The sequence below is a fragment of the Dactylosporangium sp. CS-047395 genome, from assembly GCF_050942185.1.
Lineage (GTDB): Bacteria > Actinomycetota > Actinomycetes > Mycobacteriales > Micromonosporaceae > Dactylosporangium.
The window spans coordinates 7,567,415-7,622,823 of sequence record NZ_CP192015.1 but is presented as its reverse complement, the minus strand read 5'-3'; the positions used below and the strand labels follow the sequence as shown (position 1 = coordinate 7,622,823).

Below are 55,409 nucleotides of genomic sequence, written 5' to 3'. Positions count from 1 at the left end.
GCCGCGATCGTCGCCGTCCCGGCCGTCGCGCTGCCCATCGTGTTCTCGAGTCGCGATGGCGGACTGCCCGGCACCAGCGCCGACAGTGCCTACGCGTTCCCGGCCACCCCCGACCACATCCCGGACACCCCGGTCCGCGTGAACCAGGTCGGCTACCTGCCGGACGGCCCCAAGCGGGCCACCGTCATCTCCGACTCGGCCCAGCCGCTGCCGTGGCAGCTCAAGGACAACGCCGGCAAGGTCGTCGCCTCCGGCGAGTCGGAGCCCCGCGGCATGGACGCGAGCTCCGGCCAGCAGACGCACGTCGTGGACTTCAGCTCGTACCGCGGCACCGGCCACACGTACACGCTCGAGGTCGACGGCAAGGCGAGCCTCCCGTTCGACCTGGACCCCAAGGCGTACCGCCAGCTCAGCATCGACGCGCTGTCGTTCTACTACCCGCAGCGCAGCGGCATCGCCATCGACGACGCCATCGCGCCGGGCTACGGCCGCAAGGCCGGCCACACCGCCGACACGCCGGGCGCCGGCGACACCAAGGTGCCGTGCCAGCCGGGCACCGGGTGCAACTACACCCTGGACGTCACCGGCGGCTGGTACGACGCCGGCGACCAGGGCAAGTACGTCGTCAACGGCGGCATCTCGGTCGCCCAGCTGATGAGCAGCTACGAGCGCTCGCCCAAGGCGGCCGAGGCCCGCGGCCTGCGCCTGCCCGAGCACGGCGGCAAGACCCCGGACGTGCTCGCCGAGGCCCGCTGGGAGCTGGACTTCCTCACGAAGATGCAGGTCCCGGCGGGCGAGCCGCTGGCCGGCATGGCGCACCACAAGGTGACCGACGCCGCCTGGACCGGCCTGCCGACCGACCCGGCCGCCGACACCCAGCAGCGCCAGCTGCACGCCCCGTCGACCGCCGCCACGCTGAACCTGGCCGCGGCGGCCGCGCAGGGCGCCCGGGTCTTCGAGCCCTATGACAAGGACTACTCGAAGAAGCTGCTCAAGGTGGCCGAGACCGCGTACGCCGCGGCCAAGGCGCACCCGATGATGTACGCGCCCGACTCCGACTCGACCGGCGGCGGCGCCTACGGCGACTCCGACGTCAGCGACGAGTTCTACTGGGCCGCGGCCGAGCTCTACATCACCACCGGTCAGAAGGCGTACGCGACCGCCGTGACCAGCTCGCCGATGCACAAGTCCGACGTGTTCGCGGCGCCGTTCGACTGGCGGGCCACCGCCGCGCTGGGCCGGCTCGACCTGGCCACCGTCGACAACAAGCTGGCCGACCGCGACCGGGTGCGCCAGTCCGTCGTCGACGGGGCGGACCGCTACCTCAAGACCATGGACGGTCAGGCGTACGGGCAGCCCTACGCGCCCGCGGCCGGCTACGACTGGGCCTCCAACAGCCAGATCCTCAACAACCTGGCCGTCGTCGGCACCGCGTTCGACCTGACGGGCAAGGCGAAGTACCGCGACGGGGTCCTTTCGGGCCTGGACTACATCCTGGGCCGCAACGCGCTGAACCAGTCCTACGTGACCGGCTACGGCGAGAAGGCCTCGAAGAACCAGCACAGCCGCTGGTACGCCCACCAGCTCGACCCGAAGCTGCCGAACCCGCCGCGCGGCACCCTCGCCGGCGGACCGAACTCGCAGCTGCAGGACGAGGTCGCGAGCGCCGCGCTCAAGGGCTGCAAGCCGCAGCTGTGCTACATGGACGACATCCAGTCGTGGTCGACCAACGAGCTGACCATCAACTGGAACGCGTCCCTGGCCTGGGTCTCGACCTTCGCGGCGGATCAGACCTGAGCGTCGGCGGCGTGGGGCGGCCACGGGTCGCCCCACGCCGCGTCGCGGGCCGCCTTGTAGCGCGGACCCTCCCTTTTGGACACGAGCGTCGGCCCGACGCTCGTGTCCTGCTGGCATACCTGCAGGGTGACGAGCCCCTTGCGGAACGCCGGATGCCGCACGATGCGCCCCGGTGCATTTTCCGGTGTCCGAAGCGCCGCCACGAAGGTGTACTTCTCGTCCTCGTACCCGAGGCTCGCGTCCTTGAGCCGCCGGTGCAGCGCGGAGCGGTTCACCCGGGCCGCGAAGTGGCACCAGTCCTTGCCCGTCATCCCGCACGCCAGCTGGTGCGGGCAGGGGGCGGCGACGTGCCAACCGGCGGCGATGAGCTGGTCGCGGGCGGCGAGCATCCGTCGGTACCCCGGCGGCGTGCCCGGCTCGATCAGCACCACGGCCTGCCGTGCGGCCGCGGCCGCCCCGGCCACGAGCTCCCGCTGGGCCGTGTCGTCCAGCTCGGTGAGCACGTAGGAGACGGTGACCAGGTCGGCGGCGGGGACCGGCTCGCCCAGCCGCCACTGCTGCCACCCGATGCCCTGGTCCTTCGCGATGCGCTCGCCGAGCTTGAGCGCCTCCGGCACCTGGTCGAGCACGGTCGCCTCGATGGCGCCGAACAGCTCGCGGGCCGCCCAGACCGCCGCGCCGGTACCGCCGCCGAGGTCCACCTGACTCGCCGGCGCGATCGGCGGCAGCTGCCCGAGCGCGGCGAGCACGGCGGCGTGCGTGGCCGGCATGCGGTAGGCCGCGTACGCCGTCGCGTCGACCATGGTCCGGATCAGCGGCTCGTCCGCGGGGCGCCCGCTGCGGTAGTCCTCGATGAGGCGCCGCACCGACTCGGTCAGCCGGGCCGGGGGCACGTCGGCGAGCAGCGCGTCGAGCGCCTCGCGCAGGTCAGCCACGGCGCAGCCGCCACAACCATCGCAGGACCAGCAGCGTGGCCACCCCCGCCACCACGATCGCGGCCAGGTTGATGAGCAGCTGCAGCGCCGAGCCGCCGGCCTCGTGCGGCACCCCGTAGGCCAGCGCGACCGCGATGTTCGCCGCGGCCGGCACGGTGGTGACCGAGATGAGTACGCCGATCAGCGGCCCGGCCTTGGCCGAGGTGAGCGACAGCATCCCGGCGACCCCGGCGAAGAACCCGACCACCCAGGACAGCGCGTCGGGCCGCCAGATGAAGTCGGTCAGTGGCCGCTCCCGCAGCAGCATATCCTTGTCGACCAGGCCCAGCGCGTCGAGGCCCCACGTGGTCAGGATGGTCACCACGATGCCCACCGGGAAGCCGACCCCGAGCGCGAGCAGCGACCGGCGGATCGAGCGCGCGCGGCGGCGCACGATCCCGACGCTCAGCGACGCGAGGGGGCCGTACTCGGGCCCGACGACCATCGCACCGACGATCAGGATCGGCTGGTCGAGCAGCACCCCGATGCCGGCGATGATCGTGGCGACCGCGAGCAGGGCCAGGAACGTGCCGGAGATCTCCGTCTCCTCGCCGGTCTTGTGCTCGATCTCGTCCCACACGACCGCGTCGCCGGACAGCCCGGGCGCGGCGTCCGCGGCCCGCTGGGCATTGCGCGACAGCGCGGCGTCGACGGTCTCGATGGCGATCGAGCCGTGCTCGTGGACGCCGAGCTTGCGCAGCCCGGAGAGGATCGGGGTGGCCGCCTCGCGGACCACGTCGGCGAGCACGAGATCCCCGGCCGGCTCGCGGGCCGCCCCCGCCAGGACGACCACGTTCGTCGCCCCGGCCTCTGTCGTCAGCAGTCCCAGGACCCGCTCGGTGTCCTCGGGTGGGCTGATCACTCTCAGGTGCAGCATCGGACCATTATCACGAGACCGGCCGGGCGTTCCTGCGAAGCCCCTGGGGACGCCCGGCCGGTCTCCGTCACGAGAGCGGCCGGTATCCCTCGAAGGCCGTCTCCACCGTTCCCTCGCCGTGGGTCAGGCCGGGCAGGGCGCGCTCCAGGTCGGGCAGGCGTCTCGCGGCGATGGTGCCGCCGAGGGTGAACCGGCCGCGGGCGGTGCCGGGCACGTCCGGGACGGCGCCGAAGCGGGGCAGGGCGCCGAGGGTGGCGGTGAGCGCGTCGGCCGGGCCCTCGATGGCGAAGCGGTGGACGGGTTCGCACAGGACGGTACCGGCGGCGGCTAATGCTTTGGACAGCAGCTCGGGAACCAGGCGGCGATAGTCGCCGGCGGTGCTCATCGGCGCCGAGTAGCCGCAGCGCGTCACGGTGACCCGCGCGTCCGCCACGTCCCAGCCGTGCAGGCCGCCGCGGGTGAAGGAGTCGCGGCAGTACCGGGTGATCGCGTCCTGGAAGTTGGCGGCGGTCTTGTAGACGTACATCGGGATGTGCTCGACCGGCACCCGCACCGCGACCTCGAGGCCCGCGCCGGGCGCGAGCTCCAGCTCCAGGGTCGCCATGTGCGGGTTGCCGTCCTTGCCGATGACCGCGCCGGCGCGGGCCCGGCCGGCGGGGCGCTCCAGGTGCAGGGTGACGGTCTCGCCGAACGTGACGGCCAGGTCGTACTCCTCGGCGAGCGTGTCACGGACGACCTCGCGCTGGACCTCGCCGTACAACTTGATCCTCAGCTCGTGGCTCTCCCGGTCCATGCGCAGGTCGATCAGCGGGTCCTGGTCGGCGAGGCGTTGCAGGGCGCGGTGCAGGTCGTTGCGGCGGGCGGGGTCCTTCGGCTCCACCGTGGCCTCCAGCGTCGGCGGGGCGAACACCGCCGGTCGGGTGGCGCCGGCGCCGATGGTGTCGCCGATTTTGAGGGCGTGCAGGCCGTACACGCGGCCGATTTCTCCGGCTCGAATGCTGGTGCGGTGGCCGTCGTCGATCGCGGTGACCTTGTCGTTTCCTATTCGTTGGCGGGCCTCGAGGACGCCCTCGTGCACGCGGACGTAGGCGGCCCGGTTGCGATCGATCTTGAACACGGTGGCGTGCAGTGGGGCTTGATCATCGGTGTTCGCGGCCGGCAGCTGGTCCTGGATGGCCCGCGTGAGTTCGGCGATGCCCTCGCCGGTGATCGCCGAGCCCTGGTACGCCGGCATGATCCGCGCTTCGCGGGTGAGCCCGGCGGCGTCGATCGCCCGGTTGTCCAGGTAGGCGGCCAGCGCGCGGTCGTCGCAGTCGGCGAGGGCTTCTTCGTGCTCGCGCCACATCGGGATGGCCCCGGGTCCGATCTGCTGGATCACGCGGTCGGGGTCGGCGCCCACGCGGTCGGTCTTGTTGACGAAGACGAGCGTCGGCACTCGGAGGCGTTTCAGGGTACGCAGAAGGATGCGGGTCTGCGCCTGCACGCCCTCGACCGCCGAGACGACGAGGATCGCCCCGTCGAGCACGCGCAGGGCCCGCTCCACCTCGGCGATGAAGTCCGGGTGGCCGGGCGTGTCGATCAGGTTCACGGTCAGCGCGCCGAGCCGGAACGTGGCCACGGCGGTCTTGATCGTGATCCCGCGGCGGCGCTCCTGCTCCAGCGAGTCGGTCTGGGTGCTGCCCGCGTCGACGCTGCCGAGGCGCTCGATGGCGCCGGCGTCGAACAGGAGGCGCTCGGTCAGGCTGGTCTTACCGGCGTCGACGTGCGCGACGATGCCGAGATTGAGGATGCTCAAAACGGGTCAGGTCCTTCGGAGGCGAGGTGGGCTGCGGCCGGGACGTGACGCGCTGGCGCATGGTTCCCCCTCGCACTCGTTGGACCTGACGGCGCGACTGTACCGCGTTTTTGTCGTACCCCCTTGCTATTTTGTCGCCATCTGTTGGACGTGAGAGAGGTTCGGGTCGATGGCGCAGACGACGTATCTGGAACTGTCCGAGGACTCCGGGAGCGCGCACAAGTTCTACGAGGTCGTCCTCGACGGCAACCAGATGACGATCCGCTACGGGCGCATCGGCGACTCGGGCCAGTCCAAGACCACGACGTATTCGGACGCCGCCAAGGCCCAGGCCGACGCCACGAAGAAGATCGGCGAGAAGGTCCGCAAGGGCTACGCCCCGGCGGTGCCCGGCCAGCGCGCGCCCCGGTCGGTGACCCGCCGCCAGATCGTCAGCCAGAGCTCGACCGCCAAGACCGCCCCGGTGCTGTGGAAATACCGCTCGGGCGCGCCGGCCTTCGGCATCTTCATCGACGACGACGTGTGCATGGTCGGCAACGAGAAGGGCACGATCACCGTCCTGCGCCACGACGCCACGGTGGAGCGCCAGTTCCAGCTCCCCGACGGCGTCAAGTGCATCGTGGCCGACGACGCCTGGATCTACGCCGGCTGCGACGACGGCAACGTCTACGACCTGTCCGGCAAGGTGCCCCGCCTGGCCTACGCGATCGCCCCCGACATCGACATCTACTGGCTCGACATCCACGACGGCATCCTCGGCGTGTCCGACGCCAAGGGCGGCGTGTGCAGCATCGACCACGAGGACGAGTTCCTCTGGCGCCGCCAGGGCCACGGCGCCGCCGGCTGGATGGTCCGCTGCGACGCCACCGCCGTCCACCACGGCCACAGCCGCGGCGTGACCAGCTACGACTGGCGCACCGGCGACGAGCTGTGGAACCAGCCCACCAACGGCGCCGTCCTCTTCGGCTGGCAGGAGTCCGACTCCGTCTACGCCGGCATGTCCTCCAACGCCGTCCTGCAGTTCCACAAAGACGGCCGCCCCGGCGTCACCTTCCGCTGCGACAACACCATCTTCTCCTGCGCCGCGGCTCCCGACGGCCGCTACGTCTTCGCCGGCGACTACCGCTCCTCGGTCTACTGCTTCGCCGCCGACGGCACCCGCCTGTGGAAGCTCGGCACCGGCTGCGGCAGCGCCTACTCGATGCAGTACCACGACGAGAAGCTCTACATCGTCACCACCGACGGCTCCCTGGCCTGCATCGACGCGAGCGAAACAGCCGTCCGCGCGGCCGAGCAGGGCGTCATCCCCGACTTCGTCGACGTCAAGGCCCCCACCGCGATGCGCAGCGTAGCCCCGTCCACCACGGTCGAGGTCACCCACGACGCCACCCCCGCCGACGGCGTCGTCGTCGAATGCGTGCAGGAGGGCAGCCGCTTGCGGATTCGCGTGGTGAGCGCGGGCTACCACCAGGACTGGCAGGTCCAGTTCCCGAAGGGCATCCGCGAGCCGGGGGCGCGGTACGTGGTCTCCGACGTGCGGGAGGCTTCGCGGGGCGGGTTTTATCGGGCGTTCGGCGACATTCGCAAGCTGGTCTGACCAGGCTCCACCCGGGGCGGCGCCGCTCGAAGCGTTGGCGCCGCCCCGGGACACTGCCACGTCCGGCCGATCCGGCTCTGCTGCTGGGGCTGGTCCGGCGCCTGACTGCCATCAGTTCGGGGACACCATGTTGGACGAACAGCGGCTGGTCGGCTGGGGTGCCTCGATGCGGGCCGCCGTGGCGCGGGCGTTGCGCGACATCCTGTCGACCTATCCGTTTGAGCCGGGAGCTCAGACTGTGGGGCCGCCGGCGCCGGAGGCGGATCTCGCCGCGCTTCGGTCGCGTGTGCCTTGGGTGCCTGACGACCTGGTCGCGGTATGCCGGTGGGTGGGCGAGGTCTCGCTGCCTGACATCGCTAACGGCTACTTCATGTTCGGGCCGAGGTACATCCACGGCGTGCTCGACCACGATGACGGGCGTGCGGATCGCATCGGTGAACTGTTCGCCGAGGATGTCGACGTGGTCGTGTTCGGCAGCGACGGCGGCGGCACGCTGTACGCGATCGCGGTGGGCGGCGTCGGCACCGTGTATCGGCTGGACGGATGTGCGTACCAGGCAGGCGCATACCGCGGCCGCGCCGGCTCCGGCGTGACCGCAGTCGCCGAGCATCTCGACGATTTCCTGGAGAGGCTGCTGGCCGCGGTCGAGGCGTTCGCCGACGACGGGCGTATCAGCGACCTCTGAAGCGTATCGGCCCCGGACCTTGGTTTCTGGCCCCAGCCGGGTCGTGAAGTTCCCGCGACTCCTTGGATGACTGGTGGCGCTGGGACCTCAAGCAGTGTCGGCTGGTCTGGTCCTTGACCAACCTGAAGTGAAAGTCGTAGCTTACGTTCGTGGCTGCTTTCAAAGCGCATCAGGGCTGGGAGGCTTTGGGCGATCCCAGCCGGTTCGCGATCGTGCAGTGCCTGGCTGATCGTCCGCGCGCGGTGGGCGATCTGGCCGAAGAGTTGCCGATCAGCCGCCAGGCGGTCTCGCAGCATCTGCGGGTGTTGCGGGACGCGGGGCTGGTCGCCAGCCAGGCTGATGGGACTCGCCGGATCTACCGACTCAACCCGGCCGGCGTCACCGCGCTCAAGGACCAGCTGGACACGTTCTGGCGCCGAGCTTTGGACGGCTTTCAGAACACGGTCGAGGACAACACCGAGGAGAGCTCATGACGCAAGCTGATGTTGCGGTGGTGCGCCGCGCGATCGTGGTTGCTGCGCCGATCGACAAGGCGTTCACGGTGTTCACCGACCGATTCGGCGACTTCAAGCCGCGGGAACACAACCTCCTGCGGGTGCCGATCGCCGAGACCGTCTTCGAGCCCCGGGTCGGTGGCAACATCATCGACCGCGGCACTGACGGCAGCGAGTGCCGGTGGGCCCGCATTCTGGCCTACGACCCGCCCCGGCGCGTGGTGTTCTCCTGGGACATCGGCCCGACCTGGCAGATCGAGCGCGATCCGGGACACACGAGCGAGGTCGAGGTGACCTTCACCGAGGAAACGCCCGACCGGACCCGGGTCGAGCTGGAGCATCGGCATCTGGACCGGCACGGCCCCGGCTGGGAGTCGGTGCGCGACGGTATCGGGCACGACGAGGGTTGGCCGCTCTACCTCGACCGTTACGCAGCCTTGTTCGGTCAGGTCGGCTGATGGCCGCGATCGTCACCAGCATCGAGGTCGACCGCCCGGCGGAGGCGGTGTTCGCCTACGCTACTGACCCGACCCGCTTCCCCGAATGGCAGCGAGGCGTTGTCTCTGGCCATCTGGAAGCCGGCGGTCCGCCGACGGTGGGCACGAGATGCCACACCGTGCGCCGTATCGGTGGCGCTGAACGGCCCAGCGTCTCCGAGGTCACGCATATCGACGCTCCGAAGACCTGGGGTGTCCGCGGGATCGATGGGCCGATCCGGGCCATCGTGGAGGTCACGGTCGAACCGCTCGACGCCGGCCGCTCACAATTGACCATCAGCGTCGATTTCATCGGCCACGGGATCGGGAAGATGCTCGTGCCGCTGGTGGTGCGCCGTGAAGCGGTCAAGGAGATGCCCGCCAACCTGGCCGCCCTGAAGCATCGCGTCGAGCAGCAGTCCTGACACATGAGGCCGCGGCACACGCCGGCCGCCGGTTTCGGGTTGCCAGCCCTCGATGTCGTCGGGCCAAGGCGCAGGTCGGCCGTGGTCGTCCCAGAAGCTGGTCTCGGCGCCTGCGCCGTTCGAGGTTTCCGCGGCGCCGGGACCGCCGAGCGCAGCGCCTCCCGCACGGTGCGCCGATGCACACCATGCCGCTCAGTCAGCGCGCGGATCGAGAGCTCTTCACGGCGCGCGTCACGCCGGATCGCCTCGAACAGCTCCACCCGGGATTTCAACCAGCCCTCTACCGCGATGCGGCACGGAACCGCCGAAATTCAGCCTGCAGGTGGAGCCAATATCAACCGTCACAAACACCAGGCAGGTCACCCAGGTGGGGCCAGATACCGCCGTCACACCACGACGCCTCGAGCCGGTGGGGCCAGCTTCGCCCGTCACACCAATCAATCGACATCACTCCTGCTGGGTCCGGATATCTCCCTCCTCCTGGGGCCGGCGAGGTCCGTCACAGCCAGCCGTGGGACTCGTGGACGTCGTCGATCACCGCGGTCGCCGTGGCCCCGTTGGCTTCCAGGCGGGCGTGGTCGTACCACAGCTTGATACCGAGGCCGAGGACGAGGACGAGGTCGGCGAGGACTGTCATCATGGCGGTGCCGAACCAGAACCGCGGGCCCGGAACGGCGCGCTGACCACCGACCCGCCGAGACCCTGGCATGCCGACCACGCGCCGAGCGTACGAAACGATCGCACGTCGACCGTCAGGCGTTGCCGTGGCGCGCGGCGGTAGGGTCGAGCGATGTCGATCGAGGTGGTGTACGAGACGCATGCGTTGACCGAGGACAACGAGAACGGCATCGCGACCGGGTGGCTGCCCGGGCGGCTCAGCGAACGGGGCCGCCGCAACGCCGTCGTCATGGGGCACAGGCGGCGGGACGACGGGATCGCTGCGGTGTTCTGTTCGGACCTGCGGCGCGCGGCTGAGACCGCCGAGATCGCGTTCGGGAGCACGGACATCCCCGTCCTGTACGACTGGCGGCTCCGCGAGTGCGACTTCGGCGATCGCAACGGAACGGCCGGGGACGCGATGAAGCGGGACCGCCTGGACTACGTCGACCGGCCGTACCCCAACGGGGAGAGCCACGCCCAGGCGATCGCGAGAGCGGCGGCCGTGTTGGAGGATCTGCCGAGCCGGTGGGCGGGGCGGCGGGTCATGGTGATCGGCCACCTCGCCACCTACCGGGCCCTCGAGCACGTCGCCACCGGCCGGAGTGTCCGTGAGCTCGTCGCTGACACGTTCATCTGGCGGGAGGAAGGGTGGGAGTACCGCTACGGGACAACTGAAGGCGGCTGACCGGGCAAGGGGGAGTCGTCGCGGTACAGGACCTCGTTCACCCGTTCCGCGAACTTCCAGCCGTCGGCGGTGTGTTCGTAGCGGTCGTGGTAGACGCCGTGGATCTGGAAGGCGGTGCCGTCTCGGAAGCGGCCCAGTTCGTGGACGTACGTGCGGCCCGTGGCCTGGTGGCCGTCCAGCGCTATCGTGCCCGGGTGGGCCTCCTGGACGAAGAACTCCCACAGGTCCCGCAGGCGGGTCAGGCCCTCGCGGATCTCGGCGTGGCCGGTGAAGGTGACGTTCGCGGCGGGGATGCGCCAGATGCCGCGGTCGGTGAAGAGGGCGGCCATGCGGTCGGGGTCGCCGGTGACGCCGGCGTCGTTGAACTCGCTGCGGAGGGACTCGATCTCGAAGCGGTCGGCCAGTGACACGATGTACCCCCTCAAAGCGGGCAAAAGCCAAGTATGCCGCGGCCGGCTGACATTTCCAGAGGACGGATCGTCATAGGGGTCATGGAGGAACGACGGCAGTTGCTCAACGTCGCGTACCGGCTGCTCGGGTCGCTGGCCGATGCCGAGGACGTGGTGCAGGAGGCGTACGCGCGGTGGTATGCGCTTGAGCAAGAACAACGCGACGAGATCGTGGTGCCGGGTGCTTGGCTGACGACCGTGACCAGCCGGATCTGTCTCGATCTGCTCGGGTCGGCGCGGGTGCGGCGGGAGCGGTACGTCGGCGAGTGGATTCCTGAGCCGCTGCCGCCGCAGAGCGAGGAGGGCGATCCGGCCGATCGGGTCACCCTGGACGAGTCGGTGAACATGGCGTTTCTCGTGGTGCTGGAGAACCTGACGCCGGCCGAGCGGGTGGCGTTCGTCCTGCATGACGTGTTCCGCTACTCGTTCGCCGAGGTGGCCGGGATCGTGGGGCGGACGCCGGGCGCGTGCCGGCAGCTGGCCACGTCCGCGCGGCGGCGGATCCGGGAGGCGCGGGTCGGCACGGAGTCGCGGCAGCGGCGGGCGGGTGTGGTGCGGGCGTTCGCGCAGGCGTGGGCGGCGCGGGACATCGCGGCGCTCGTCGGGCTGCTCGATCCGCAGGCGATGGCGGTCTCCGACGGGGGCGGGATCGTGCCGGCCGCGCTGGAGCCGATCACCGGGGCCGAGCGGATCGCCGAAGGGCTGGTCGAGATCATGCGGCTGGCCGGGCTCGTGCTGCACGAGCGGATGGTGAACGGGCAGCCGGGGCTGGTGGCGGAGCTTGACAACCAGACGTCGACCGTGATGGCGTTCGAGATCTCCGGTGACCGCATCACCCGGATCTGGGCCGTGCGCAATCCGGAGAAGTTGCGCACCTGGACAAGGGGAACTGTGGGATGACGTGGGCGCGGCCGACCGGGATCGGCCTTCTCGTGGTGGCCGCGCTGTTCGGCATCGGCGTGCGGGTCGAGATCGGCCACGAGACCACGAACTGGGCGATCACCGCCGTCTACATCGTCCTCGGCGTCATCGCGGCGGTCGCCGGGGCCGGACTCATGATCATGGCCCAGAGAACGAGTCGCTGAAGAACACCGCCATCCGCGCCTCGACCGCGGCGTGCGCCTCGCGGGCGCGGCGGGCCGCCAGCAGGGCGCGGACGCGGTCGCCCCGGCTCAGCTGGATCTCCGCGATCGTGGCCAGGGCGTGCGCCCGCAGCAGCCGGTACCCGCCCCGCTCCGTCAGCAGCAGCGCCGCCCGGGCGTGCTCCAGGGCGGCGTCCAGCCGGTCGAGGTCGTGCAGCGCCCCCGCCAGGCCGATCGAGGCGGCCGCCCGGTGGTACGCGGTGCCCACGTCGGCCAGCAGCGTGCACGCCTCGCCGTAGAGCTCCGTCGCGCGCTCCGCCCGGCCCATGCCCCGGCTCGCCTGCGCGAGGGCGATCAGCGCTTGGGCGGTACCATAGCTGCCTTCCAGATCGCGCGCCGTGTCGACCGCCGCCGTGGCGAGTTCGAGGGCCCGTTCCCGCCGGCCCAGGTCGGCCTGGATCGTGGCGAGCAACGACAGGATCGTCGTCTCGTGCAGCCGGTTGCCGACGTCGCGGCACAGGCCCAGGGCCCGCTCGGCGAGCGCCAGGGCGTCGGCGAAGCGCCCCATCGCCTGGTAGGTGGCGGCGAGCGACTCCAGCAGGTAGGCGGTGGTCCGGGAGGCCTCGCCGAGGGTCAGGGCCATCCGCAGGCTCTCGTCGAAGCACTCCGTCGCCTCGGTCAGCCGGCCGGTCACGTGGTGGTGGTGGCCGAGCGAGTCCAGGAACGCGACCAGCAGCCGGGTCGAGCCGTGCTCGCGGGCCAGCGCGATCGCCGCCGTGTGCTGCTCCAGCGCCTCGGCCGGGCGGCCCAGCTCGTCGTAGAAGATGCCGAGGTTGTTGCGCGCGCAGGCCATCCCCTCGATCCAGCCGCCGGCCTCGGCCAGGCGCACGGCGCAGCGCAGCGACTCGACCGCCTCGTCGTGCCGGCACAGCCACTGGTTGGCGTGGGCGAGCCCGATGTGCATGGCGGCCTGGCCGTTGACGTCGGCGTACACCTCGGCCGCGGCCAGCCCGGCCCGGCACACCGCGAGCCAGGCGAACAGGTGCCCGCCCTGGGACAGGAAGCCGCGCATCGCGTCGGCCAGCCGCCACGCCATCTCGGGCTGGGCGTCGGCGACCGCGTGCCGGACCATCGAGACCAGGTTCTGCCGCTCCGCCTCCAGCCACGCCCGGGCCTGGGCGGTGCCGCAGAACCGCGGTGCCGTTCCGGTGTACGGCAGCCGCACCAGCTGCGGGTACAGCTGGGAGGCGGCGGCGTCGAGGGTGCCGAGGTACCAGTCGTAGATGCGCCCCAGCGCCGCCGCCCGCTCCTGGGCCGGGTCGTCGGCGGTCGCCCGGGCCCGGGCGTAGGAGCGCAGCAGGTCGTGGAACGTGAAGCGGTCCGGCGCCGACTCGACCACCAGGTGCGCGGCCGCGAGCCGGTCCAGCAGCGCCGCCGCCTCCGCGCCCGGCAGCCCGGCCAGGGCCCCGGCGGCGGCCGCCGTGCAGTCGTTGCCGGGAGCCAGCCCGAGCAGGCGGAACAGGCGCTGGGCGTCGGCGGGCACCGAGCGGTACGACACCTCCAGCGCACTGTGCACCGCCCGCTCCCCGTCCACGGCGAGCGCGGTCAGCGGGTCGGCCGCGCGCATCTGGGCCACGTGCGCGGCGATGCTGCGGTGCGGGTGGTTGATCAGATCGGCCGCGCTGATCCGCAGGGCCAGCGGCAGGAACGCGCACGCCTGGGCGAGCTCGGCGGCCGCGTCCGGCTCGGCCGCCACCCGGTCCGCGCCGAGCATGTCGGACAGCAGCGCCCGGGCCTGCTCCGGCGGCAGGATGTCCAGGGTGAGCCGGCGGGCCCCGTCGTGCGCGACGAGGCCGGTGAGCCGGTCCCGGCTGGTGACCACGACCAGGCAGCCCTGGCCGCCGGGCAGCAGCGGCCGCACCTGGTCGACCGAGCGGGCGTTGTCGAGGAACAGCAGCACGCGGCGGGTGGCGAGCATCGAGCGGTACAGCGCCGAGGCCGCACCCACGTCGTCGGGCACCCGGTCCTCGCGCACCCCGAGCGAGCGCAGCAGCCCGCCCAGCGCCTCGATCGGCGGCACCGGACGGTCGCGCGAGGCGTACCCGTGCAGGTTCACGTACAGCTGCCCGTCCGGGAACCGGCCCGCGATCCGGTGCGCCCAGTGCACGGCGAGCGCGGTCTTGCCGACCCCGGCCGTCCCCGCGATCGCCGTCACCACGACCGGCCCTCCGCCGCCGGCCGCCTCGGGCAGCATCGCGTCCAGCTTGCCGAGCTCGTCGTCCCGCCCGACGAACCCCGCCACGTCCGCGGGCAGCTCGGCCGGGGTCGGCGGGCGGGGCGCGGTGGGCATGGGCGGCTGCGGTACCGCCACCGGAGCGACCGGCTCCCGCGGATGCCCGTCGACGGCGTGGGCGTCGGCGTGCAGGTCGGCCCGCAGGATCCGGCCGTGCAGCTCGCGCAGCTGCGCCCCGGGCTCCAGGCCGAACGAGTCGCGCAGCGTCCGGCGCAGCTGCTCGTAGGAGTCGAGCGCGGCCACCCGGCGGCCCTCCCGGTGCAGGGCGACCATCAGCTGGCCCCGCAGCCGCTCGCGCAGCGGGTGCTCGGCCACCAGCTGGGTCAGCTCGGCGATCCGCTCGTGGTGGCGGCCCGCGGCCAGCTCCACGTCCATGAGCTCCTCGGTGGCGGCCAGGCGCAGCTCGTCGAGCGGGTCGGTGACCCGGCGGCGCAGCCACGGCCCGGCCACGTCCGCGAGGGCCGGCCCGCGCCACAGCCGCAGGGCGGTGCGCAGGAACGCGGCCGCCCGGTCGGGGTGGTCGGAGGTGCGGGCCCGCTGGACCAGCATCTTGAACCGGGCCACGTCGACCTGCTCGGGCGCGACCTCGAGGGCGTAGCTGTCGCCCTTCGTCACCAGCCGCACCCCGTGCCCGGCGGCGTCGGCCGCGTTGAGGTGCCCGCGCAGCCGGGCCACGACCACCTGCAGCGCCGCCCGCGGGTCCGGCGGCGGCTCGCCCTCCCAGATCAGCTCGGCCAGTCGCTCGTTGTGGATCGGGCGGCCGTTCTCCAGCAGCAGCAACGCCAGCAGGCAGCGCTCCTGGCGCCAGCCCAGCTTGATCGGACGACCGGCGATGTCCGCTTCGACCGCGCCGAGTAATCGGAACTGCACGATCGAACACTATCGCTCTCCCGCAATTTCGGAACGCCGCCGGATACGAACCGCGATGACGGAACGCCACCGCAAGCGAACCGCAAGTGAGCACCGCAGGCGGCCGCAACCGGTGCGCAGGCGGCGGGCAGAACACTCAGGCGCCATGCGGACCTATCAACTGGGCCGGGGCGAGAACCGCCCCGTCGGCGACGTGGACGTGTTCCGGTGGGACGGCTACGAGGGCGTGGGCGCGATGCCGTTCCGCGCCATGTGGTACCGGGTGCCGGCCGGTGGGATCAGCCCGGCCGACCAGCATCCGGAGCTGGAACTGTCGATCGTCGTGCGCGGGGACGCCGCGGTGGAGGTCGACGGCCGCGAACCGGTCGAGGTCGCCACCGGCGACGCGTTCCTGCTCGAATCCGGCGAACGCCACGTAGTCCACAACCGGCGCGAATCCGAGCCTCTCGTGATTTTCAGCGCGTACTGGTACCAGAAGGAGGCCGACCATGGCTGAGCAGGAGCCGCTCGTCGACGTCGTCTCCATCCCGCCGCCCACCGCCAACGGGCCGTTGCACGTGGGGCACCTCTCCGGGCCGTACCTGGCCGCCGACTTCGCCGCCCGCGCGGCCCGGGCCCGCGGCGAGCACGTGCTGGCCATGGCCGGCGTCGACGTGCACCAGAACTACGTGCTGACCCGGGCCGAGCTCGACGGCGTCGACGTGGACAAGATGGTCGACGGCTACCGCGACGACATCGTGGAGGCGTTCCGGCGGGCCCGCATCGAGTACGACGCGTTCGTCGACCCGCGCGCTCCCGGCTACGCCCCGGCGCTGGCCACGATGGCCGCCCAGCTGGTCGAGCGCGGCGCGCTGCCACTGCGCGAGCTGGAGCTGCACCGCTGCGCCGGCTGCGCGCGGACCCTGCACCACTCCTACGTCGAGGGCCTGTGCGGCGCCTGCGGACACGAGGCCTGCGGCGGCGGCTGCGAGGGCTGCGGCGGGTTCACCTCGGCCCAGACCATGGTCGAGGTCCGCTGCGCCCGCTGCGGCGGCGCCCCGGTGCCGTTCACCGCGACGGTGCCCGTGCTCGACCTGGAGGCCCACCGCGCCGCGCTGCAGTCGCTGTGGCTGCGCGCCGAGCTGCCGGTCGACGTGCGGGCGCTGATCGACACCGCGCTGGCCCGCCCGCTGCCCGCCATCCCGGCCGCGTACCCCACCGACTGGGGCGTGGCCGGCAGCGGCCCGCTCGCCGGGCTGCGCCTGGACGTGTACGTCGAGGTCTGCCTGAACTTCGTGCGCGGCGTGGCCCAGGCCCTGCGGCCGGGCGTGCCCGAGGACGCGGCCGCCTTCGCCGACGTGTGGCGCCGCCGGGTCCGCGGCATGTGGAACTTCTACGGCATCGACAACGCGTACTTCTACGGCATCATGTGGCCCGCCCTGCTCGCCACGGCCGGCGTCGACCTGGGGCGCCTGGCCGGGATGAGCGTCGTCAACCGGTTCTTCACCCTCGACGGCTTCAAGTTCTCGACCAGCCGCAACCACGCGGTGTGGGCCAACGACCTGCTCGCCGAGGCCGACCCCGGGATCGTGCGGCTGTTCCTGGCCTTCAACCGGCCCGACCGGGTCGGCAGCGACTTCACCCGCGAGACGTTCGAGGCGTTCGCGGCGTACGTGCGCCCCCTGCTCGACGGGGCGACCCACCCCGACGCGCTGCCGCCCGAGCTGCTCGCGGCCGAGCGGCAGCGCGGCGAGCTGGCCCTGCGCTACGTGGACTTCGACGCCCCGCTGGCCGCCCGCGCCCTGGTGAGCCTGCTCGCCGCAGGCAGCCCGGACGCGGCGACGTTACGGGCCGTGCTCACCGGCCGGCGCTGATGAGGGTCGGCATCCTCGGCGCCGGGATCGCCGGCTCCCTGCTCGCGTGGCGCCTCGCGCGGGCCGGGGCCGACGTCGCCCTCGCGACCGGCCCGCCCGGGCTGCGCGACGCGACCGGCGCCTCCGGCGGGGCGGTGCGCGGCTACGAGCCCGACGCCGAGCAGCGCGGGCTCGCCGTGGCCAGCCTCGCCGAGCTGCTCGCCGAACCGGTGCTGCGGCGCTGGGCCGCGTTCCGGCCGCTGCCGTCGGTGATCGTCGGCCCGGCCGACGAGCGCGCGCTGGCCGGCCTCGACGCGCGGATCATCGGCGAGCGGGAGCTGACCGCGCTCGGCTGGGCGTCCCTCGCGCCCGGCACGAGCGCGGTCCGCGACGACAGCGGCGGGCGGATCGACCCGGCCGCGCTGCGGGCCGCGGTGCTGGCCGACCTGGCCGGCCGGCCGCGGGTGACGGTCGCGCCCCGGCTGGCCGGCGAGCCCGACGTGCTCATCTACGCGGCCGGCGCCTGGACGCCGGCGCTGCTGGCCCGGGCCGGGCTGGACGGGCTCGGGCTCAAGGTCAAGGCGATCCGGTACACCGTGCACCAGTGCCGGGGGCCGCTGCCGCCGATCTTCTCCGACGGGCCGCTGTACGGCATCCCGCTCGGCGGCGACCTGCTGCTCGCGGGCGTCGCCGGCGACGAGTGGGGTGCCGCGCCCGGTGCGCCGCCGCCGCGCCCGGTCGCCGACGTGGCCCGGATGCTGCGCCGCCGGCTGCCCGGGCTGCGGCTCGGCCCGCCGGTGCGCCGGGCCGACGCCACCGACTGCTACGCCGACCCGCCCGTGCTGCGCCTGCGTGACGTGCCCGGCACCGGCGGCCGGGTGCTCGCCTTCACCGGCGGCTCCGGCGGTGCGGCCAAGACCGCGCTCGCCGCCAGCACCCTGGCCGCCGACCGCATCCTCGCTTTCTGTGCAGACCACCACACCCAGGAGGAAACCCGTGCACAGCAATGATCTGCCGACGTACCACGTGGCCGGGATCGGGGCCGGACCGGCCAATCTCAGCCTCGCCGCGCTGTTCCCGGCCGCGAACCTCGGCCGCATCGCGCTCTTCGACAACCAGCCCGGCCCGGCCTGGCACCCGGCGCTGCTGAGCCCCGGCGTGCGGATGCAGACGTCGTGGATGAAGGACCTGGTGTCGCTGGTCGATCCGCAGCACCAGCTGACGTTCATGAACTACCTGGTCACCTCGGGCCGGTTGTTCGCGCTGCTCAACGCCCAGTTCGACACGATCCCGCGGCTGGAGTACGTCCGCTACCTCACCTGGGCCGCCCGCCGCATCGAGGGCATCCACTACAACACCTCGATCGAGCGGGTGACGTACACCGACGGCGGCTTCGAGCTGTACGCCGGTGGGCGTCCGGTGGCCCGCGCGCACCACCTGTCGATCGGGGTCGGCACCCGCGCCACCCGGCCCGGCTGGATGACCGGCCTGCCCGAGCACGCCGCGTTCATCGCCGACGACCTCTGGCGGAAGATGGACGCCCTGCGCACCGACCTCGACGCCCCGATCGCCGTGGTCGGCGGCGGGCAGACCGGCCTCGAGTGCGTGCTCAAGCTCATCCACGCCGGCTTCACCGACGTGCGCTGGCTCGGCCGCCGCCAGTGGTTCCAGACCATCGACGACTCGCCGGTGGCCAACGAGTTCTACCGCCCGGCCCACCAGCAGTTCCTGCAGCAGCTCAGCCGGGGCACCCGGCGCCGGCTCGTGGTCGAGCAGGGCCCGACCGGCGACGCGCTCACGCCCGGCGCGCTGCGGGTGCTGTACCAGGCCAACTACGACCGGATGCTCGACCTGGACCGGTTCCCGGCCGTGCTGTACCCGGGCCGGGACGTGGTCGCGGTCGAGGCGGACGGGGCCGACCTGGTGATGCGCTGCGAGACCCCCGGCGGGCGGGAGGAGCACCGGGCCCGGCACGTCATCGTGGCCGTCGGGCGCGAGGCCAGCCCGGTGCCGTTCGACGACGACCTGGCCGAGCGGGTCGAGTTCGACGACGACGGCGACATGCTCATCGAGCCCGACTACTCGCTGCGCTGGAAGGGCATGAACGGGCACCGGATCTTCGTGCTCAACCGGGCGCGGTACAGCCACGGCGTCCCCGACGCCAACCTCACCCTGCTGCCGGTGCGGGCCGCGACCGTCATCAACGCGATGGCCGGGCGGGCCGTGTTCGGCGTCATCGACGAGTTGTGCCCGGTGCGGTGGATCGCATGACGTACCACCAGACCTACGACGGCCTGATCGTGCAGCCGGAACAGCCCAACGGCGCGCGGGGCCGCTACCACCAGCACGGCGAGCTCGTCTGGGCCGAGTTCGAGGGCGGCCCGGTGCGCACCGGGCGGCTGGTCGGCACGCGCACCGCCGACGGCGTCATCAGCGCGGCCTACTGCCAGGTCATGGCCGACGGAGCGGTGGTCGCCGGCACCTGCGTGAGCACCCCCGACCGGCTCGCCGACGGCCGGCTGCGGCTCACCGAGCAGTGGCGGCGGGCCGACGGCTCGGCGGGCGTGTCCCGGATCGAGGAGGTGCCGGCATGAACCCCCTGATCCTGCTCGTCGGCACCGGGCACAAGGACTATCGCCGGTACCTCCTGGAGGAGATCGCCCCGCACTACCGCCTGCACCTCGTCAGCCCGGCCGCGCCCACCTGGGAGGAGCCGTACCTCGCCGGCTCGACCCGGGTGGCCGACCTGAGTGACGTGGACGCGCTGACGGTCGCGGCCAAGGACGCCGGCGAGGTGGCCGGCGTGCTGTGCTGGGACGAGGCGTTCGTGCTGCCGGTGGCCCGGCTCGCCGACGCCCTCGGCCTGCCGGGCCCGGGGGAGACCGCCGTCGCCGCCTGCCGCGACAAGCACCTGACCCGCACCGCGCTCGCCGCGGCCGGGGTCGCCCAGCCGGAGTCGGTGCTCGTCGCCTCGGTCGAGGAGGCCCTGGCCACGGCGGAGCGGATCGGCTACCCGGTGGTGCTCAAGCCGCGGGCCCTCGCGGCCAGCCTCGGCGTCGTGCGGGTCGACACCCCCGAGCAGCTGGCGGCGAACTTCGCGTTCGCCCGGGACACCACCGTGCCGGGCGCGCCCGCCTACGACGTGTCGGTGCTCGTCGAGCGCTACGCCGACGGCCCCGAGATCTCGGTCGACGCGGTCGTGCACCGGGGGCGGGTGACGCCGATGGTGCTGGCCCGCAAGGAGCTGGGCTACCCGCCCTACTTCGAGGAGCTGGGCCACACGGTCGACGCGGGCGACCCGCTGCTGTCCGATCCGGCGATCCTGACGGTCCTGCGGCAGACCCACGAGGCCCTCGGGTTCACCGACGGCGTGACCCACACCGAGCTGCGGCTGACCACCGCCGGGCCGGTCGTCATCGAGGTCAACGCGCGGCTGGGCGGCGACCTGATCCCCTACATCGGCGGCCGGGCGAGCGGCGTCACCCCGGGGCTGGCGGCCGCGGCGGCCTGCTGCGGCATCGCGCCCGGGGTGAACACGACCAGGGCCCTCGTGGCCGGGGTGCGGTTCCTCTACGCCGAGGCCGACGACACCGTGATCGCCACCATCGGCTTCGCCGACGGGCCGCTGCCGGAGGCGGTCGACCGGATGGTGCTCGTGGCCGGGCCGGGCACCGTGGCCTCGCCGCCGCCGAAGGGCACCACCATGGGCCGGCTCGGGTACGTCACCGCCGTCGCGCCCACCGCCGCCGAGGTCGCCGCCGCGCTCGACGCCGCCGCAGCCGCCCTGCGGGTGACGACATGACCGACACCGTCGTCAAAGCGCCCGAGGACGGCGCGGGGGTGCTCGCCACGCTGCGGGCCACCCCGGCGCCGGTGCGGGCCCTGCTCGCCGGCGTGCTCGTCAACCAGCTCGGGACGTTCTTCCAGGCGTATCTCGTGCTGTTCCTCACCGCCCGCGGCTTCACCTCGGCCCAGGCCGGCTGGGCGCTCGGCGTCTACGGCGCCGGCCTGGTCGTCGGGCTGCTGGCCGGCGGCGCGCTCGGCGACCGGCTCGGGCCGCGCCCGACCACGCTGCTGTCCATGGCGGGCTCGGCCGTGCTGCTGCCCACCGTGCTCTACCTGCACCAGTACGCGGCCGTGCTCGTGGTCGTGGCGCTGGTCGGGGCCACGACGCAGCTGTTCCGCCCGGCCGCCTCGGCGATGCTGGCCACGCACACCGCCAAGCACCGCCGCGTGATGATCTTCGCGGTGTACCGCCTGGTGCAGAACATCGGCGCCACCACCGCTCCGCTGCTCGGGGCGCTGCTGGTGGCCGTCTCCTACGACCTGCTCTACTGGGTCGAGGCGGCGTCCACGGCGGCGTTCGCGGTCCTCGCCGTGTTCCTGTTCCCGCGCGGGCACGGCGAGCACGCGCCCGAGGGCCAGGACCGGGGCGGCTATCTCCCGGTGCTGCGGGACCGGCGCTACACGCTCTTCCTGCTGGCGATGTTTTTGAACGTGTTCGTGTACGTCCAGTACGTCGCCGTCCTGCCGCTCGCGATGCGCTCGGCCGGGCTGGCCACCGGCTGGTACGCGGCCATGCTGTCGCTCAACGGCTTCATGGTGGTCGCGTTCGAGCTGCTGATGACCAAGGTGACCCAGCGCCGGCCGCCCCGGTACGTCGCCGCGGCCGGGTTCCTGCTGCTGGCGATCGGGCACTCGCTGTACGGCTTCCAATGGGGCGTCGTCTGGTTCGTGGCCGGCACCGTCGTGTGGTCCCTCGCCGAGCTGATCGGCGGCCCGACGATGTTCGCGTTCCCGGCCCTGGCCGCGCCCGAGGAGCTGCTGAGCCGCTACCAGGGCGCGGCCCAGGCGATGTACGGCCTCGGCACGGTCCTCGGCCCGGTCTGCGGCGTCGCGCTGTGGCTCGCCCTCGGCCCGCCCGTGTGGTGGGTCTTCGGCCTGATCAGCCTGGCCGGGCTCGGCGCGGCCTGGTCCGGGATGCGCCGCGTCGGCGCCGCCCACGAGTCCTGAAAGGGGAATTCCATGCAGGAGCAGCGATACGCGGTCATCGTGGAGCCGGTGTCGACCGGGCACGAGTACGCCGGGGCCTTCCGGGCCGAGGGGCTCGAGCCGATCGCGGTGATGATGGCCGACCACGCGGTCGACGCGGTGCACGACACCTGGCACCCGGAGAACTTCGCCGCGGTGCACGTGCTCGGCGACCGGAGCGTCGAGGATCTGGCGGAGGAGCTGCGGCGGTACCGTCCACAGTGGCTCGTCGCCGGCAGCGAGATGGGCGTGGAGCTGTGCGACGCGCTGACCGCCGTGCTGTGTCCCGGTACCGGCAACGAGCTCGCGTCCACGTTGGACCGCCGCGACAAGTGGCACATGGCCCAGGCCCTCGCCCGGGCCGGGCTGCCGCACCTGCGCCAGTTCTGCTCGGCCGACCGGGACGCGATCGAGGCCTGGATCGCCGAGCAGGGCCTCGCGGGGGAGCGGTTCGTGGTCAAGCCGCCGAAGTCCGGGGCGACCGACGACGTGCACCTGATCCTGCCCGGCGAGGACTGGCACCCGGTCTTCGACCGCATCCTCGGCAAGATCAACCACACCGGGGTGCGCAACGACGCCGTGCTGGTGCAGGAGTTCGGGGAGGGCACCGAGTTCCTCGTCGACACCTACTCGGTGGACGGCCGGCACGGGCTCGTCGACGTGTGCCGGTACGCCAAGCACCGCCGCGACGACCGGATCGGCATCTACGAGCGGGTCCAGTTCCTCGCGCCCGACGACCCGGACGTGGCCGAGGTGGCGCCGTACGTGTTCGCCGTGCTCGACGCGCTCGGCGTGCGCAACGGCCCGGGGCACAGCGAGGTCATGCTCACCAAGCACGGCCCGCGGCTGATGGAGACGGCGGCCCGCCCGGCCGGCGGCGGCCACCAGATGATCACCCGGATGTCCACCGGGGACAGTCAGATCGCCCGGACCGTCGCGCACCGGCTGCGGGGCGAGTTCCGGCCCGGCTACGCGCTGCGGCAGCACCTCTCGGCCGTGTTCATCTCGTCCCCGGCCGCCGGCATCTGGCGCAACGGCGACATCTTCGACGGCGTCGACGCGCTGCCGACGTTCGTGGACAAGCACTTCCCGCACGGCACCGGCGACCTGGTGCCCGCCACCGACGACCTGGTCACCTACCTGGCCTGGGTGATCCTGGCCGGCCCCGACCCGGACCAGATCGAGGCCGACTACCAGCGCATCAAGGCGATCGAGAGCCGGATCGAGATCGAGCGGGAGGACGCGTGAACGCCGTCACCGAGGCCTACCTGGCGGCGGTGGCCGCCGGCCGGATGCCGCACGAGGAGCTGGCCAAGGCGATCCGGGCCACCGGGCTGCACGACGCCATCTACCGCAACGGCCACCTGGCCCGCCCGCTGTTCCTGACCCGGGCCGACCGCGAGCGCCTGGACGCCGACCTGCGCACGCTGCACGGGCTGCTGACCGGCCTGCCGGACCGGCTGTTCGACGGCGACGCGGGCGCGTTCGCCGCCGCCGTCGGCGCCCAGGGCCCGCAGGTCGGCGCGGCGCGCACGGCCGCCGGGCAGGCGACGACGCTGTCGCGGGCCGACCTCTACCCGGCCGCCGACGGCTTCAAGCTCCTGGAGCTCAACGTGAGCGGCGCGGTCGGCGGGCTGGAGAACTCGATCCTCAACGCGGCGTACCTGGACAGCCCGCACTTCGCCGAGTTCGCGGCCGCGCACGGGCTGGGCTACGCCGACACCATGGCCCTGCTGGGCGAGACCCTGCGCGGCGAGGCCGGCGACGGCTCGGTGGTGGCGATCGTGGACTGGCCGGACAGCTACCCCGAGCTGGAGCCGATGCTGCGCAAGACCGCGGCCCGGCTGACCGATTACGGCATCGACGCGCTGGTCGGGCACGCGGGCCAGGTCGAGTGCCGCGACGGCGCCGTGTTCCTGGGCGGGCGGCGGGTCGACGTGGTGTACCGGCTGTTCCTCATGGAGGACCTGCTGCGGCCCGGGGGACCGGCGCTGCTGGACCCGCTGCTGGCCGCCGCGGCCCGCGGCGAGGTGGCGATGTTCACCCCGATCGCGTCCGAGCTGTACGGCAGCAAGGCGGCCCTGGCCCTGCTCTCCGACGAGCGGCACCGGGACCGGTTCGACGCGGCCGAGCTGGACGTGGTCGACCGGGTGCTGCCGTGGACCCGGATGCTGCGGCCGGGCACCGTCACCGTCGACGGCGAGCGGGAGGACCTGCCCGGCTACGCGCGGCGGGACCGGGAGCGGCTGGTGCTCAAGGCGACCATGCTCCACGGTGGCACCGGCTTCGTGGCCGGCTGGCGCACGGACCCCGACGCGTGGGACCGGGAGCTGCGCGCGGCCGAGGGCGGGCCGTACGTGCTCCAGCGCCGGGTCGTCCCGGTGCCGGAGCTCGTCCCGGAGCCCGACGGCACGCTGCGGCCGTGGGTGGCCGTGTGGGGCGCGTTCCTGACCGGCCGCGGCTACGCCGGCACCTACATCCGGGCCGTCGCGGGCACGGACGCCGGTGCGGTCGTGGCCGGCGGCTCACTGACCGGCTGCGTGTTCCACGAGGACTGATCGCGCGATGGCGGCGACCGGGTCGAGGTAACTGGCGGCGACGAGGGCGATCCACTGGTACACGGCGTCCTCGTTGTCCGCCAGCGGCCCGGGCACGTAGTGCGGGGAGCTCAGCCCGCGCTGCACCGACTCGGTCGCGGCCCAGTCCTGCCGGTTGGTGAGGTCCCAGAAGTCGACCGCGTACGCGGGGTCGTCGATGCCGTCCGGGAAGTACCAGCTGCACTCGATCGCGGTCCGGTCGGGCGCGAGCGGGGTGAGCCGGTGGGTCATGATGTAGTCCGGGTGCGCGCTGATCAGCAGGTTGGGGAACAGCGCCACGTAGAGGATGGTCCGCCGGGGCGCGCCGTCGATCCACACGCCGGTGCCGCGGCCGTCGAAGGACATCGTCTCGGCGTGCTCGCGCAGGTCCATGGTGCCGCCGACCCAGGCGCCGGGCAGGACCCAGTTGTCGCCGGACGTCGGCGGGGACACCTTGCACAGCTCCGGGTGGATCAGCGGGCAGTGGTAGCACTCCTGGTAGTTCTCGACGATCGCCTTCCAGTTGGCCCGCACCTCGTAGTCGTGCCGCGCCTTGAGGCGCATGGTCTCCGGACGGTACGGCGCGAGCAGCCCGTCGAGCGCGCCCGTGTACTGCTCGACGGGCGGCGCCGGGTGCCCCGCGTTGACGAGCACCCAGCCGTGCCAGACCGCCACCGGCAGCTCGACCAGCCCCAGTTCGGCCGCGTCGAAGCCGGCCACCCCGGCCATGTGCGGGGCGGAGGCGAGCGAGCCGTCGAGGCGGAAGGCCCAGCCGTGGTACGGGCAGACGGCCGCCGCCCGGTCCGCGCTCGCGCCACTGGCCAGCAGCTCGTGGCCGCGGTGCCGGCAGACGTTCGCGAACGCTTTGACCTCGGCGCCGAAGGTCAGCAGCACCCCGACGTCGCCGGCCGTCACCGCGCGCTGGTTGCAGCCGTCGGACAGCTCATCGAGGCGGCCCAGGCACAGCCAGGAGCCGGCGAACAGGTGGCGGCGCTCCCAGGCGAGGACGGCCGGGTCCAGGTACGCGGCGGCCGGCAGGGTCCGGCTGGACCCGAACGGCCGCAGCGCCGGCTCGACCCCGGCCGGGTCGAGCGGCGCCGCGTGCGGTTGCGTCATCCATCAAGCCTCGCGCAGCGCCACCCTGGTGTAAATGCGCCGGAGCGGGCCGGGGGACCACCAGTTGAGCCGGCCGAGCCCGCGCACGATGGCCGGGACCAGGATCCCGCGGATGAGCGTGGCGTCGACGATGATGGCCAGGCCGCAGCCGAGGCCGAACATCTGCAGGAAGCTCACGGAGCTGGTGCCGAAGGCGAAGAAGGTGACGGCCAGCAGGGCGGCCGCCGCCGAGACGATCCGCCCGGTGCGGGCCAGGCCGGTGCGCACCGCGTCCCCGGTGGGCAGGCCGCGCGCGTGCAGCTCGGCGATCCGCCCGATCAGGAACACCTCGTAGTCCATGGACAGGCCGAAGACGATGACGAACAGCAGGACGGTCATCGCGGTGTCCATCGGCCGCGGGGTGAACCGGAGCCAGGACGCCAGGTGCCCGTCCTGGAAGATCCAGGTGAGCACGCCCATGGTCGCGGCCAGCCCGAGCACGTTGAGCAGCAGGGCCCGCAGCGGTTGGACGACGCTGCCGGTGAACAGGAACAGCAGCGCGAACGTGGCCAGCACGACGACCGCGATGCCCAGCGGCAGCCGGGAGCCGATCGCGTGCGTAGTGTCGATGAGCCGGGCGTCGGTGCCGCCGACGTACGCGGCGACGGGGGAGGGCGCCTCCCGCACGGCGCGCACGAGCGCCTCGCCGTCGTCGGACTTGGCCGCGAGCCGGCTGGCCAGGACGAGGCGTTCGGCCCCGGGCCGGCTCAGCGCGGGATTGCCGTCGCCGACCCTGGTGCCGCCGGCGAACGTCCCCGCGCTGCTGGTGACCGCGCCCGCGTGCTCCAGTGTGGACAGTGCAGCGGCGTAGCTCGCGACGGCGTCGCGGCCGACGGTGCCCTCCAGGACCACGTCGACACTGGCCTGCTGGTTGCTGGCGAACCCGGTGGCGAGCCGGTCGGCCACCACCCGCCCGTCGCTGCCCGGCCGCAGCACGCCCTCGTCCGGGGTGCCGAACGAGACGTTGAGCAGCGGGCTCGCCGCGAGGAGCAGGCCGGCGACGACCGGGAGCGCGGCGAGGGCCGGGCGGCGCATGACGGCGCCCGCGAGCCGTCCCCAGAACCGGGAGTCGGCGGCCGGGCCGGTGCCCGCCCGGCGCCGCCACGGCACCCGGCCCGCGTCGACCCGGCGGCCGAGGACGGCCAGCAGCGCGGGCAGGACCACCAGGGCACCGAACGCGGCGATGAGGACCACGCCGATGCCGGCGTAGGCGAAGGAGCGCAGGAAGTACAACGGGAAGACCATGAGCGCGGTGAGCGCGGTGGCGACCGTGGCGGCCGCGAAGAGGATGGTGCGCCCGGCCGTCGCGACCGTGGCGGCCAGGGCCTCCGGCACGGGCGTGTCGGACCCCAGCTGCTCGCGGAACCGGCTGACCATGAGCAGCGCGTAGTCGATCCCGAGGCCGAGCCCGAGCGCGGTGGTCAGGTTGACGGCGTAGAGCGAGACGTCGGTGACGGACCCGAGCGCGGTGAGCTCGGCGAACGTGCCGGCGATGGCCACGCCGCCGACCGCGAGCGGGAGCAACGCCGAGACCAGCGACCCGAAGACGATGATCAGGAGCAGGAGCGTCAGCGGTACCGCGATGGCCTCGGCGATCGCCAGACTGCGCCCGACCTGGGTGTTGACGTCGACGTTCACGGCCGCCTCGCCGCCCGCGGCCACGGTGAGGGGGCCGGAGTCCACGGCGTAGCGGTCGATGAGCCCGGCGGCCCGCTCCCGCCGCTCGGTCTCGGTCCCGTCGACGTGCGCGAGGATCAGCGCGTCGGTGCCGTCGGCGGAGCGCAGGTCGGCCAGGCCGGTCGTCCAGTACGACACGACGTCGCGCACGCCCGCCTCCCGCCCGAGCGCGGCGGTGAGGTCCTTGCCGGCGGCCGCGGCGGCGGTGCCGTCGACGGTCCCGCCGTCCGCGTGTGCGAGCAGGATCAGGTTCGGCCGGCCGCCGAACTGCTCGTCGATGAGGCGCTGGGCCCGCGAGGAGTCCGAGGCGGGGTCGTCGAAGCCGCCGCCCTGCAGCTTGCCGAACACGCCGGCCCCGGCGACCCCGGCGCCGATCAGCAGCAGCAGCGAAACGATGAGCACGAGCCGGGCGCGGCGGTGGATGAAGGAGCCGTACCGGTACAACATCTGCTCTCCCCCACGGGATGTTGACGGCGTAAACTTAACGGTGTCAACATTGCACAAGGTGTTAACGGTGTCAACATCCGGCAGGATGAGAGGGTGTCCACCAGCAAAATCAGCCGCCACTCGTACCACCACGGCGACCTCGCGAACGCGCTGACCGGCGCGGCGCTGGAGCTCGCCCGCGCCGGCGGCCCCGAGGCCGTGGTGCTGCGCGAGGCGGCGCGGCAGATCGGCGTCTCCGCGACGGCGGCGTACCGGCACTTCAGCTCGCGCGAGGACCTCATGCACGCGGTGAAGGACTGCGCGCTGGGCGAGCTGGCCGAGCGCATGGAGGAGGAGCTCGGGCGGGCCCCGGCCGGCGGCGACCCGGCGGCCCGGCTGCGGGCCCGGATGCGCGCGCTGGGGGCCGGGTACATCAAGTTCGCGCTGGAGAAGCCGGGGCTGTTCCGCACCGCGTTCCAGCGCTCGGCGCCGATGGTGGGCAAGCACGGCGCCGACCCGATGGAGACGGTGCCGTTCCGGATGGTGATGTCGATCCTGGACGAGCTGGTCGAGCTGGGCCTGATCGACCCGGCCCGCCGCCCGTTCCTCGGCATGGCCGCCTGGGCGACCGTCCACGGGATGGCCGACCTGCTGCTGGACGGCCCGATGCGGCGGATGCCCGCGGAGGATCAGGCGGCGGCGATCGACCGGGCCCTGGACATGGTCGTCGACGGCATCATGTCCCGCTGAAAGGCTGGCTTTTGTTTAGGTCCGGTCCTGGGCCGTGGCGTCCGTCGCCGGTTCGGCGGTGAGCGGGCGGCGGCCGGCGAAGCCCAGATCGATGCGGTGGTACCAGGTCAGGCCGGCGTCGCCTTCGAGCCAGCACAGCAGGACGTCGACCCCGTCGAGCTCGGCCGGGAAGTCCACCAGCAGCGGCGCCAGCCCCTTGAGATGCGCCCCGGTCTCCTGCACGGCCGTGATGAGCTCGTCCAGCAGCGCCTCGGCCGCCTTGAGCTCCGGCATCCCGCCGAGCGTGGTCGGCGGCCCCCCAGGTGCGAGCGAGGCGGCCAGCTCGGCCGCGTCGGCCCGGACGGCGACGAGCTGGTCGAGCTTCGGACGGATCCGGGCCAGCTCAGCACGGGCCTGCGGGACGGTGAACAGCATGGCGCACACCATGCCACCGCCCCGCGCCTGGCCGAGCACCGGGGCCAGCGAAGATCGGCCCGTGCTCCCCCCATCGGAGTAGCCTCCGATCGTGGACCTGATCGCGGCCTGGGAGGCGGGCACCGGCGAGGAGCGGGAGCGGCTGGGCCCGGCCGTGGCGGCGGCGCTGGCCGCGGAGCCGACGCTCGCCGAGCGGTACGCCCTCGCCGAGCGGTTGGCCGAGCTCGACGCGCACCGTACCGTGGCGGCCGGGCACCTCACCGCGATCCTCGACGAGCAGACCCGCGGCGGCGCGCCCGAGGCCGAGGTCCTGGAGACCCGGGTCGCGCTCGCGCACGCCTGGCGGGACCCGGCCGCGGCCGAGGCGGTCCTCGCGCACGCGGTGCGGTCGGCCGGCCCGCGGCACGCGGTGACCGCCCACGCCCGGCTGCGGGTGGCCCAGGCCCACGAGCGCGGCGGCGACTTCCCGGCCGCGCGGCACCTGCTGCGCCGCGCCATTCCCGACGCCGTGCGCGGTCCGGGCCCCGACCACCGGCGCACGGTCGGCCTGCGGCTCGCCCTGGCCGAGGTCTACGAGCGCGACACCATCCGGTACGCGAGCCTGCACCGCGGCGTCCTGCGCGCCTACCGCAGCCTGCTCGGAGCGCAGCGGCAGTACCACCGCGCGATCGAGAGCCTCGAACGCCGCTTCGGCCCCGGAGCCCCTATCGTGCTCGCCACGCTCGAGCGGCTCGCCGACCTCTACGAGCGCACCGGCACGCTGGGGCCGGCGATCGCGCAGTACGAGGCGGCCCTGCAGTGGCACGAACTCCGGCACGGCCCCGACGCCCCCGAGACCCGCGCCGCCCGCGACACCCTGGCCCGCGTGTACCTGCGCGGCCGGCATCCCGAGCGGGCCGTGCCCCTCTACGAGCCGCACCACCACGAGCAGCCGGAGGGCCACCCCGACGAGGCCCTGGACGACCTCGCCGAGGCCCACCTGGCCGCGGGCGACGAGGACGCCGCCCTGGAGGTGTACGAGCGCCTCCTCGCCTACCTGGCCGAGCGCGACGGGCCCGACGCCCCGGAGACCGTGCGGTACCTGGCCGAGGTGGCCGAGGCCTTCGACGAGGCGGGCGCCCCGGCCCACGCCCTCGCGTGGCACGAGCGCGTGGTGGCCGCCCTGGCCCGCGCCGAACCCCGCGACGAGGAGGCGCTGACCCTGGCCCGCCTGCACCTCGCCGCCGCCCGCGACGCCACCACGGAATCACCGTTCGGGTGACCGCGGGTTTGTTTCGGTGAGCGGGGCGGGCGATAATTCGCACCATAGCTCGCGTTCGATGCGGTGGGATTTGTCCCGTTCCGGGACGGTCGGGCGGGCGGGTGATCCACACGGATGAACGCGTCCGGGTCACTTGCGCCATCCGCGGCGGTCAACTCGCGCCGCGGATGCCAGAATGGTCCTCGACGGTCGAAAACCGGGCGAGAGAGGGGCCGCGGTCGGATGGCGCGGTTCGAGGCGGTGACATCGGTCGACGGTCGGCGGGCAGCGGTGACGTTGTCCGGCGAGTGCGACCTGTCCGCGCGCGAGGAGTGCATGGCGGTCCTCATGGGCGCGGTGGATACGGCGCCGGTGGTCGTGGTGGACCTGGGCGGGGTGACGTTCCTGGACTCCAGCGGCGTCCACGCGCTGGTCACGGCCTACCGGGCGGCCCAGGATCGCGGCGGGCGGCTCAGCGTCGTCGGCGCCGCGGGCATGGTCGCGCACGTCCTGGACATCACGGGCGTCGGTGGCCTGCTCAGCCCGCAGGACGGGGTCCGCGATGGTTGAGCATCCGGCGGCGCCGGGCGAGGCGATCGGCTACGCGCTGGTCTCGGACCTGGCCGCGGTCCGCGCGTTCGTGACGGCCCGGGCGCTCGCGCTCGGCCTGTCCCGGGACCGGGCCGACCTGCTGACGCTCGCGGTGAACGAGCTGGCGACGAACACGTTGCAGTACACCGAGGAGGGTGGCGAGGTCCAGCTGTGGTCCGAGTCCGGCCAGATCTACTGTGACGTGCTCGACCAGGGCCCGGTGCTGAGCTTCGGGGCGAGCATGCCCCCGGCCGACGCGGTGCGCGGGCGCGGGCTGGCCATCGTCGAGATGGTCTGCGACCACGTGGCCGGGTTCGCCGGGTCGCGCGGGTCAATCGTCCGGCTTCAGCTCGGTCTCCTCTGACACCTGCACCGCCAGGGTGCAGGTGTCGTCGTCCGGGCTGGGCCGGCGCAGCAGGCGGCGCAGCCCCGGCAGCGGGTCGGTGACGCCCGGCTCGGTGGCCGCCGACAGCGCCGCCTTGACCCAGTCGAGGTGCGTGCCCAGGTCCATCGCGCGGCGCTCGACGAGCCCATCGGTGTAGAGCAGCACGACGTCGCCGGGGGACAGCGGGGTCACCACGGCTGGATAGCCGGCGTCGGTGGCCGCGCCGAGCAGCAGCCCCGGCTGGATCGGCAGCTCGGCCGCGGAGCCGGAGCGGGCCAGCAGCGGCGGCATGTGCCCGGCCCGGGCCCAGGTGAGCAGGTGGGTGCCCGGGTCGTACAGGCCGATGAGCGCGGTCCCGGTGAGCCGCAGCTGCACGCACAGGCGGTTCATGTGCCCCAGCAGCGTGCCCGGCTCGCGCAGCCCGATCGACAGCCAGGCGACGAGGGCGAACCGCAGGTGGGCCATGCCGTTGGCCGCCTCCAGGCCGTGCCCGGCCACGTCGCCGACCGCGAGGACGACCTTGCCCTCGGGGAGGGTCTGCGCGTGGTACCAGTCGCCGCCGACCCGCAGCGCGCTCTCCGCCGGCAGGTAGCCGACCGTCGCGCGCAGGCCGTTGAGGGGAAAGGGCTCCCGCGGCACCGGCTGGATCAGCTGCTGCAGCTGCGCGGCCAGGCGGTGCTCGGCCACGGCCGTCATCTCCCGGGTGTGCAGCTGGTCGCTGAGCCGCTCGATGGCGGTGCGGGTGTGCTCGCGGGCCGACACGTCCTGCACCACGGCGTAGATCTTCAGCGGCGCTCCGCCGGCGTCGCGGGCGAGGTCGGAGAGCACCCGCAGGTGCTTGACGCCGTCGCCGACGCGGAAGCGCACGGTCACGTCGGCCGTCGCCCCGCTGTCGAGGGTCTGCCAGGAGAACTCGGTGATCGGCAGGTCGTCGGGCAGGACGGCGGCGGACTGCTCGGCCCGGGTCATCGGGCCCAGCCCGGGGTCCCGCTCGAAGATCCGGTACAGCCCCGGCGACCACTGCATCTGCCCGGTCACCAGGTTGTACTCCGACCAGCCGAGGCTGCCCAGCGACTCGGTGCGGTCGAGGCGGCGGCGGGCCTCGTCGACCCGCTCCCACCACACGAGCAGGCCGCCGAGGACCCGGTGCACGCTGATCCCGAAGCTCGAGTCGGCGGCGTATCCGGCCGCGTCCTGCGAGTAGTGGAAGTCGTCCATGGTGCCCGGCCCGCCGGTGGACAGGACCCGCAGGTAGAGCTTCCACAGCGGGCCGCCGGCGACCGTGGGGTACAGCCGGGTCAGCAGTTCCCCGACCCGGGCCGTGCCGCGCCCGTAGAGGTCGTCGCCCCGGTCGCTGGTGGCGGCCACGAGGAAGTCGGTGACCTCGCCGTCGGGGCCGCGGACGGGACGCAGCCAGGTGCAGCCCGCCGGGACGACGGCGAGGATCTCCTGCACGACCGCCGCGATCGCGTCGGCCTCGTCTGCCATACCCGCAGCCTATCGGCATCGGGCGAGCGCGGCGGTCGTGCGGATGGTCAGCTAGCCGAGCACGTCGGGCTCAGGGTGCCGGCCGTGCCGGTGCCCTGGAAGCCGAACTCGGTGTACTGCCCGGCGTTCACGTGCCCGTTGTACGACACGTTGCTCCAGCTGTTGCCCGACCGGGTCACGTTCCAGGAGTTCGTGACGGTCGCGCCCGACGGAAGGGTGAGCCCGACCGTCCAGCCGTTGACGGCGGCCGACCCGGCGGTGACCCGGACGGTCACCACGAAGCCGCCCTGCCACTGGTTGACCGAGGTGGTCGCGGTGCAGCCGCCGCCCGTTCCGCCACCCGGCGTGGGTGAGGCGGACGAGGTCGACGGGCGCGGCGTCGGCGACGAGGAGGACGGCCGGGGCGTGGGTCCCTGGGTGTTGAGCCCCATGAACTCGATCGCCATGGCCGCCTGCCCGGACATCGGCAGCGAGTGCCCGACGCCGCTGATGCTGATGCCCTCGACCGGCGGGGCGGTGCTCGCGCTGCCGTACCGGGTGCGGGTCCAGCCCGAGCGCGGGGTGTCCGTCAGCGCCGGCGTCTGGCTGACGCCGAGCACGTTCGTCCACTGCTTGATCTCCTCGCCGAAGTTCGGGTAGGCGAGGGTGGTGTCGGTCGTGCCGTGCCAGAGCTGCATGCGCGGCCGCGGCCCGCTGTAGCCGGGGTAGGCGTTGCGCACCATGTCGCCCCACTGCTGCGGGGTGTAGATGCGCTGCCCGCCGGAGCATTGGCTGTTCCAGGACGAGCCGTCGGTGGTGGCGAAGCACCCGAACGGCACGCCCATGAACGCGGCACCGGCCTTGAACACGTCGGGGTAGTCGCCGAGCAGGACGTTGGTCATCATGGCGCCGGACGAGGCGCCGGTGACGTACACCCGGCCGGGGTCGCCGTTGTAGTGCTGCTCGGTGTAGGTGACCATCGACATGATGCCCACCGGGTCGCTCCCGCCGCCGCGGGTCAGCGCCTGCGGCGACGAGACGTCGAAGCAGTTGCCGCTGCGGGTGGCCGACGGGTAGACGACGATGAAGCCGTACTGCGCGGCGAGCGAGGCGAACTCGGTGCCGGAGTAGAACGCCGGCCCCGAGCCGGTGCAGTAGTGCACGGCCACCAGGATCGGCGGCTTGGCCTGCACGTTGTCGGGCACGAAGATGTGCATCCGCAGCCCCGACGGGTTGCTGCCGAAGTTGGTGACCTCGGTCAGCGTGGCCGCCTGCGCGGGCTGGGCGACGACGAAGATGCCGATGAGGGCCATGGCGAGCCAGGCCGCGACGGCGAGCAGTCGGCGCATGTCAGCTCCCCGAGCAGGTCGGCGTCAGGGTGCCCGCGGTGCCGGTGCCCTGGAAGCCGAACTCGGTGTACTGCCCGGCGTTCACGTGCCCGTTGTAAGAGACGTTGCTCCAGTTGTTGCCGGAGCGGGTGACGTTCCAGGAGTTCGTGACGGTCGCGCCGCTCGGCAGGGCCAGGCCGACGGTCCAGCCGTTGATGGTCGAGCCGGCCGTGACGCGGACGGTGACGACGAAGCCGCCCTGCCACTGGTTGACCGACGTGGTGGCGGTGCAGCCCTGGCCGCCGCCCGGGTTGGAGGGCGAGGTGGACGGGGACGGCGAGGTGGAGCGCGACGGCGAGGTGGACACCGGCGGGGGAGAGCTGGTCGAGCCGCCGTTCAGCGCGTCCAATGTGGACGTGTACGCGGCCTTCTTGTTGCCGTTGCCGTCGAACAGCAGCGGGTTGTCGCTGGACCGCCACGAGTCGCTGTCCCGGATGCCCCACACCGTGATGCCGGTGCACCGGGACACGGCCAGGCAGGCCTTGGTGACGGTGGCGTAGGCGCTGGCCTGCTGGGTGCCGGAGTAGGCGATGTCCAGCTCGGTGATCTGCACGTCGACGCCGAGGTCGGCGAAGCGCTGCAGGTTGGCCTGGTAGTCGGAGGTCAGCGGGGAGCCGGAGTTGATGTGCGACTGGAAGCCGACGCAGTCGATCGGCACACCGCGGGACTTGAAGTCCTTGACCATGTTGTACACGCCGGTGCTCTTGGCGTTGATCCCGTCGGTGTTGTAGTCGTTGTAGCAGAGCTTCGCGCCCGGGTCGGCGGCCCGCGCGGTCTGGAACGCCACCTCGATCCAGTCGTTGCCGGTGCGCTGCAGGTTGGAGTCGCGCCGCCCGCCGCTGCCGCCGTCGGCGAACGCCTCGTTCACCACGTCCCAGGCGTAGATCTTGCCCTTGTAGTGGCCGGCCACGTTGGTGATGTGGTTGACCATCGCGTTGCGCAGCGCGGTGCCGGACATGTTCTGCGCCCACCCGGGCTGCTGCGAGTACCAGGCCAGGGCGTGCCCGCGCATCCGCTGCCCGTGCGCGTTGGCATGCGCCACGATCGCGTCGGCGCTGCCGTAGCTGAACTGGCCCTGGTTGGGCTCGGTGGCGTCCCACTTCATCTCGTTCTCGGGCGTGATCATGTTGAACTCACGGTCGAGAATGCCGCTGTAGGTGGCGTCGCTGAGCTTGTAGTTGGCCACGGCGGTGCCGAAGTACCGGCCCTTGTCCGCGGCCGATGCGCCCAATGTGGTGGCAGCCTGGGCGGTGCTCGCGAGGCCGATGGCGGTGGCGAGCGCGGCCGTGCCGGCCAGCACGACCGCGATCCGCGTCCTTGTTCTTCTCATGGCGGTAAGACCCTCCGGACAGTTGCGAATGACCGCTTCAGCATTTCCGGTGAATGCGTCGGAAACAATCGCAACAAAGAGTCTTGCCAGGTGGAGGCCGGTATCGAAAATGCAATTCCTGAAACTTACAGCTGCCTATCTTTCAGCCTTTTACTGAACCCGTTAAGCCGCCCACGATCCGCCGTTCGGCGAAGACGAAGAACCCGATCGCGGGGATCATCGAGGCCGCCGTGTAGGCCAGGATGCGCGCGGTGTCCTGGGCGTATTGCGACTGGAACGCCGCGACCCCGAGCGGCAGCGTGAAGTCGGACGGGTCCGACAGCACGAGCACCGGCAGCAGGTACGCGTTCCAGCTCGTCACGAAGGCCAGGATGGCCACCGTGGTCAGCGCCGGGCGGCTCAGCGGCAGCAGGATCCGCCAGAAGAAGCCCAGCCGGCCGGCCCCGTCCATCGCCGCCGCGTCCTCCAGCTCACCGGGGATGGCGTGCATGAACGGGCGCAGGATGACGATCGTGATCGGCAGCGAGAACGCCGCCTCCGGCAGGGCCACGCCGAGCGGCTGCTCCAGCAGGCCGAGCTGGCGCAGGAGCAGGTACAGCGGCAGCGCCGCGGCCGACACCGGGAACAGCAGGCCGATGGTGAACAGCGTGTAGACGCCCTCGCGGCCCTTGAACTGGTAGCGCGACAGGGCGAAGGCCGCCATCGCGCCGGCCGCGACCGCCAGGGCCGTCGCGACCACCGCGATGAACGCGCTGTTGCCCATCGCCCGCCAGAACACCGGCGAGGACAGCACCTCGGAGAAGTTGCTCCACACCCACGGGCTCGGCCAGCCGGCCGGGGAGTTGTTGAGCTGGGCGTTGCTGCGGAAGCCGCCGAGGACGGTGAACACCAGCGGGACCAGCGTGACCCCGACGACGAGCAGGATCGTCAGGTAGCGAAACGGCGTGCCCAGCGTCATCGAGCGCGGCGCGGTCGCGGCTTTCGGCGCGGTCATGGCGGTCACTCCACGATCCGGGTCAGGGCGCCCTGGGTGTCGCGGCGCAGAGCGAAACGCTGGTAGATCAGCGCGAAGACGAAGCACACGATGAACAGCACGACGGACACGGCGCTGCCGTAGCCGAACTCGTAGCGGGTGAAGCCCCGGTCGAGCAGGTAGGTGGCCATGGTGCTGGAGGCGCTCGCGGGGCCGCCCAGCGTCATGATCCAGACCAGGTCGAACAGCTGCAGCGAGCCGATGACGGACAGGAAGATCCAGATCCGGATGGTCGGGCCGAGCAGCGGCAGGACGATGCTCCGCGTGGTCTGCCACGAGGTGGCGCCGTCGGTCGCGGCCGCCTCCTTGAGCTCGGCCGGGATGCTCTGCAGGCCGGCCAGCAGCAGGATGATGCCGAAGCCCAGGTACTTCCAGGTGATGACCACGAACAGGGTGTAGAGCACCAGGTCCCCGTCGGCCAGCCAGTCCTGGATCAGCCCGCCGGCCCCGACCGCGTTGAAGACCTGGTCGACGAAGCCGTCCGGCTGCAGCATGAGCAGCCACACCACGGCGGTGATGGCCTCGGAGAGCACGTAGGGCGCGAACACGATGAGCCGCAGCACCGCCCGGCCCCGGATCTTGCCGTTGAGCATCAGCGCGATGCCGGTCGCCAGCGGCAGCTGGATGACCACCGACAGCACCGCGATGATGATGTTGTGCCAGAGCGACTGCCGGAAGACCTCGTCGTCGAGGATCCGGGAGTAGTTGCCGAAGCCGAACCAGGTCCGCGGGCTGAAGCCCGTCCACTTGTAGAAGCTGTAGTAGACCGACGCCGCGATCGGCAGCAGCACGAACCCGATGAACAGAATCAGTGCCGGGGACAGCAGCAGCGTCAGCTCGAGCCGCTTGGCCCGGCTCCCGCCCGGCCGGCGGGCCGGTCGCGCGGTGCGACCGGCCCGGGCCGAGGGTGCCGCCGCCACGGCAGTACCACTCGTTTGCGTCATGCCCCTGCTCTTTACTTGTTGGCGACGGCCTTGGTGAAGGCGTCGACGATGCCCTGCGGAGTGCCCTTGCCGGCGAAGAAGTCGGCGATGGCGTCGTTGAGGGCCTGGCCCACGCTGGTCGGCAGCGCCTGGTCGAAGTACACCTGGATGTACGGGGCGCCGTTGAGGTATTCCTGGACGGTCTTGAGCGACGTGTCCTGGATCGCCGAGATCGCCTTCGGGTTCGCCGGCAGCGTCGCGGTGTTCGTCTGCACCAGCTTGGTCTGCACGTCGGTGCTGGCCACGTACTTCAGGAAGTCCGCACACGCCGGCCCGGCCTTGACCGCGCAGGAGAAGCCGTCGCCGCCGCCGAGCGCGGTGCCCGGCGTGCCCTTGCCGCCCTCGATGGTCGGGAACGGGAACCAGCTGAGCTTCGAGGCGAACTGCTTGTCCTCGGTCAGCGGGATCATCGTCGGCAGTTCCCAGTCACCCTGCAGCTCCATCGCGGCCTTGCCGTTGGCGACGAGACCGGCCGAGCTGCCCGCGCCCTGCTGGGCCGGGGTGCCCAGGAACGCGTCCTGGAACGGGTTGGTGGCCAGGAACGTCTTGAGGTCCTCGCCCGCCTTGACCCAGCACGGGTCGTCCATCTTGAGGTTCTTGACCGTCGCCTTCACGGTGTCGGTCGAGCACTCGCGGATGGCGAAGTAGGACCACCAGAACGCGTCCGGCCACTTGTCCTTGCTGCCGATCGAGATCGGCGTGATCTTCTTGGCCTTGAGCTTGGCGACGGCGTCGTTGAGCTCGGCCATCGTCTTCGGCGGACCGGCGATGCCGGCCTGCTCGAAGAGGTCCTTGCGGTACCAGAAGCCGACCACGTGCAGGTCGTAGGGGATGCCGTACTGCTTGCCCTCGACCTGCCAGCCGGTGGCGGCGTTGCCCAGCTCGCTGATCCACGGCTTGACCTGCTCGGTCATGTCGAGGATCTTGCCGGACTCGACCTGGGTGGCCAGCGCGCCGCCACCCCACTGCTGGAAGATGCTGGGCGGGTTCGGCGACTGCAGCGCCACCGAGATCTTCGTCTTGAGCGCCTCGTTCTGGGCCGGCTCGACCTTGAACGTCACGTTCGGGTGGTCCTTGTGATATTGGTCGGCGATCGACTGCCAGACGCCCAGGGCGGGGTCCTGGTTGCCGTTGTGCCACCAGGTGAGCGTTACCGGTGCGTTGGCGTCGGCCGGTGCATCACTGCTGTCGTCTCCGCAGGCGGTCAGGGAGGGGAGCGCCATCGACAGTGCGGTGGCGATCGCGGCCAGCCTCCGTGGGGTGCTCAGGCGGACGTTCAAATTGATCATCTCCTGACGGGGGCAGGGGCGAGCTTCAGGGGCTCGGCCCTCGATGGACACGGAGTCTGCGCCTTTGTTACGAGCGTTGTCAATCGTTGTCGATAACGTTATCGGACGTTATTGTGCCCTCGTGAAGCCCAGTTCCCGAGTCACGATCCGAGACGTCGCGGCCACCGCCGGCGTGTCGGTCGCGACGGTGTCCAAGGTCCTCAACGCCCGCTACGGCGTGTCCGCGGCGACGAGCGCGCACGTCCAGGCGGTCATCCGCGAGCTGGGCTACGAGGCGAGCCTGGTCGCGCAGAGCCTGCGCAACCACAAGACCAACGTGATCGGCATCCTGGTCGCCGACCTCGAGCCGTTCTCCACGGAGCTGCTCAAGGGCGCCGCCAAGGCCATCAAGGGCACCGGGTACGAGCTGGTCGTCTACTCGGCCGGCGGGCGCACCTCGGACCACGCCGGCTGGGAGCAGCGCTACCTGTCCCGGCTGTCCGGCACGCTCGTCGACGGCGCGGTGCTCGTCACCCCGACCGTCGTGGACGTCGAGTTCGGCCACTCGGTGGTCGCCGTCGACCCGCACGCCGGGCCGACCGGACTGCCCACAGTGGACTCCGACAACCTCGCCGGGGCCCGGATGGCCGTGCGCCACCTGCTGGAGCTGGGCCACCGGCGGATCGCCCTCATCGGCGGCCGGTCCGACCTCGAGTCGGCCAAGCTGCGCGAGCAGGGCTACCGCGAGGAGCTGGCCGAGGCGGGCATCGCGGCCGACCCCGAGCTCATCCAGCCCGGTAACTACGACGCCGACGAGTCCGCGGCCGCCGCCCGGCGCCTGCTCGACCGGCCCGACCGCCCGACCGCCCTGTTCGCCGCGAACGACACCTCGGCCATCGCGGCCATCGAGGTCGCCCTCGCGCGGGGGCTGCGGGTGCCCGAGGACCTCTCGGTCGTCGGCTTCGACAACGTCCCCGAGGCGGCCCTCGCCTCGCCCTCACTGACCACGGTGGAGCAGCCCATCCACGAGATGGGGCACCGGGCGATCGACCTGCTCATCCAGTTGATGAACGGCGAGCCGGTGGAGAACTCCCATGTCCGGCTGGCCACGCGCCTCGTGGTGCGCCAGTCGACTGCTGTCTTGGAAACGGAGCGTTGAGCGTGACAGAAGCGTGGCGGGACGCCACCCAGCCGGTCGCCGAGCGGGTGGCGGACCTCATGGCGAGAATGTCGCTGCGCGAGAAGGTGGCGCAGATGTACGGGGCCTGGCTCGACGTCGCCGATGCGGCCGACGGTGATCTGCCGCAGGTCGCCCCGCACCAGAACGACCAGGCCCCCGACCCGATCGACTGGCCCGAGCTGGTCCGGCACGGGCTCGGCCAGGTCACCCGGCTCTACGGGTCGGCCCCGATCGAGCCGCTGGCCGGCGCCCGCCGGGTGGCCGACCTGCAGCGGCAGATCGTCGCCGGCGGCCGGTTCGGCATCCCGGCGATCGTGCACGAGGAGTGCCTCACCGGCCTGGCCGCCTGGCAGGCGCCGATCTTCCCGATCCCGCTGTCCTGGGGCGCGAGCTTCGACCCGCGGCTCGTCGAGCGGATGGCCGCGCACATCGGGGCGACCATGGCCCGGCTCGGCGTGCACCAGGGCCTGGCCCCGGTCCTCGACGTCGTGCGCGACCTGCGCTGGGGCCGCGTCGAGGAGACCATCGGCGAGGACCCGCACCTGGTCGGCACGATCGGCGCCGCCTACGTGCGCGGCCTGCAGTCGGCCGGCGTGGTGGCGACCCTCAAGCACTTCCTCGGGTACTCCGCGTCCCGGGCCGGGCGCAACCTCGCCCCGGTCTCGATCGGCCCGCGCGAGGTCGCCGACGTGCTGCTGCCGCCGTTCGAGATGGCGCTGCGGGCCGGGGCGCGCTCGGTGATGAACAACTACTCCGACATCGACGGGGTGCCGGTGGCCGCCGACCCGACGCTGCTCACCGAGCTGCTGCGGGATCGTCTGGGCTTCGACGGTACCGTCGTGTCGGACTACTTCGCGATCGCGTTCCTCGAGTCGCTGCACGGCGTCGCGGCCGACCGGGCCGAGGCGGCGGCGCACGCGCTGCGGGCCGGCATCGACGTCGAGCTGCCCGGCGTGAACTGCTACGGCGGCCCCCTGCTCAAGGCCCTCGAGGCGGGCGACGTCGACGAGGCGCTGATCGACCGCGCGGTGGCCCGCATCCTGCGCCAGAAGTGCGAGCTCGGCCTGCTCGACCCGGGCTTCGCCACCGATCCCGCCTACCTCGCCGCACCGTCCCCATTGGACGACGCCGAGGCCCGCGACATCGCCCGACGCCTCGCCGAGCGCTCGATCGTGCTGCTGCGCAACGAGCTGCTGCCTGACGGTGCCGCGCTGCCGCTGCGCCCCGGCACCCGGCTGGCCGTCGTCGGGCCCGGCGCGAGCCGGCCCGACGCGCTGTTCGGCTGCTACTCGTTCCCGCGCCACGTCGGCGTGCACCACGAGGGGCTCCCGCTCGGCGTCGACACACCGTCCATCGTGGACGCGCTCGGGGCGCGGTTCGAGGTCTCGTACGCCCAGGGCTGCCCCTTCCTCGGCGGCTCCGACGAGGACATCGCGGCCGCGGCCGCCACCGCCGCCCAGGCCGACGTGTGCGTCGCGGTGCTGGGCGACCTGGCCGGGCTGTTCGGCACCGGCACCTCGGGGGAGGGCTGCGACGCCCGCGACCTGCGGCTGCCCGGCCGCCAGGAGGAGCTGCTGGAGGCGTTGCTGGCCACCGGTACCCCCGTGGTGCTCGTGGTCCTGGCCGGCCGCCCCTACGAGCTGGCCCGCCAGGTCGACCGGCTCGCCGCCGCGGTGTGCACGTTCTTCCCGGGCGAGGAGGGCGCGGCCGCCCTGGCCGGCGTGCTGAGCGGCCGGGTCAACCCGTCGGGCCGGCTCCCGGTCGGCTTCCCGGGCGAGGGCTCGTCCCAGCCGAGCACCTACCTGGCCGCCCCGCTCGGCCGGCGCAGCGAGGTGTCCACCGTGGACCCGAGCGCGCTGTTCCCGTTCGGCCACGGCCTGAGCTACGCCGACGCCGACTGGGGCGCCGTGTCGCTGCACTCGCCGGACGGGTGGGCCACGGACGGGGAGATCGAGCTGACGGTACCGCTGCGCAACGACACGGACCGCGAGGTCTCCACGGTCGTGCAGGTCTACGCGCACGACCCGGTGGCCCAGGTCGCCCGCCCGGTCCGCCAGCTGCTCGCCGCCCCGCGGGTCGACCTGGCGCCGGGGGAGTCGCGCACGCTGATCGTCACGCTGCACGCGGACCTGCTGTCCTACACCGGCCGCGACGGCCGCCGCCTCGTCGAGCCCGGCGACGTGGAACTGCTCGTGGCCCGCTCCAGCACCGACGTGCACACGGCGCTGCCGGTCCCGGTGGTCGGCGCTCCCCGGACCGTCGGCGCGGCTCGCCGGCTCCACCCGACGTTCACGCTGCTGCCCTGATCACTCATGCTTCCCGGGTGATTGGGGCAGCCCCCCGACGTCCGAGGATCGGGTGAGGAGGTGCGTGATGTGCCGATGGCTGGCGTACTCGGGCACGCCGATTCTGCTCGAGGAGCTGCTGTACAAGCCCGAGCACTCGCTGATCGACCAGAGCATGCACGCCCGCCTCGGCGTCGGCACCACGAACGGCGACGGGTTCGGCGTGGGCTGGTACACCCCTGACGGCCCCGCCGAGCCCACGCTGTTCCGCGGCACCGGCCCGGCGTGGGGCGACGACAACCTGCGGGAGCTGGCCCATTCCGTGCGCTCGGGCCTGTTCCTGGCGCACATCCGGGCCAGCACCGGCACGCCGGTGCAGCAGACCAACTGCCACCCGTTCCGCCACGGCCGCTGGCTGTGGCTGCACAACGGCCGCATCCGCGGCTTCCCGACCCTCAAGCGCACACTGATGCTGGCCGTCGACCCGGAGCTGTTCCCCGAGATCGGCGGCTCGACCGACTCGGAGCTGATGTTCTACCTGGCCCTGACGTTCGGCCTGGAACGCGACCCGGTCGGCGCGGTCGAGCGGATGGTCGGCTGGGTCGAGGAGGTCGGCCGCCGCTACGGCATCGACCACGCCATGCAGATGACCGTCGCGACCTCGGACGGGCGGCGGCTGTGGTCGTTCCGCTACTCCAGCGAGCGCAACAGCCGGTCGCTGTACTGCAGCACCGCCGTCGAGACCCTGCGCACCATGTACCCGGAGAACCCGGTCCTGCAGCGCGTCACCGAGGGCACCCGCATCGTCGTCTCGGAGCCCCTGGGCGGGCTGGTCGGCGCCTGGCAGCCGATCGCCGAGTCCAGCTACGAGCTCGTCACCCCGGGCATGGACGTGGTGGGCCGCTTCAACCCGCAGACCGCCCAGGCCGGCCTCCCCGCCCCTGACACCGTTGGCGCGAATGGCGGGTGAGATGGCGCGTTCCGCTAGTGAGCGGTGCCCCGCAGCTCCCTACCGTCGAGGGCATGCGATCGACTGTGCTGGTGACCGGGGCCTCCTCGGGGATGGGCAAGGCCGCGGCCGAGAAGCTGCTGGATGAGGGCTACACCGTCTACGCGGTGGCCCGGCGGGTCGAGCGGATGCGTGACCTGGCCGAACGCGGCGCCATCACGGTGGCCGTCGACGTCACGAGCGATAAGGACCTCGTCGCGCTCGTGGAGCGGATCACCGAGGAGCGCGGCGGGGTCGACGTGCTCGTCAACAACGCCGGGTTCGGGCTGTACGGGGCGGTCGAGGACATCACCCTCGACGAGGCGCGCTACCAGTTCGAGGTCAACCTGTTCGCCCTGGCCCGGCTCACCCAGCTCGTCCTGCCCGGGATGCGGGAGCGCAAGGCCGGGAAGATCGTGAACATGTCGTCGATGGGCGGGAAGATCTATACCCCGCTCGGGGCTTGGTACCACGCCACCAAGCACGCGGTCGAAGGGTGGTCGGACTGCCTGCGGCTGGAGGTCGGGCCGCTCGGGATCGACGTGATCGTGATCGAGCCGGGGCTGATCGACACCGAGTTCGGCGCGGCGCTCATGGGGCCCCTGCTCGAGCGCTCCGCGGGCGGGCCGTACGCGACGATGGCCCGCAAGGTGGCCGACGGCACGAAGACCATGTACGCCGGCGGGGCCACGCCGCCGTCGGTGATCGCCGGCGTCATCGCGGGTGCCATCAGCGCACGCCGGCCGCGGACGCGCTATGCCGCCGGGAAGTACGCGAAGATGCTGATGTCCATGCGGAGGTGGCTCGGCGACCGGCTGTACGACCGGTCGATCATGGCCCGGTTGTAGGCGAGGTGGGATGGACCGTTTCACCGTCGGTCCTTCGGGACGGGTCCTGCTGGCCGACCTCGGCGTGGACCTCGCCGAGGTGCTGCGGCGGGCCGCGCTGCCGGTCGCGGTCTACGCCCACGGGACGGCCGAGCTGACCACCGCCGAGTACTACCGCTTCTGGCGCACCCTCGACGAGGTGGTCGGCGACCCGCTGCTGCCGATCCGGATCGGCGAGGCGTTCCGCGCGGAGGTGTTCGACCCGCCGCTGTTCTCGGCGTTCTGCAGCCCCAACCTCGCGGTGGCCGCGACCCGGGTGGCAACCTACAAGAAGCTGATCGGGCCGCTGCGCTTCGAGGTCGACGCGGGCGGCGGCACCCTGCGGCTGGCGATGCACTGGCCCGACGCCGCAGCGGCGCCGGCCGCGCTGGTGCTCATGGAGCTGATCTTCTGGGTCGCGCTGGCCCGGATCGCCACCCGCACGGAGATCCGGCCGGTGCGGTTCGCCGCTCCGGTGCACGTACCGTCGAAAACGGCTTATCGGGAGTATCTGGGCACGCCCGTCGAACACGCCGAGGTCCCCGCGGTCACATTCGCGCAGTCCGACGCCGAGCGGCCGTTCCTGACCGCCAACGACCGGATGTGGGAGTACTTCGAGCCCGCCCTCCGCCGACGGCTCGCCGAGTCCGAGACCCCGCCGTCGACGACCCAACTGGTCCAGCAGGCGCTGCTGCGGCTGCTGCCCGCGGGGGCGGCGACGGTCGACGCCGTCGCCGCCGAGCTCGCGGTCAGCAGCCGCACCCTGCAGCGCCGCCTGCGCCTGGAGGACGGCAGTTTCCAGGCCGTCCTCCGGACCACCCGCGAGGCGCTGGCCAGGCACTACCTGTCCACGTCGCGGATGAGCGCGGGGGAGATCTCCTACCTGCTCGGGTACGACGACATCAACTCGTTCTACCGGGCCTTCCACGCCTGGACCGGTCACTCCCCGGAGCAGCTGCGGGCCCGGGCCTAGATCTGAAACTGCCGGACGTTGTTGACACTTCGGGTCTCTGATCGGAGGTGGCGGGATCTGCCGGACGGTATGGGCCGTGGAAGACGTGTCATGAGCGGTTGCGGTGGACCGCAGACGGAACCTGGGATCGGATGCGCGGGCCGGTGCAGCGGACGGCCGCAACCTCGACCGCGACTGGCATCAGCTGGCCGCGGCCGACCCGGTCGTCCGCCGGCCCGCGCTCATGATCTACGGCGATCGCGACGCGATCCTGCGGTCCGAGCGGCTGGCCGAGTTCGTGTGGGTGCACACGAGTACCTGCAGTGGCTCGTCGACCTCGGCGCGGTCGGCCTGCTGGGTCTGCTCGCCCTGATCGCCGCGCTCGTCGTGCTGATGCGGCGTGGCGATGTCGGCAATCCGCTGTGGGCCGGTGCGGTGGCCGCCATCGCCGCGCTCGCCGTGCACAGCGCCTTTGACTTCCTGTGGGAGCTGGCGGTCGTACCGCTGCTCGTCGGTGCGCTCACCGGCATGGCCGCCCAGCCCCGCAGCGAAGAACCGGCAACATCCATCACGCAGAAGGTCAAGGTCCCGGTGACCGTCAACGGCGGCGGCGCCCCCTTCAAGAAGGGCGACGCCTACGCCGTCGGCAACGCCAACATCTACGGCTTCGACTACATCCAGCTGTCCACCGGCCGAGTCATCGTCAACGTCGAGAGCTGACCGACGCCGAGGGTCCGGTATGCCGAGCGCTCCCGTCATACCGGACCACCCGGCCCCCACCCCACCGAACTGCACCACGCGAGCGACGGGGCCGAGGCACGCCGCACGACGCGGGCAACACCCACAGCACGCGCGGCACACGCACGGCACGCACGGCACGCACGGCAAGCGCGCACCACGCACGGCACGCACGGCACGCAGGGCAGGCACGGCCGGGTTCAGCCGTAGCGTTCGCCAAGCGCGCGGCCGATCGCGGCCAAGTGGGCCTGCACGCCGGGAGGACCGGTGACCTCGACCCATTCGACCGGCCCGGCAAGCTCGCCGGCGCGGGCGTCCTCGTTGTGGCCGCGGATTACGACCTCGGTGCGACCGTCGGCCGTGGTGCCGCCGATGTCGAGCCGGTCGCCGGCGATGAGGAAACAGGGCGCGGGCCTCATCCGCGGTCAGCCCGGTCAGGCCGGAATGCTCATCGCGGACAACGGCTAAGCCCACGACCCGACCCGGTGGGCCCGGCGGCAGCGGCGCGTCCGGCACGCCATCCCGGAACGGTCCGGCCAGATCGCCCGCCGCGTTGCCAACGGCCGCCGCGGCGGACGACCGCCGAACAACGCTGCCGCCTAGACGGCCCGGGCCACCGCGATCGTGGCCGAGAGCCGCTGGCCGGCCTCGTAGAACATGTACTCCACGCCGCCGTCGGTGCCGAAGGACGGAGCCGCCGCGCGGCCGTTGTCCGGGGCGCCCGACAGGGCGGGGTGGAAGACGCCGAGGTGGACCTCGCGGTCGAAGGCGTTGCCGACCTCGGTGATGAACTGGTTGCCGCCGTTGCCGTGGTAGACGACGTAGGCCGTCCCGTTGCGCTTGAGCAGGTGCGCGCCCGAGATGTCGGTCTGGCCGTCCGGGCCGGGGTAGACGAGCGGGGTCGGGTCGAAGCTCCAGCTCTTCGCGTCGGAGGACCAGCCCCAGAAGATTTTTCTGGTACCGCCGGTGACCCCCATGAACAGCATGACGTACTTGTTGCCCAGGCCGGTGACGGTGTGCTCGAAGACCCGGGCGTAGGAGGTCTCCGTGGTGCCGGGGACCATCGCGGTGGACAGCACGACGCCGAAGTACGTGTAGTGCACGCCGTCGGTCGACCAGGCCATCCGGGTGGTGTTGTTCTCGCCGTGGAAGTAGCAGTAGAACTTGCTGTTCGAGGCGCTCCAGATCACGTGCGGTGACGAGACGTGGCTGACCGAGTAGTGCCCCGACCACACGTTGCTGATGATCGGGTTGGCCGCGTACTCGGTGAACGGGCCGCCCAGCGAGTTGCCGTAGGCCAGGCAGATCCCGCCCGGCTTCTCGTGCGGGGCGTAGTACAGGTAGTAGCGGCCCAGGCCGCCGCTGATCTTGTCGTAGACGCCCCGGATGCAGGGGAAAATCAGCTCGCCGGTGGGGTTGTAGCGCAGGGCCGACTTGTTGAACGGCACTCCGAGGTAGCGGTAGTCGGGGAACCCGGCCGGCGCGGCGGACGCGGCCGAGGGCAGCTGCAGTGCGCCGATGGCGGTGGCGCCACCGGCCAGGGCTGCTCCTTTGAGCAGTTGGCGGCGATTCATGGATGGCAGTGTGTGACTGCCGCCGAACCCCGGTCAAGGTGCTAATACGAATTATCAGCGGCAAACAGGGACTTGACGAATCGCCGCCGATGGGGTCAGGATCTCCTCCCATCGAGTGGTAATGCGCATTAGCAGGACGGATGGCAACGTGACCGGAACCCCGCGCCGCCTGACCCAGCGGGACATCGCCCGCATGACGGGGGTCAGCCAGGCGACCGTGTCGCTCGTGCTCAACGGGCGCTCGGACGGCGACGTGCGGATCGCCCCGGAGACCCGGGAGCGGGTGCTGCGCGCGATCCGCGACAGCGGCTACGTGGCCGACCCGATCGCCCGCCGGCTCGCCGCCCGGGACAACCGGATCATCGGCGTGTTCACCTACGAGCCGGTGTTCCCGGCCGGCAACAGCGACTTCTACCACCCGTTCCTGGTCGGCATCGAGGAGCGGGCCGAGGCCCTGGGCAGCGACCTGCTGCTGCTGACCAGCGCCCCGGTGATCGACGGGCGGCGGCGGATCTTCCACGAGGGCAACCGGCTGCGGCTGGCCGACGGCTGCATCCTGCTCGGTCGCTCGCTCGACCGGGAGGAGCTGGCCCGGCTGGTCGCGGACGGGTTCCCGTTCGTCTCCGTCGGCCGCCGCGACGACGCCGGCGGGCCGGTCTCCTGGGTCGGCGCCGACTACGCCGGGGCCACCGCCGACCTGGTGCACCGGGCCGCGGGGCTGGGGCACACCCGGCTGCTGTACATGGGGCAGGGCGAGGGCCCCGAGTCGCACGCCGACCGCAAGGCGGGCTTCGATCGCGGGGTGGCGGCGGCCGGCGTCACCGGCCTGCACCTGCCCGCCGACGACCTCGGCGCGGTGCTGGCCAGCGGGGCCACGGCCGTGTTCGCCGAGGAGCACAGCGACGGCGTCGCGCTGGCCCGGCTGGCCGCCGAGCGCGGGCGGGACGACCTGTCGATCGTCACCCTCGGCCAGCCCACCCGGCACGTCGCCGACCCGCTCGGCATCCGCTTCACCGGCTTCGAGATCCCGCGCCGCGAGATGGGCGCCCAGGCCCTGGAGGTGCTCACCGCGCTGATCGACGGCACCAAGACCAAGCGCCAGCGGCTCCTGCCGTGCGAGCTCATCCCCGGCACCACCCTGAAAGAAAGTGCGAAATGAGAACTGATGTCCTGGTCGTCGGCGGGGGCCTCGGAGGGGTCGCGGCCGCGCTGGCCGCGCTCCGGGCGGGGCGGCGGGTCGTGCTCACCGAGGAGTACGACTGGATCGGCGGGCAGCTCACCAGCCAGGCGGTCCCGCCCGACGAGCACACCTGGGTCGAGCGCTTCGGCGTCACGGCGAGCTACCGGGCGCTGCGCGACGGCATCCGCGACTACTACCGGCGGCACTATCCGCTGACGGCGGCCGCGCGGGCCTGGGCCGACCTCAACCCGGGGGCGGGGCACGTGAGCCGGCTCTGCCACGAGCCGCGGGTGGCGGTGGCGGTGCTGGAGGGCATGCTCATGCCGTACCGGAGCGGGGGTCGGCTTGTCGTTCTTCAGCCCTTCCGGCCGGAGGCGGCGGCCACCGACGGCGACCGGGTCACCGGCGTCACGCTGCGGCACCGGGACACGGGCGAGACCGTCGACGTCACCGCCGACTACGTGCTGGACGCGACCGAGACCGGCGAGCTGCTGCCGCTGACCGGCACCGAGTACGTCACCGGCTTCGAGTCGCAGGCCGACACCGGCGAGCCGAGCGCCCCGGCCACCGCGCAGCCCGGCAACATGCAGGCGGTCTCGGTCTGCTTCGCGGTCGACCACGTCGACGGCGACCACACCATCGACCGCCCGGCCCGCTACGACTTCTGGCGCGACTACACCCCGCCGTTCTGGGGCGGCCCGCTGCTGTCGTTCCGGGCCCCGAGCCCGCGCACGCTGGAGCCGGCCGAGCGGGTGTTCGACCCGAACCCGGGCGACGACCCGCTCGCCGTCGACGCCGACCAGCGCCGCAACCCTGGCGATCACAACCTGTGGACGTTCCGGCGGATCGCGGCCCGCGACCTGTTCGTGCCGGGCGCCTACGACAGCGACATCTGCCTGGTCAACTGGCCGATGCTGGACTACTTCGAGCACCCGGTGATCGACGTGGCCGATCCGGCCGCGCACCTGGCCGCGGCCCGCGAACAGGCCTTCTCGGTCCTGTACTGGCTGCAGACCGAGGCCCCGCGCCCGGACGGCGGCACCGGCTTCCGCGGGCTGCGGCTGCGCGGCGACGTGACCGGCGGCGCCGACGGCCTCGCCCAGGCGCCGTACATCCGCGAGTCCCGGCGCATCCTCGCCGAGTACACGGTCGTCGAGCAGGACCTGGCCCTCGCCGTGCGCGGCGACAAGGGTGCCGTGCCCTACGACGACTCGGTCGGCGTCGGGATGTACCGCATCGACCTGCACCCCTCGACCGGCGGCGACCACTACATCGACGTCGGCTGCTGCCCCTTCCAGATCCCGCTCGGCGCGCTCATTCCGCGCCGGATGGACAACCTCCTGCCCGCCGGCAAGAACATCGGCACCACCCACATCACCAACGGCGCCTACCGGCTCCACCCGGTGGAGTGGAACGCGGGCGAGGCGGCCGGCGCCCTGGCCGCGTTCTGCCTGGACCACGCGTGCACCCCGCGCGCGGTGCGCAACACCCCCGCACTGCTCTCCGCATTCCAGTCCCGCCTTGACCGCGACGGCGTCGAGCGCCAATGGCCCGACGTCGCCGGCTACTGAGGAGCCCCGTCATGAGATTCCGTGTCGCGCTAGCCGCCTTTTCCCTGCTCGCCCTGGCCGCCTGCGGTGACGGCGGCGGCAGCACCCCGGCCGCCGAGGAGACCGGCCCGGTCGAGCTGCGCATGACCGTCTGGTCGGCCAACGAGGCCCACCTGAAGCTGTTCAACGACATCGCGGCCGAGTACAAGACCGCGCACCCGAACGTGTCGGTCAAGTTCGACCCGCTGCCGTTCGAGTCGTACTCGACCACCCTGACCACCCAGATCGCCGGCGGCAACGGGCCGGACCTGGCCTGGATCCTCGAGGACTCGGCGCCGGACTTCGTCGGCTCGGGCGCGCTGGTGCCGCTGGACAAGATCGAGCAGCCGGACGACCTGGCCCCGGCGGCGACGAAGCTGTGGCAGAACGGCGGGAAGCTGTACGCGTACCCCTTCTCGACCTCGCCCTTCGGCATGTTCGTGAACACCGACCTGCTCAAGCAGGCGGGCCAGGACAACCCGGCCGACCTGGTCACCGCGGGCACGTGGACGTGGGACAAGGCGTTCGCCGAGGGCGCCGCGGTCAACGCGAAGACCGGCACCGCCGGGATCGTGGTCCGCGACTTCGACTACAAGACCTGGAGCAACCTGTCCACGGTCTGGACCGGCTGGGGCGCGCAGGCCTGGAGCGCCGACGGCAAGACCTGCGGGTTCAACGCCCCGGAGATGGTCGACGCGATGACCGCGCTGCACAAGGCGGTCTTCACCGACAAGGCGATGCCCGGCCCGGGCGTGGCGGCCGACTTCTTCACCGGCCAGTCGGCGATGACGATCACCCAGATCTCGCGGGCGTCGCTGCTCAAGGACGCCAAGTTCGGCTGGGACCTGGTGCCGCTGCCGTCCGGCCCGAAGGGCAAGTACTCGGTCGTCGGCCAGGCCGGCCTCGGGGTGCTCAAGAAGAGCAAGCACGCCGGCACGGCCGCGGACTTCCTGACGTTCTTCACCAACCCGGCCAACAGCGGCAAGCTCGCCGCGTACTTCCCGCCGGCCCGCAAGAGCCAGCTCAACGCCGACACCATGGCGAAGACCAACCCGCTGCTCAAGCCGGCCCAGCTGCAGTCGGTCGTGATCGCCGGCATCTCGAACGGCGTGGTGAAGCCCAGCCACACCGGCTCGGCCGAGATCGCCCAGAACGTCCGTGCCTCGTTGGACCCGCTGTGGAAGCCCGACGCCAACGTCAAGAGCGTGCTCGACAACGTCTGCACGGGCCTGAAGCCGCTGCTCGCCAAGTGAAACGGGAAAATCTCGCGGGCTACCTGTTCATCCTGCCCCAGCTGATCGGCACGGTCGTCTTCGTGCTGGTACCGCTGGTGCTGGTGGCCTGGTACAGCCTGCACGAGTGGAACGTCCTCGCCGACGAGTTCACCTTCGTCGGCGGGGACAACTACCGCCAGCTGGCCGACGACCCCAACCTGCCGAAGGTGCTCGCCGCCACCGGCCTGTTCTCCGCCGGCCTGCTGGTGCTCAACCTGAGCCTCGCCCTGCTGCTGGCCGTGCTGCTCAACCAGAAGCTGCGCGGCACGATCGTGTTCCGCACGCTGTTCTTCTCGCCGGTCGTGGTCTCCATGGTGGCGTGGACCATCGTGTGGGGGTTCCTGCTGCAGGACAACGGCGGCGTCAACGGCATCCTCGACAGCGTCGGGGTGCACGGCCCGAACTGGCTGCGCGGCGAGACCACGGCGATGATCTCGGTGATCGTCGTGCAGGTGGTCAAGAACGTCGGGCTGAACATGGTGCTGTTCCTGGCCGCGCTGCAGGGCGTGCCGGCCGGGCTGTACGAGGCGGCCAAGCTGGACGGGGCGAGCGCGTGGCGGTCGTTCCGGAGCATCACGGTACCGATGATCAGCCCGACGATCCTGCTCACGTCCATCATCACGGTGGTCGGCTCGCTGCAGGTCTTCGCCCAGATCGCGGTGCTCACCCAGGGCGGGCCGGGCACCTCCACCACGGTGCTCGTGTACTACCTCTACCAGCAGGCGTTCCAGTTCCACCACTTCGGCTACGGCGCCACCCTGTCGCTGGTGCTGTTCGCCATCGTCCTGATCCTGACCACCGTGCAGTGGCAGCTGCGCAAGCGATGGGTGTTCCATGAGTCGTAGAACCAAGGTCCTGCTGTACGGCCTGCTGTGCGTCCTGGCCATCCCGTTCGTGTTCCCGACCTGGTGGATGGCGACGTCCTCGATCAAGCCGGTCAACGACGTGTTCAAGTTCCCGCCGTCGCTGATCCCGACCAGGGTTGACTTCTCGGCCTACAAGCAGGTGTTCGAGGCCCAGCCGTTCGCCCAGCAGTACCTCAACAGCATGTACATCGCGATCGTGTGCACCCTCGGCACGCTCGTGGTGTCCTCGCTGGCCGGGTACGCGTTCGCCCGCATCCGCTTCCGCGGCCAGAACGCGCTGTTCCTGCTGGTGCTCACCGGCCTGCTGGTGCCCAGCGAGGTGACGATCGTGCCGCTGTTCCAGATGTTCCAGCGCTGGGGCATGATCGACACCCACTGGCCGCTCATCCTGGTGCCCATCTTCGGCGCCCCGAGCGTCCTGGCCACGTTCATCATGCGGCAGTTCTTCATCACGCTGCCGCCCGAACTCGAGGAGGCCGGGCGCATCGACGGGCTCGGCCGCTTCGGCCTCTTCCGCCGCATCGCGCTGCCCCTGGCGCGCCCGGCCCTCGGCGCGGTCTCGATCTTCACGTTCCTGCACAGCTGGAACCTGTACCTTGAACCGATCGTGTTCCTCAGCACCCCCTCGAAGTTCACCCTGCCGCAGGCGCTGACCCAGTTCGTCGACGCCTACGGCGGCCCGGCGTGGAACGTGCAGCTGTCGGCGGCGACGCTGACCGCGATCCCGGTCCTGGGCGTGTTCGTCATCGCCCAGCGCCAGTTCATCGAGGGCCTCGCCCACACCGGGCTGAAAGGCTGACGCCGCCGTGCCGCTGTCCGACCTGACCCTCGACGAGTGCCTGACCTACCGCAGCGCCGCCCCGGAACCCGCCGACTTCGACGCGTTCTGGGGTGCACTGTCCCCGTCCGGTCCAGCCTCGTTCGTCGAAACTTCCACAAGCCTCAAAACGCTCCGGGTGTACGACGTGAGCTTCCCCGGCCACGCCGGCCAGCCGGTGCGGGCCTGGCTCGTCCGGCCCGCCGGCGCCGAGGGACCGTTGCCGTGCGTGGTGGAGTTTCCGGGGTACAACGGCGGCCGGGGACTGCCGGAGGACTGCCTGCTCTATGCGGCCGCCGGCTACGCGCACCTGTTCGTCGACGTGCGCGGCCAGGGCAGCGGCTGGCGGCGCGGCGACACCGAGGATTTTCCTCCTGAGGGGACCGGCCCGCAGTTCCCGGGCTTCATGACCCGCGGCATCCTCGACCCCGCGAAGCACTTCTACCGCCGCGTGATCGAGGACGCCGTCGCGGCCGTGCACGCGGCTCGGAGCTTCGACGGCGTCGACCCGGCCCGGATCGCGGTCACCGGCATCAGCCAGGGCGGCGGCCTCGCGCTGGCCGTCGCCGGGCTGGTGCCGGACCTGGCCGCGGTCGCCGCCGACGTCCCGTTCCTGTGTGACATGCGCCGCGGCGCCGAACGGGCCGCCACCGGGCCGTACCTCGAGGTCGCCGGCTACCTGAAGGTGCACCGGGACCGTACCGACACGGTCTTCGACACCCTCGCCCACTTCGACGGCGTCCACTTCGCCAAGCGCGCCACCGCCCCCGCCCTGTTCAGCGTGGCCATGATGGACACCACCTGCCCGCCGTCCACGGTCTTCGGCGCCTACCACACCTACGCCGGACCCAAATCCATCGAGGTGTACCACTTCAACGGCCACGAGGGCGGCGAGACCGTCCAGCACGCGGCCCGGCTGCGCTTCCTGGCCGGGGTACTGCAGCCGTAGATGATGTTGGATAGCATGCGCCGGTGACCAACGGGGAAATGACGGAAAAGCGCCGGCTGCCCGGCTTCGTGATCGGCGCCATCGTCGCGATCGGCTTCGGCACCGGCTTCATCATCGGCAACAGCGGGGGCCTGACCTCGCCCTGGCCCCTGATCCTGCGCGTGGCCGCCATCGTGGCCGCGGTGGTCCTGCTCATCGCCACCTTCCGCGCCGGCCGCCGGGTCGGGCCTTCCACGACCGCGGCGGCCCCGTCGTCCTCCTTCATGGGCCGCGGCTACTGGCTGGTCGTGCTGGTCGAGGCGATCGCCCTGTTCGGCGGCCTGTTCGTCATCAACGGCGTCCTGCACCGCTCGGAGGTCGCGGTGGCCTGGGTCGCCCTGGTGGTCGGCCTGCACTTCTACGGCCTGGGACGGGTCTGGCACACGCCGCTGTACCACTGGCTGGCGACCGGCATGACCCTCCTGGCCGTGGCCGGCTTCATCCTGTACTTCGCGGGCGCCAGTGCAGCAGCGATCTCACTCGTCGCGGGCGTGGGCTCCGGCGTGGCCCTGTACCTCGCGGTGCTCTGGCCGCTGCTGCAGTCGCGCCGCCCAGCTTAGGATCGCCTGGTTCGTCTCGTCCGGCAGTTCCTGCTGGATCCAGTGGCCGCAGTCCAGGCTGACCACCTCCACGTCCGGCACGAACTCGGCCAGCCGCTCGGACCGCAAAATCGCGTCGCGATCGCCGTAGATCATGAGCGCGGGCCGGCGGACGACCGGGTCGGCGGCGGCCAGCTGATGCCAGTCGCGGTCGAGGTTGCGGTACCAGTTGATGCCGCCCGTGAACCCGCTCGCCGCGAAGGCGGCCACGAACACGGCCAGCTCGTCGTCGCGCATGACCGGCTCGCCGAGGGGCTGCTCGGCCTGGGCGAGGTCGACCATCGACATGACCGGGGGTGCGTCTCTGCGGAACAGGTTGCGCAGGAACCGCTCCGGGTGCGCGTCGAGCACGGCGTCGGCGACCCCCGGCCGCCGGTTGAAGTGGACGAAGTAGAAGTCGGGGCCGGCCGCGGCCGCCATCGCCTCGATCCACGGGGTGTCGCCGCGCTCCTGGTACGGCAGGCTCAGCGCCACCAGGCCCCGCACCCGCTCCGGGTGCAGCAGGGCCAGCCCCCAGACGACGAAGGCGCCCCAGTCGTGGCCGACGAAGGTGGCATCGGCGTAGCCGTAGTGCTCGAGGAGCGCGACGAGATCGCCCGTCAGGTGCTCGATGTCGTAGTCGGTCACCGCGGCCGGCCGGGACGAGTTCCCGAAGCCCCGCTGGTTCGGGACGATGACGTGATAGCCGGCCGCGGCGAGCGCCGGCACCTGGTGGCGCCAGGAGTAGGCGTGCTCCGGCCAGCCGTGGCAGAGCACCATGGGGTTGCCGGCGTGCTCGCGGCCCGCCTCGAAGACCTCGAGCTGAACA

54 protein-coding genes and 2 pseudogenes (2 of these 56 running past the window's edge) are annotated in these 55,409 nt (G+C 72.2%); 38 read left to right on the top strand and 18 right to left on the bottom strand.

Going from position 1 to position 55,409, the window contains the following annotated elements; translation table 11 throughout:
- Positions 1-1,797 carry the 3' portion of a glycoside hydrolase family 9 protein gene (locus ACQP00_RS35910; RefSeq protein WP_433204430.1) on the top strand. 51 nt of this gene lie to the left of the window's left edge, so 1,797 of the gene's 1,848 nt are visible here — the last part of the coding sequence; its start codon lies off the left edge, out of view; it ends in the stop codon at positions 1,795-1,797.
- On the opposite strand, the gene ACQP00_RS35905 is transcribed toward ACQP00_RS35910, so the two are convergent.
- From ACQP00_RS35905 to ACQP00_RS35895, 3 genes are all read right to left on the bottom strand, one after another.
- Entirely contained in the window at positions 1,788-2,732 is a 945-nt protein-coding gene (locus tag ACQP00_RS35905; RefSeq protein WP_433204427.1) for a small ribosomal subunit Rsm22 family protein, read from the bottom strand. The two genes, ACQP00_RS35910 and ACQP00_RS35905, sit on opposite strands and share 10 nt — an antisense overlap.
- Positions 2,725-3,648, bottom strand: coding sequence for a DUF389 domain-containing protein (locus ACQP00_RS35900; protein WP_433204424.1), 924 nt, complete (start codon positions 3,646-3,648; stop codon positions 2,725-2,727). Before ACQP00_RS35900 ends, ACQP00_RS35905 begins: the two co-directional genes overlap by 8 nt.
- A gap of 67 nt (positions 3,649-3,715) precedes the next feature.
- A complete protein-coding gene (locus ACQP00_RS35895) occupies positions 3,716-5,443 on the bottom strand; it encodes a GTP-binding protein (protein ID WP_433204421.1) in 1,728 nt (575 codons plus the stop codon).
- A 169-nt stretch (positions 5,444-5,612) separates the two neighbouring features.
- On the opposite strand from ACQP00_RS35895, the gene ACQP00_RS35890 reads away from it, so the two are divergent.
- From ACQP00_RS35890 to ACQP00_RS35870, 5 genes are all read left to right on the top strand, one after another.
- A complete protein-coding gene (locus ACQP00_RS35890) occupies positions 5,613-7,040 on the top strand; it encodes a WGR domain-containing protein (RefSeq protein ID WP_433204418.1) in 1,428 nt (475 codons plus the stop codon).
- Positions 7,041-7,167: 127 nt separating this feature from the next.
- A complete protein-coding gene (locus tag ACQP00_RS35885) occupies positions 7,168-7,725 on the top strand; it encodes an SMI1/KNR4 family protein (RefSeq protein ID WP_433204415.1) in 558 nt (185 codons plus the stop codon).
- A 149-nt stretch (positions 7,726-7,874) separates the two neighbouring features.
- A complete protein-coding gene (locus tag ACQP00_RS35880; RefSeq protein ID WP_433204412.1) occupies positions 7,875-8,198 on the top strand; it encodes an ArsR/SmtB family transcription factor in 324 nt (107 codons plus the stop codon).
- On the top strand, positions 8,195-8,677 hold the full coding sequence (locus ACQP00_RS35875) for an SRPBCC family protein (RefSeq protein WP_433204409.1): 483 nt from the start codon (positions 8,195-8,197) through the stop codon (positions 8,675-8,677). Before ACQP00_RS35880 ends, ACQP00_RS35875 begins: the two co-directional genes overlap by 4 nt.
- Positions 8,677-9,120 carry an SRPBCC family protein gene (locus ACQP00_RS35870; RefSeq protein ID WP_433204406.1) on the top strand — a complete coding sequence of 148 codons (444 nt, stop codon included), beginning with the start codon at positions 8,677-8,679 and terminating at the stop codon, positions 9,118-9,120. The genes ACQP00_RS35875 and ACQP00_RS35870 overlap by 1 nt, the downstream gene beginning before the upstream one ends.
- A gap of 499 nt (positions 9,121-9,619) precedes the next feature.
- Here the strand turns inward: ACQP00_RS35870 and ACQP00_RS35865 are convergent, their stop codons facing one another.
- On the bottom strand, positions 9,620-9,838 hold the full coding sequence (locus ACQP00_RS35865) for a hypothetical protein (protein WP_433204403.1): 219 nt from the start codon (positions 9,836-9,838) through the stop codon (positions 9,620-9,622).
- Positions 9,839-9,910: 72 nt separating this feature from the next.
- On the opposite strand from ACQP00_RS35865, the gene ACQP00_RS35860 reads away from it, so the two are divergent.
- Positions 9,911-10,465, top strand: a complete 555-nt coding sequence (locus tag ACQP00_RS35860; RefSeq protein WP_433204400.1) for a histidine phosphatase family protein — start codon at positions 9,911-9,913, stop codon at positions 10,463-10,465.
- Here the strand turns inward: ACQP00_RS35860 and ACQP00_RS35855 are convergent.
- Positions 10,441-10,875: a nuclear transport factor 2 family protein gene (locus tag ACQP00_RS35855; RefSeq protein WP_433204397.1), complete on the bottom strand. Its 435-nt coding sequence runs from the start codon at positions 10,873-10,875 to the stop codon at positions 10,441-10,443. The two genes, ACQP00_RS35860 and ACQP00_RS35855, sit on opposite strands and share 25 nt — an antisense overlap.
- 81 nt (positions 10,876-10,956) lie before the next feature.
- Between ACQP00_RS35855 and sigJ the strand changes: the two genes are divergently transcribed.
- Both sigJ and ACQP00_RS35845 read left to right on the top strand, forming a co-directional pair.
- Positions 10,957-11,814 (top strand): RNA polymerase sigma factor SigJ, encoded by an 858-nt coding sequence (sigJ, locus tag ACQP00_RS35850; protein ID WP_433204394.1) that lies wholly within the window; start codon positions 10,957-10,959, stop codon positions 11,812-11,814.
- Complete coding sequence (locus tag ACQP00_RS35845) at positions 11,811-11,999, top strand: hypothetical protein (RefSeq protein WP_433204391.1); 189 nt, start codon at positions 11,811-11,813, stop codon at positions 11,997-11,999. Before sigJ ends, ACQP00_RS35845 begins: the two co-directional genes overlap by 4 nt.
- On the opposite strand, the gene ACQP00_RS35840 is transcribed toward ACQP00_RS35845, so the two are convergent.
- Positions 11,974-15,159 (bottom strand): AfsR/SARP family transcriptional regulator, encoded by a 3,186-nt coding sequence (locus tag ACQP00_RS35840; RefSeq protein ID WP_433204388.1) that lies wholly within the window; start codon positions 15,157-15,159, stop codon positions 11,974-11,976. The genes ACQP00_RS35845 and ACQP00_RS35840 overlap by 26 nt on opposite strands.
- Positions 15,160-15,304: 145 nt before the next feature.
- On the opposite strand from ACQP00_RS35840, the gene ACQP00_RS35835 reads away from it, so the two are divergent.
- The 9 genes from ACQP00_RS35835 to ACQP00_RS35795 are packed head-to-tail and all read left to right on the top strand — an operon-like array spanning position 15,305 to position 24,580.
- Positions 15,305-15,655 (top strand): cupin domain-containing protein, encoded by a 351-nt coding sequence (locus ACQP00_RS35835; protein ID WP_433204385.1) that lies wholly within the window; start codon positions 15,305-15,307, stop codon positions 15,653-15,655.
- On the top strand, positions 15,648-17,012 hold the full coding sequence (locus tag ACQP00_RS35830; protein WP_433204382.1) for a class I tRNA ligase family protein: 1,365 nt from the start codon (positions 15,648-15,650) through the stop codon (positions 17,010-17,012). Before ACQP00_RS35835 ends, ACQP00_RS35830 begins: the two co-directional genes overlap by 8 nt.
- A complete protein-coding gene (locus ACQP00_RS35825) occupies positions 17,012-18,001 on the top strand; it encodes an FAD-dependent oxidoreductase (RefSeq protein ID WP_433204379.1) in 990 nt (329 codons plus the stop codon). Before ACQP00_RS35830 ends, ACQP00_RS35825 begins: the two co-directional genes overlap by 1 nt.
- Positions 17,988-19,262, top strand: a complete 1,275-nt coding sequence (locus tag ACQP00_RS35820; protein WP_433204376.1) for a SidA/IucD/PvdA family monooxygenase — start codon at positions 17,988-17,990, stop codon at positions 19,260-19,262. The genes ACQP00_RS35825 and ACQP00_RS35820 overlap by 14 nt, the downstream gene beginning before the upstream one ends.
- Positions 19,259-19,585, top strand: a complete 327-nt coding sequence (locus tag ACQP00_RS35815) for a hypothetical protein (RefSeq protein WP_433204373.1) — start codon at positions 19,259-19,261, stop codon at positions 19,583-19,585. The genes ACQP00_RS35820 and ACQP00_RS35815 overlap by 4 nt, the downstream gene beginning before the upstream one ends.
- Positions 19,582-20,793, top strand: coding sequence for an ATP-grasp domain-containing protein (locus tag ACQP00_RS35810; protein ID WP_433204370.1), 1,212 nt, complete (start codon positions 19,582-19,584; stop codon positions 20,791-20,793). Before ACQP00_RS35815 ends, ACQP00_RS35810 begins: the two co-directional genes overlap by 4 nt.
- Entirely contained in the window at positions 20,790-22,004 is a 1,215-nt protein-coding gene (locus ACQP00_RS35805) for an MFS transporter (protein WP_433204367.1), read from the top strand. Before ACQP00_RS35810 ends, ACQP00_RS35805 begins: the two co-directional genes overlap by 4 nt.
- A 12-nt stretch (positions 22,005-22,016) precedes the next feature.
- Positions 22,017-23,270, top strand: coding sequence for an ATP-grasp domain-containing protein (locus tag ACQP00_RS35800; RefSeq protein WP_433204364.1), 1,254 nt, complete (start codon positions 22,017-22,019; stop codon positions 23,268-23,270).
- A complete protein-coding gene (locus tag ACQP00_RS35795; protein WP_433204361.1) occupies positions 23,267-24,580 on the top strand; it encodes a hypothetical protein in 1,314 nt (437 codons plus the stop codon). Before ACQP00_RS35800 ends, ACQP00_RS35795 begins: the two co-directional genes overlap by 4 nt.
- Here the strand turns inward: ACQP00_RS35795 and ACQP00_RS35790 are convergent.
- Together ACQP00_RS35790 and ACQP00_RS35785 are read right to left on the bottom strand one after the other, a co-directional pair.
- Positions 24,548-25,714 carry an aromatic ring-hydroxylating oxygenase subunit alpha gene (locus ACQP00_RS35790; RefSeq protein WP_433204358.1) on the bottom strand — a complete coding sequence of 389 codons (1,167 nt, stop codon included), beginning with the start codon at positions 25,712-25,714 and terminating at the stop codon, positions 24,548-24,550. The two genes, ACQP00_RS35795 and ACQP00_RS35790, sit on opposite strands and share 33 nt — an antisense overlap.
- 3 nt (positions 25,715-25,717) lie before the next feature.
- Positions 25,718-27,877: an MMPL family transporter gene (locus tag ACQP00_RS35785; protein ID WP_433204355.1), complete on the bottom strand. Its 2,160-nt coding sequence runs from the start codon at positions 27,875-27,877 to the stop codon at positions 25,718-25,720.
- Between the two features lie 93 nt (positions 27,878-27,970).
- Here ACQP00_RS35785 and ACQP00_RS35780 point away from each other — a divergent pair, with 93 nt between their 5' ends.
- A complete protein-coding gene (locus ACQP00_RS35780; protein ID WP_433204352.1) occupies positions 27,971-28,606 on the top strand; it encodes a TetR/AcrR family transcriptional regulator in 636 nt (211 codons plus the stop codon).
- A gap of 15 nt (positions 28,607-28,621) precedes the next feature.
- Here the strand turns inward: ACQP00_RS35780 and ACQP00_RS35775 are convergent, their stop codons facing one another.
- Positions 28,622-29,020, bottom strand: a complete 399-nt coding sequence (locus tag ACQP00_RS35775) for a DUF2203 domain-containing protein (RefSeq protein WP_433204349.1) — start codon at positions 29,018-29,020, stop codon at positions 28,622-28,624.
- Positions 29,021-29,111: 91 nt separating this feature from the next.
- On the opposite strand from ACQP00_RS35775, the gene ACQP00_RS35770 reads away from it, so the two are divergent.
- The 3 genes from ACQP00_RS35770 (at position 29,112) to ACQP00_RS35760 (ending at position 31,215) form a co-directional block, all read left to right on the top strand.
- The gene (locus ACQP00_RS35770) at positions 29,112-30,281 is read left to right on the top strand and encodes a tetratricopeptide repeat protein (RefSeq protein ID WP_433204344.1); all 1,170 of its coding nucleotides are present in this window, start codon (positions 29,112-29,114) and stop codon (positions 30,279-30,281) included.
- Between the two features lie 222 nt (positions 30,282-30,503).
- Positions 30,504-30,830, top strand: a complete 327-nt coding sequence (locus ACQP00_RS35765) for an STAS domain-containing protein (protein ID WP_433204341.1) — start codon at positions 30,504-30,506, stop codon at positions 30,828-30,830.
- Positions 30,823-31,215, top strand: a complete 393-nt coding sequence (locus ACQP00_RS35760) for an ATP-binding protein (RefSeq protein ID WP_433204338.1) — start codon at positions 30,823-30,825, stop codon at positions 31,213-31,215. The genes ACQP00_RS35765 and ACQP00_RS35760 overlap by 8 nt, the downstream gene beginning before the upstream one ends.
- Here the strand turns inward: ACQP00_RS35760 and ACQP00_RS35755 are convergent.
- The 6 genes from ACQP00_RS35755 to ACQP00_RS35730 form a co-directional block, all read right to left on the bottom strand.
- The gene (locus ACQP00_RS35755) at positions 31,183-32,724 is read right to left on the bottom strand and encodes a PP2C family protein-serine/threonine phosphatase (protein ID WP_433204335.1); all 1,542 of its coding nucleotides are present in this window, start codon (positions 32,722-32,724) and stop codon (positions 31,183-31,185) included. The genes ACQP00_RS35760 and ACQP00_RS35755 overlap by 33 nt on opposite strands.
- 47 nt (positions 32,725-32,771) lie before the next feature.
- Positions 32,772-34,052, bottom strand: coding sequence for an extracellular catalytic domain type 1 short-chain-length polyhydroxyalkanoate depolymerase (locus ACQP00_RS35750; RefSeq protein ID WP_433204332.1), 1,281 nt, complete (start codon positions 34,050-34,052; stop codon positions 32,772-32,774).
- Between the two features lies 1 nt (position 34,053).
- Positions 34,054-35,421 carry an endo-1,4-beta-xylanase gene (locus ACQP00_RS35745; RefSeq protein WP_433204329.1) on the bottom strand — a complete coding sequence of 456 codons (1,368 nt, stop codon included), beginning with the start codon at positions 35,419-35,421 and terminating at the stop codon, positions 34,054-34,056.
- A gap of 142 nt (positions 35,422-35,563) precedes the next feature.
- The gene (locus ACQP00_RS35740; RefSeq protein WP_433204326.1) at positions 35,564-36,415 is read right to left on the bottom strand and encodes a carbohydrate ABC transporter permease; all 852 of its coding nucleotides are present in this window, start codon (positions 36,413-36,415) and stop codon (positions 35,564-35,566) included.
- A gap of 5 nt (positions 36,416-36,420) precedes the next feature.
- A complete protein-coding gene (locus ACQP00_RS35735; protein ID WP_433204323.1) occupies positions 36,421-37,398 on the bottom strand; it encodes a carbohydrate ABC transporter permease in 978 nt (325 codons plus the stop codon).
- 11 nt (positions 37,399-37,409) lie between these two features.
- The gene (locus ACQP00_RS35730) at positions 37,410-38,726 is read right to left on the bottom strand and encodes an ABC transporter substrate-binding protein (protein WP_433204320.1); all 1,317 of its coding nucleotides are present in this window, start codon (positions 38,724-38,726) and stop codon (positions 37,410-37,412) included.
- Positions 38,727-38,847: 121 nt separating this feature from the next.
- Here ACQP00_RS35730 and ACQP00_RS35725 point away from each other — a divergent pair, with 121 nt between their 5' ends.
- The 8 genes and pseudogenes from ACQP00_RS35725 to ACQP00_RS35690 all read left to right on the top strand — a co-directional run bounded on the left by ACQP00_RS35725 (position 38,848) and on the right by ACQP00_RS35690 (position 45,696).
- Positions 38,848-39,864: a LacI family DNA-binding transcriptional regulator gene (locus ACQP00_RS35725; protein WP_433204317.1), complete on the top strand. Its 1,017-nt coding sequence runs from the start codon at positions 38,848-38,850 to the stop codon at positions 39,862-39,864.
- Between the two features lie 2 nt (positions 39,865-39,866).
- Positions 39,867-42,191: a beta-glucosidase family protein gene (locus ACQP00_RS35720; RefSeq protein WP_433204314.1), complete on the top strand. Its 2,325-nt coding sequence runs from the start codon at positions 39,867-39,869 to the stop codon at positions 42,189-42,191.
- 67 nt (positions 42,192-42,258) lie between these two features.
- The gene (locus ACQP00_RS35715; RefSeq protein WP_433204312.1) at positions 42,259-43,140 is read left to right on the top strand and encodes a class II glutamine amidotransferase; all 882 of its coding nucleotides are present in this window, start codon (positions 42,259-42,261) and stop codon (positions 43,138-43,140) included.
- A gap of 53 nt (positions 43,141-43,193) precedes the next feature.
- Positions 43,194-44,006, top strand: coding sequence for an oxidoreductase (locus ACQP00_RS35710; protein WP_433204309.1), 813 nt, complete (start codon positions 43,194-43,196; stop codon positions 44,004-44,006).
- A gap of 10 nt (positions 44,007-44,016) precedes the next feature.
- Positions 44,017-44,997 carry an AraC family transcriptional regulator ligand-binding domain-containing protein gene (locus ACQP00_RS35705; RefSeq protein ID WP_433204306.1) on the top strand — a complete coding sequence of 327 codons (981 nt, stop codon included), beginning with the start codon at positions 44,017-44,019 and terminating at the stop codon, positions 44,995-44,997.
- A gap of 48 nt (positions 44,998-45,045) precedes the next feature.
- Positions 45,046-45,146, top strand: a pseudogene (locus tag ACQP00_RS35700) (transposase); the annotation flags it as partial.
- Complete coding sequence (locus ACQP00_RS35695) at positions 45,101-45,349, top strand: hypothetical protein (protein WP_433224370.1); 249 nt, start codon at positions 45,101-45,103, stop codon at positions 45,347-45,349. The pseudogene ACQP00_RS35700 and the gene ACQP00_RS35695, both read left to right, overlap by 46 nt.
- Positions 45,277-45,696, top strand: a complete 420-nt coding sequence (locus tag ACQP00_RS35690) for a hypothetical protein (RefSeq protein WP_433204303.1) — start codon at positions 45,277-45,279, stop codon at positions 45,694-45,696. The genes ACQP00_RS35695 and ACQP00_RS35690 overlap by 73 nt, the downstream gene beginning before the upstream one ends.
- A gap of 218 nt (positions 45,697-45,914) precedes the next feature.
- On the opposite strand, the gene ACQP00_RS35685 is transcribed toward ACQP00_RS35690, so the two are convergent.
- The gene (locus tag ACQP00_RS35685; protein ID WP_433204300.1) at positions 45,915-46,133 is read right to left on the bottom strand and encodes a hypothetical protein; all 219 of its coding nucleotides are present in this window, start codon (positions 46,131-46,133) and stop codon (positions 45,915-45,917) included.
- 25 nt (positions 46,134-46,158) lie between these two features.
- Between ACQP00_RS35685 and ACQP00_RS35680 the strand changes: the two are divergent.
- Positions 46,159-46,299 (top strand): annotated as a pseudogene (locus ACQP00_RS35680) (IS5/IS1182 family transposase); the annotation flags it as partial.
- 14 nt (positions 46,300-46,313) lie between these two features.
- Here the strand turns inward: ACQP00_RS35680 and ACQP00_RS35675 are convergent.
- The gene (locus tag ACQP00_RS35675; RefSeq protein ID WP_433204297.1) at positions 46,314-47,288 is read right to left on the bottom strand and encodes a twin-arginine translocation signal domain-containing protein; all 975 of its coding nucleotides are present in this window, start codon (positions 47,286-47,288) and stop codon (positions 46,314-46,316) included.
- Positions 47,289-47,436: 148 nt separating this feature from the next.
- Here ACQP00_RS35675 and ACQP00_RS35670 point away from each other — a divergent pair, with 148 nt between their 5' ends.
- From ACQP00_RS35670 to ACQP00_RS35640, 7 genes are read left to right on the top strand one after another with little or no spacing between them, the layout of a single operon-like run.
- Positions 47,437-48,447: a LacI family DNA-binding transcriptional regulator gene (locus tag ACQP00_RS35670; RefSeq protein WP_433204294.1), complete on the top strand. Its 1,011-nt coding sequence runs from the start codon at positions 47,437-47,439 to the stop codon at positions 48,445-48,447.
- Positions 48,444-50,039 carry an FAD-dependent oxidoreductase gene (locus tag ACQP00_RS35665; RefSeq protein WP_433204291.1) on the top strand — a complete coding sequence of 532 codons (1,596 nt, stop codon included), beginning with the start codon at positions 48,444-48,446 and terminating at the stop codon, positions 50,037-50,039. Before ACQP00_RS35670 ends, ACQP00_RS35665 begins: the two co-directional genes overlap by 4 nt.
- An 11-nt stretch (positions 50,040-50,050) precedes the next feature.
- Positions 50,051-51,310 (top strand): ABC transporter substrate-binding protein, encoded by a 1,260-nt coding sequence (locus tag ACQP00_RS35660; protein ID WP_433204288.1) that lies wholly within the window; start codon positions 50,051-50,053, stop codon positions 51,308-51,310.
- Positions 51,307-52,176 carry a carbohydrate ABC transporter permease gene (locus ACQP00_RS35655; RefSeq protein ID WP_433204285.1) on the top strand — a complete coding sequence of 290 codons (870 nt, stop codon included), beginning with the start codon at positions 51,307-51,309 and terminating at the stop codon, positions 52,174-52,176. The genes ACQP00_RS35660 and ACQP00_RS35655 overlap by 4 nt, the downstream gene beginning before the upstream one ends.
- On the top strand, positions 52,166-52,996 hold the full coding sequence (locus tag ACQP00_RS35650; protein WP_433204282.1) for a carbohydrate ABC transporter permease: 831 nt from the start codon (positions 52,166-52,168) through the stop codon (positions 52,994-52,996). Before ACQP00_RS35655 ends, ACQP00_RS35650 begins: the two co-directional genes overlap by 11 nt.
- Before the next feature lie 7 nt (positions 52,997-53,003).
- The gene (locus ACQP00_RS35645; protein ID WP_433204280.1) at positions 53,004-53,963 is read left to right on the top strand and encodes an acetylxylan esterase; all 960 of its coding nucleotides are present in this window, start codon (positions 53,004-53,006) and stop codon (positions 53,961-53,963) included.
- A gap of 23 nt (positions 53,964-53,986) precedes the next feature.
- Positions 53,987-54,562 carry a hypothetical protein gene (locus tag ACQP00_RS35640; protein WP_433204277.1) on the top strand — a complete coding sequence of 192 codons (576 nt, stop codon included), beginning with the start codon at positions 53,987-53,989 and terminating at the stop codon, positions 54,560-54,562.
- On the opposite strand, the gene ACQP00_RS35635 is transcribed toward ACQP00_RS35640, so the two are convergent.
- Positions 54,479-55,409, bottom strand: partial view of an alpha/beta fold hydrolase gene (locus ACQP00_RS35635; RefSeq protein ID WP_433204274.1) — the 3' portion only. 32 nt of this gene lie beyond the right edge of the window; 931 of the gene's 963 nt are visible here — the last part of the coding sequence; its start codon lies beyond the right edge, outside the window; its stop codon occupies positions 54,479-54,481. The genes ACQP00_RS35640 and ACQP00_RS35635 overlap by 84 nt on opposite strands.

Excerpts from the sequence above, each read along its gene's own strand:
- ACQP00_RS35650 (WP_433204282.1), top strand. The coding sequence starts at position 52,166 with ATGAGTCGTAGAACCAAGGTCCTGCTGTACGGCCTGCTGTGCGTCCTG.
- ACQP00_RS35705 (WP_433204306.1), top strand. The coding sequence starts at position 44,017 with ATGGACCGTTTCACCGTCGGTCCTTCGGGACGGGTCCTGCTGGCCGAC.
- ACQP00_RS35755 (WP_433204335.1), bottom strand. The coding sequence starts at position 32,724 with ATGGCAGACGAGGCCGACGCGATCGCGGCGGTCGTGCAGGAGATCCTC.
- ACQP00_RS35890 (WP_433204418.1), top strand. The coding sequence starts at position 5,613 with ATGGCGCAGACGACGTATCTGGAACTGTCCGAGGACTCCGGGAGCGCG.
- ACQP00_RS35810 (WP_433204370.1), top strand. The coding sequence starts at position 19,582 with ATGAACCCCCTGATCCTGCTCGTCGGCACCGGGCACAAGGACTATCGC.
- ACQP00_RS35665 (WP_433204291.1), top strand. The coding sequence starts at position 48,444 with ATGAGAACTGATGTCCTGGTCGTCGGCGGGGGCCTCGGAGGGGTCGCG.
- ACQP00_RS35805 (WP_433204367.1), top strand. The coding sequence starts at position 20,790 with ATGACCGACACCGTCGTCAAAGCGCCCGAGGACGGCGCGGGGGTGCTC.
- ACQP00_RS35735 (WP_433204323.1), bottom strand. The coding sequence starts at position 37,398 with ATGACGCAAACGAGTGGTACTGCCGTGGCGGCGGCACCCTCGGCCCGG.
- ACQP00_RS35715 (WP_433204312.1), top strand. The coding sequence starts at position 42,259 with ATGTGCCGATGGCTGGCGTACTCGGGCACGCCGATTCTGCTCGAGGAG.
- ACQP00_RS35860 (WP_433204400.1), top strand. The coding sequence starts at position 9,911 with ATGTCGATCGAGGTGGTGTACGAGACGCATGCGTTGACCGAGGACAAC.
- ACQP00_RS35760 (WP_433204338.1), top strand. The coding sequence starts at position 30,823 with ATGGTTGAGCATCCGGCGGCGCCGGGCGAGGCGATCGGCTACGCGCTG.
- ACQP00_RS35675 (WP_433204297.1), bottom strand. The coding sequence starts at position 47,288 with ATGAATCGCCGCCAACTGCTCAAAGGAGCAGCCCTGGCCGGTGGCGCC.
- ACQP00_RS35775 (WP_433204349.1), bottom strand. The coding sequence starts at position 29,020 with ATGCTGTTCACCGTCCCGCAGGCCCGTGCTGAGCTGGCCCGGATCCGT.
- ACQP00_RS35800 (WP_433204364.1), top strand. The coding sequence starts at position 22,017 with ATGCAGGAGCAGCGATACGCGGTCATCGTGGAGCCGGTGTCGACCGGG.
- ACQP00_RS35745 (WP_433204329.1), bottom strand. The coding sequence starts at position 35,421 with ATGAGAAGAACAAGGACGCGGATCGCGGTCGTGCTGGCCGGCACGGCC.
- ACQP00_RS35740 (WP_433204326.1), bottom strand. The coding sequence starts at position 36,415 with ATGACCGCGCCGAAAGCCGCGACCGCGCCGCGCTCGATGACGCTGGGC.
- ACQP00_RS35785 (WP_433204355.1), bottom strand. The coding sequence starts at position 27,877 with ATGTTGTACCGGTACGGCTCCTTCATCCACCGCCGCGCCCGGCTCGTG.
- ACQP00_RS35875 (WP_433204409.1), top strand. The coding sequence starts at position 8,195 with ATGACGCAAGCTGATGTTGCGGTGGTGCGCCGCGCGATCGTGGTTGCT.
- ACQP00_RS35815 (WP_433204373.1), top strand. The coding sequence starts at position 19,259 with ATGACGTACCACCAGACCTACGACGGCCTGATCGTGCAGCCGGAACAG.
- ACQP00_RS35835 (WP_433204385.1), top strand. The coding sequence starts at position 15,305 with ATGCGGACCTATCAACTGGGCCGGGGCGAGAACCGCCCCGTCGGCGAC.
- ACQP00_RS35730 (WP_433204320.1), bottom strand. The coding sequence starts at position 38,726 with ATGATCAATTTGAACGTCCGCCTGAGCACCCCACGGAGGCTGGCCGCG.
- ACQP00_RS35660 (WP_433204288.1), top strand. The coding sequence starts at position 50,051 with ATGAGATTCCGTGTCGCGCTAGCCGCCTTTTCCCTGCTCGCCCTGGCC.
- ACQP00_RS35710 (WP_433204309.1), top strand. The coding sequence starts at position 43,194 with ATGCGATCGACTGTGCTGGTGACCGGGGCCTCCTCGGGGATGGGCAAG.
- ACQP00_RS35790 (WP_433204358.1), bottom strand. The coding sequence starts at position 25,714 with ATGACGCAACCGCACGCGGCGCCGCTCGACCCGGCCGGGGTCGAGCCG.
- ACQP00_RS35750 (WP_433204332.1), bottom strand. The coding sequence starts at position 34,052 with ATGCGCCGACTGCTCGCCGTCGCGGCCTGGCTCGCCATGGCCCTCATC.
- ACQP00_RS35845 (WP_433204391.1), top strand. The coding sequence starts at position 11,811 with ATGACGTGGGCGCGGCCGACCGGGATCGGCCTTCTCGTGGTGGCCGCG.
- ACQP00_RS35885 (WP_433204415.1), top strand. The coding sequence starts at position 7,168 with ATGTTGGACGAACAGCGGCTGGTCGGCTGGGGTGCCTCGATGCGGGCC.
- ACQP00_RS35765 (WP_433204341.1), top strand. The coding sequence starts at position 30,504 with ATGGCGCGGTTCGAGGCGGTGACATCGGTCGACGGTCGGCGGGCAGCG.
- ACQP00_RS35830 (WP_433204382.1), top strand. The coding sequence starts at position 15,648 with ATGGCTGAGCAGGAGCCGCTCGTCGACGTCGTCTCCATCCCGCCGCCC.
- ACQP00_RS35825 (WP_433204379.1), top strand. The coding sequence starts at position 17,012 with ATGAGGGTCGGCATCCTCGGCGCCGGGATCGCCGGCTCCCTGCTCGCG.
- ACQP00_RS35900 (WP_433204424.1), bottom strand. The coding sequence starts at position 3,648 with ATGCTGCACCTGAGAGTGATCAGCCCACCCGAGGACACCGAGCGGGTC.
- ACQP00_RS35870 (WP_433204406.1), top strand. The coding sequence starts at position 8,677 with ATGGCCGCGATCGTCACCAGCATCGAGGTCGACCGCCCGGCGGAGGCG.
- sigJ (WP_433204394.1), top strand. The coding sequence starts at position 10,957 with ATGGAGGAACGACGGCAGTTGCTCAACGTCGCGTACCGGCTGCTCGGG.
- ACQP00_RS35685 (WP_433204300.1), bottom strand. The coding sequence starts at position 46,133 with ATGAGGCCCGCGCCCTGTTTCCTCATCGCCGGCGACCGGCTCGACATC.